This is a genomic window from Merdimmobilis hominis, from assembly GCF_016901855.1.
In the GTDB taxonomy this organism is placed as follows: domain Bacteria; phylum Bacillota; class Clostridia; order Oscillospirales; family Ruminococcaceae; genus Paludihabitans.
On the sequence record NZ_JACJKY010000009.1, the window covers coordinates 57,672 to 100,720 of the forward strand.

40 protein-coding genes and 1 riboswitch (1 of these 41 only partly in view) are annotated in these 43,049 nt (G+C 48.8%); of the genes, 12 read left to right on the top strand and 28 right to left on the bottom strand.

Annotated features, from left to right (window positions below):
- From obgE to asd, 9 genes are all read right to left on the bottom strand, one after another.
- A protein-coding gene (gene obgE / locus H6A12_RS07255) for a GTPase ObgE (RefSeq protein WP_204446406.1) crosses the window boundary here: on the bottom strand, positions 1 to 1,202 show its 5' portion. 76 nt of this gene lie to the left of the window's left edge; only the first 1,202 of its 1,278 coding nucleotides appear in the window; it begins with the start codon at positions 1,200 to 1,202; its stop codon lies beyond the left edge, outside the window.
- Positions 1,203 to 1,347: 145 nt separating this feature from the next.
- Complete coding sequence (gene rpmA / locus H6A12_RS07260) at positions 1,348 to 1,629, bottom strand: 50S ribosomal protein L27 (protein WP_204446407.1); 282 nt, start codon at positions 1,627 to 1,629, stop codon at positions 1,348 to 1,350.
- A 3-nt stretch (positions 1,630 to 1,632) separates the two neighbouring features.
- Entirely contained in the window at positions 1,633 to 1,950 is a 318-nt protein-coding gene (locus H6A12_RS07265; protein WP_204446408.1) for a ribosomal-processing cysteine protease Prp, read from the bottom strand.
- Between the two features lie 4 nt (positions 1,951 to 1,954).
- On the bottom strand, positions 1,955 to 2,266 hold the full coding sequence (rplU, locus tag H6A12_RS07270; RefSeq protein ID WP_204446409.1) for a 50S ribosomal protein L21: 312 nt from the start codon (positions 2,264 to 2,266) through the stop codon (positions 1,955 to 1,957).
- Between the two features lie 129 nt (positions 2,267 to 2,395).
- A complete protein-coding gene (locus tag H6A12_RS07275) occupies positions 2,396 to 2,854 on the bottom strand; it encodes an ACT domain-containing protein (RefSeq protein ID WP_204446410.1) in 459 nt (152 codons plus the stop codon).
- A gap of 29 nt (positions 2,855 to 2,883) precedes the next feature.
- Positions 2,884 to 4,122 (bottom strand): CapA family protein, encoded by a 1,239-nt coding sequence (locus H6A12_RS07280; protein WP_204446412.1) that lies wholly within the window; start codon positions 4,120 to 4,122, stop codon positions 2,884 to 2,886.
- Complete coding sequence (gene dapB, locus H6A12_RS07285) at positions 4,119 to 4,895, bottom strand: 4-hydroxy-tetrahydrodipicolinate reductase (RefSeq protein WP_204446414.1); 777 nt, start codon at positions 4,893 to 4,895, stop codon at positions 4,119 to 4,121. The genes H6A12_RS07280 and dapB overlap by 4 nt, the downstream gene beginning before the upstream one ends.
- Positions 4,896 to 5,004: 109 nt before the next feature.
- Positions 5,005 to 5,895 (bottom strand): 4-hydroxy-tetrahydrodipicolinate synthase, encoded by an 891-nt coding sequence (dapA, locus tag H6A12_RS07290; protein WP_204446416.1) that lies wholly within the window; start codon positions 5,893 to 5,895, stop codon positions 5,005 to 5,007.
- Between the two features lie 72 nt (positions 5,896 to 5,967).
- Positions 5,968 to 7,050 (bottom strand): aspartate-semialdehyde dehydrogenase, encoded by a 1,083-nt coding sequence (gene asd / locus H6A12_RS07295; protein ID WP_204446418.1) that lies wholly within the window; start codon positions 7,048 to 7,050, stop codon positions 5,968 to 5,970.
- A 127-nt stretch (positions 7,051 to 7,177) separates the two neighbouring features.
- Positions 7,178 to 7,351: riboswitch (Lysine riboswitch) on the bottom strand.
- Positions 7,352 to 7,504: 153 nt separating this feature from the next.
- Between asd and queA the strand changes: the two genes are divergently transcribed.
- The 4 genes from queA to H6A12_RS07315 all read left to right on the top strand — a co-directional run bounded on the left by queA (position 7,505) and on the right by H6A12_RS07315 (position 11,257).
- Positions 7,505 to 8,530, top strand: coding sequence for a tRNA preQ1(34) S-adenosylmethionine ribosyltransferase-isomerase QueA (gene queA, locus H6A12_RS07300; RefSeq protein ID WP_204446420.1), 1,026 nt, complete (start codon positions 7,505 to 7,507; stop codon positions 8,528 to 8,530).
- Between the two features lie 15 nt (positions 8,531 to 8,545).
- Positions 8,546 to 9,676, top strand: a complete 1,131-nt coding sequence (gene tgt, locus H6A12_RS07305; protein ID WP_204446422.1) for a tRNA guanosine(34) transglycosylase Tgt — start codon at positions 8,546 to 8,548, stop codon at positions 9,674 to 9,676.
- Positions 9,677 to 9,698: 22 nt separating this feature from the next.
- Positions 9,699 to 10,256 (top strand): manganese efflux pump MntP family protein, encoded by a 558-nt coding sequence (locus H6A12_RS07310; RefSeq protein ID WP_204446425.1) that lies wholly within the window; start codon positions 9,699 to 9,701, stop codon positions 10,254 to 10,256.
- A gap of 161 nt (positions 10,257 to 10,417) precedes the next feature.
- Complete coding sequence (locus H6A12_RS07315) at positions 10,418 to 11,257, top strand: prephenate dehydrogenase (protein WP_204446427.1); 840 nt, start codon at positions 10,418 to 10,420, stop codon at positions 11,255 to 11,257.
- A 98-nt stretch (positions 11,258 to 11,355) separates the two neighbouring features.
- Here the strand turns inward: H6A12_RS07315 and H6A12_RS07320 are convergent, their stop codons facing one another.
- Positions 11,356 to 17,313 carry an endo-beta-N-acetylglucosaminidase gene (locus H6A12_RS07320; RefSeq protein WP_204446429.1) on the bottom strand — a complete coding sequence of 1,986 codons (5,958 nt, stop codon included), beginning with the start codon at positions 17,311 to 17,313 and terminating at the stop codon, positions 11,356 to 11,358.
- Between the two features lie 380 nt (positions 17,314 to 17,693).
- Between H6A12_RS07320 and H6A12_RS07325 the strand changes: the two genes are divergently transcribed.
- On the top strand, positions 17,694 to 20,099 hold the full coding sequence (locus H6A12_RS07325; protein WP_204446431.1) for a TIM-barrel domain-containing protein: 2,406 nt from the start codon (positions 17,694 to 17,696) through the stop codon (positions 20,097 to 20,099).
- 7 nt (positions 20,100 to 20,106) lie between these two features.
- Here the strand turns inward: H6A12_RS07325 and H6A12_RS07330 are convergent, their stop codons facing one another.
- Together H6A12_RS07330 and H6A12_RS07335 are read right to left on the bottom strand one after the other, a co-directional pair.
- Positions 20,107 to 20,796 (bottom strand): L-ribulose-5-phosphate 4-epimerase, encoded by a 690-nt coding sequence (locus H6A12_RS07330; RefSeq protein ID WP_204446433.1) that lies wholly within the window; start codon positions 20,794 to 20,796, stop codon positions 20,107 to 20,109.
- Positions 20,797 to 20,818: 22 nt separating this feature from the next.
- On the bottom strand, positions 20,819 to 22,411 hold the full coding sequence (locus tag H6A12_RS07335; RefSeq protein ID WP_204446436.1) for a xylulokinase: 1,593 nt from the start codon (positions 22,409 to 22,411) through the stop codon (positions 20,819 to 20,821).
- Between the two features lie 92 nt (positions 22,412 to 22,503).
- Between H6A12_RS07335 and H6A12_RS07340 the strand changes: the two genes are divergently transcribed.
- Positions 22,504 to 23,349 (top strand): PocR ligand-binding domain-containing protein, encoded by an 846-nt coding sequence (locus H6A12_RS07340; RefSeq protein ID WP_204446439.1) that lies wholly within the window; start codon positions 22,504 to 22,506, stop codon positions 23,347 to 23,349.
- A 184-nt stretch (positions 23,350 to 23,533) separates the two neighbouring features.
- Here the strand turns inward: H6A12_RS07340 and H6A12_RS07345 are convergent, their stop codons facing one another.
- The 7 genes from H6A12_RS07345 to H6A12_RS07375 form a co-directional block, all read right to left on the bottom strand.
- Positions 23,534 to 25,195 (bottom strand): hypothetical protein, encoded by a 1,662-nt coding sequence (locus H6A12_RS07345; RefSeq protein WP_204446441.1) that lies wholly within the window; start codon positions 25,193 to 25,195, stop codon positions 23,534 to 23,536.
- Positions 25,196 to 25,277: 82 nt separating this feature from the next.
- Entirely contained in the window at positions 25,278 to 25,619 is a 342-nt protein-coding gene (locus tag H6A12_RS07350; protein WP_204446443.1) for a hypothetical protein, read from the bottom strand.
- Positions 25,620 to 25,643: 24 nt separating this feature from the next.
- Positions 25,644 to 26,111, bottom strand: coding sequence for a DUF4358 domain-containing protein (locus tag H6A12_RS07355; protein ID WP_204446445.1), 468 nt, complete (start codon positions 26,109 to 26,111; stop codon positions 25,644 to 25,646).
- A 23-nt stretch (positions 26,112 to 26,134) separates the two neighbouring features.
- The gene (locus H6A12_RS07360) at positions 26,135 to 27,073 is read right to left on the bottom strand and encodes an SGNH/GDSL hydrolase family protein (protein WP_204446446.1); all 939 of its coding nucleotides are present in this window, start codon (positions 27,071 to 27,073) and stop codon (positions 26,135 to 26,137) included.
- Between the two features lie 166 nt (positions 27,074 to 27,239).
- Positions 27,240 to 27,668: a DUF1893 domain-containing protein gene (locus H6A12_RS07365; RefSeq protein WP_204446447.1), complete on the bottom strand. Its 429-nt coding sequence runs from the start codon at positions 27,666 to 27,668 to the stop codon at positions 27,240 to 27,242.
- Positions 27,652 to 28,182, bottom strand: coding sequence for an ECF transporter S component (locus H6A12_RS07370; RefSeq protein ID WP_204446448.1), 531 nt, complete (start codon positions 28,180 to 28,182; stop codon positions 27,652 to 27,654). The genes H6A12_RS07365 and H6A12_RS07370 overlap by 17 nt, the downstream gene beginning before the upstream one ends.
- A gap of 13 nt (positions 28,183 to 28,195) precedes the next feature.
- Entirely contained in the window at positions 28,196 to 29,317 is a 1,122-nt protein-coding gene (locus H6A12_RS07375) for an aldo/keto reductase (RefSeq protein WP_204446449.1), read from the bottom strand.
- A 188-nt stretch (positions 29,318 to 29,505) separates the two neighbouring features.
- On the opposite strand from H6A12_RS07375, the gene H6A12_RS07380 reads away from it, so the two are divergent.
- A complete protein-coding gene (locus H6A12_RS07380; RefSeq protein WP_204446450.1) occupies positions 29,506 to 30,342 on the top strand; it encodes an undecaprenyl-diphosphate phosphatase in 837 nt (278 codons plus the stop codon).
- A 57-nt stretch (positions 30,343 to 30,399) separates the two neighbouring features.
- Here H6A12_RS07380 and bilS read toward each other — a convergent pair whose 3' ends face one another.
- Both bilS and H6A12_RS07390 read right to left on the bottom strand, forming a co-directional pair.
- Complete coding sequence (gene bilS, locus H6A12_RS07385; protein ID WP_204446451.1) at positions 30,400 to 30,894, bottom strand: flavodoxin family protein BilS; 495 nt, start codon at positions 30,892 to 30,894, stop codon at positions 30,400 to 30,402.
- A 149-nt stretch (positions 30,895 to 31,043) separates the two neighbouring features.
- Complete coding sequence (locus tag H6A12_RS07390; protein WP_204446452.1) at positions 31,044 to 32,375, bottom strand: D-alanyl-D-alanine carboxypeptidase family protein; 1,332 nt, start codon at positions 32,373 to 32,375, stop codon at positions 31,044 to 31,046.
- 150 nt (positions 32,376 to 32,525) lie between these two features.
- On the opposite strand from H6A12_RS07390, the gene H6A12_RS07395 reads away from it, so the two are divergent.
- Positions 32,526 to 33,194 (top strand): metallophosphoesterase family protein, encoded by a 669-nt coding sequence (locus H6A12_RS07395; protein WP_204446454.1) that lies wholly within the window; start codon positions 32,526 to 32,528, stop codon positions 33,192 to 33,194.
- A gap of 50 nt (positions 33,195 to 33,244) precedes the next feature.
- Here H6A12_RS07395 and H6A12_RS07400 read toward each other — a convergent pair whose 3' ends face one another.
- Together H6A12_RS07400 and ung are read right to left on the bottom strand one after the other, a co-directional pair.
- Entirely contained in the window at positions 33,245 to 33,724 is a 480-nt protein-coding gene (locus tag H6A12_RS07400) for a deoxycytidylate deaminase (protein WP_204446457.1), read from the bottom strand.
- 14 nt (positions 33,725 to 33,738) lie between these two features.
- Positions 33,739 to 34,398 carry a uracil-DNA glycosylase gene (ung, locus tag H6A12_RS07405; protein ID WP_204446459.1) on the bottom strand — a complete coding sequence of 220 codons (660 nt, stop codon included), beginning with the start codon at positions 34,396 to 34,398 and terminating at the stop codon, positions 33,739 to 33,741.
- Between the two features lie 104 nt (positions 34,399 to 34,502).
- Between ung and H6A12_RS07410 the strand changes: the two genes are divergently transcribed.
- Positions 34,503 to 35,258 (top strand): 5'-methylthioadenosine/adenosylhomocysteine nucleosidase, encoded by a 756-nt coding sequence (locus tag H6A12_RS07410; protein WP_204446461.1) that lies wholly within the window; start codon positions 34,503 to 34,505, stop codon positions 35,256 to 35,258.
- Between the two features lie 59 nt (positions 35,259 to 35,317).
- On the opposite strand, the gene H6A12_RS07415 is transcribed toward H6A12_RS07410, so the two are convergent.
- The 5 genes from H6A12_RS07415 to H6A12_RS07435 all read right to left on the bottom strand — a co-directional run bounded on the left by H6A12_RS07415 (position 35,318) and on the right by H6A12_RS07435 (position 39,245).
- Positions 35,318 to 35,488: a DUF362 domain-containing protein gene (locus H6A12_RS07415; RefSeq protein ID WP_204446463.1), complete on the bottom strand. Its 171-nt coding sequence runs from the start codon at positions 35,486 to 35,488 to the stop codon at positions 35,318 to 35,320.
- 105 nt (positions 35,489 to 35,593) lie between these two features.
- The gene (locus tag H6A12_RS07420) at positions 35,594 to 36,463 is read right to left on the bottom strand and encodes a PSP1 domain-containing protein (RefSeq protein WP_204446465.1); all 870 of its coding nucleotides are present in this window, start codon (positions 36,461 to 36,463) and stop codon (positions 35,594 to 35,596) included.
- Positions 36,464 to 36,543: 80 nt separating this feature from the next.
- On the bottom strand, positions 36,544 to 37,503 hold the full coding sequence (holB, locus tag H6A12_RS07425; protein WP_204446467.1) for a DNA polymerase III subunit delta': 960 nt from the start codon (positions 37,501 to 37,503) through the stop codon (positions 36,544 to 36,546).
- Positions 37,504 to 37,505: 2 nt separating this feature from the next.
- Positions 37,506 to 37,829, bottom strand: coding sequence for a cyclic-di-AMP receptor (locus H6A12_RS07430; protein WP_204446470.1), 324 nt, complete (start codon positions 37,827 to 37,829; stop codon positions 37,506 to 37,508).
- Between the two features lie 78 nt (positions 37,830 to 37,907).
- Entirely contained in the window at positions 37,908 to 39,245 is a 1,338-nt protein-coding gene (locus H6A12_RS07435) for an aminotransferase class I/II-fold pyridoxal phosphate-dependent enzyme (RefSeq protein ID WP_204446472.1), read from the bottom strand.
- Between the two features lie 246 nt (positions 39,246 to 39,491).
- Between H6A12_RS07435 and uvrC the strand changes: the two genes are divergently transcribed.
- The 3 genes from uvrC to H6A12_RS07450 are packed head-to-tail and all read left to right on the top strand — an operon-like array spanning position 39,492 to position 42,915.
- A complete protein-coding gene (gene uvrC, locus H6A12_RS07440) occupies positions 39,492 to 41,327 on the top strand; it encodes an excinuclease ABC subunit UvrC (RefSeq protein ID WP_204446474.1) in 1,836 nt (611 codons plus the stop codon).
- 15 nt (positions 41,328 to 41,342) lie between these two features.
- Positions 41,343 to 42,005: an HD domain-containing protein gene (locus H6A12_RS07445; RefSeq protein ID WP_204446476.1), complete on the top strand. Its 663-nt coding sequence runs from the start codon at positions 41,343 to 41,345 to the stop codon at positions 42,003 to 42,005.
- 16 nt (positions 42,006 to 42,021) lie between these two features.
- On the top strand, positions 42,022 to 42,915 hold the full coding sequence (locus H6A12_RS07450; RefSeq protein ID WP_204446478.1) for an ROK family protein: 894 nt from the start codon (positions 42,022 to 42,024) through the stop codon (positions 42,913 to 42,915).
- The last annotated feature ends 134 nt before the right edge of the window (positions 42,916 to 43,049 follow it).

A 43,049-nucleotide genomic window follows, 5' to 3' on the forward strand; every position in this document is an offset into this window, starting at 1 on the left:
TCAATAATGCCGCTTTGGCGCAGTGTGCGCTGGAAATACTGCAGCGATTCATAATCGTCCATATTGACGGTCATAAGCACCGGCTCCAGGAAATCGGCATCCACATAATACACGCCGTTTTCCACCTCGATCGTAAACGAACGGGAAACCGTATCGCGCTGCAACCGTTCTTCGTCTGTGAGCGGCTGTGCTTCATACTGTTTGATCGGCGGCAATGTGTCAAGCGTCTGTGCAACCGCACCGATCAGTTCACGCGTGCCCTGATTGGTTGCCGCGGAAATTTCAAAGAAGCGGTAGCCCTGCTCCTCTACAAACGTGCGGAATGACGCGATCTGCTCCGGTGTCGCCATGTCACACTTATTTCCTGCGACAATCTGCTGACGGCCGGCAAGCTCCTCGCTGAAGTTTGCAAGTTCACGATTGATGATTTTAAAATCCTCTTTCGGGTCACGGCCTTCGATTCCCGAAACGTCTACGACATGAACAATCAGGCGGCAGCGTTCGACATGGCGCAGAAAGTCATGGCCCAAGCCAACGCCGTCCGCGGCACCTTCGATGAGACCCGGAATATCCGCCATGACAAAGTTTTTGCCGGCTTCCAGCTGTACGACACCGAGCACCGGTGTAAGCGTTGTAAAGTGATAGTTTGCAATCGTCGGTTTTGCCGCGCTGACGACGGAAATGAGCGTCGATTTACCCACATTCGGGAATCCGACAAGTCCAACGTCTGCAAGCAGTTTTAATTCAAGCGACAGCTCGAATGCATCGCCCGGCTTACCCGGTTTTGCAAAGCGCGGGATCTGACGTGTCGAAGTTGCAAAGTGCCAGTTTCCAGCGCCGCCTTTTCCGCCTTTTGCAATAACGACAGGCTCGTCCGACGAAAGATCCGCCAAAATACGACCGGTTTCCGCCTCACGCACGAGTGTGCCGCGCGGCACTTTTACCAAAAGATCCGCACCGGCTTTTCCGGAACAACGCTTTGCGCCGCCATTTTGGCCGTTTTCGGCAATATATTTGCGTTTATAGCGAAAATCGACAAGCGTCGACATGTTGTTGTCCACAACAAAAATGACGTCGCCGCCTTTTCCGCCGTCACCGCCATCCGGTCCGCCTGCTGCGACATATTTTTCTCTGCGAAAGCTCACAGCACCGTTGCCGCCGTTGCCGGCACGAACCGTTATTTTTGCACGATCAATAAACATAGCATTTCCTTTCTGATGCGTTTCTTTCTGATATCTATAAACTACAAACATCCGATTTTATTATACCGGATTTTCCTTTTCTTATCAATCGGAGTTTCCACAAAAAAAGCGTGCCGGTCGGCACGCCTTTTTGTGAAATCTTCAATTACTGTGCAGGGTAAACGCTGACCTTTTTGCGGTCACGTCCCATACGCTCGTATCTGACAACGCCGTCGATTTTTGCAAACAGTGTATCGTCAGAACCACGGCCGACGTTCTCACCCGGATGGATGTGTGTGCCGCGCTGTTTATACAGGATGTTGCCTGCCAACACAAACTGGCCGTCAGCACGTTTTGCGCCAAGACGTTTCGACTCGGAATCACGGCCGTTCTTTGTGGAACCTACACCTTTTTTGTGTGCGAAAAACTGCATATTCAGTTTTAACATGATCTACACCTCCGTATCGGTCAATCGTAAATTTTCAGGATAGTCCTGTTTCAAAAGCTCCAGATGAAGCCGCAGTGCTTTTAAAAACTGCTCTGCCTCCACCGGAAGATCGTCAGGAAGGTCAATACGTACTTCGTTTTCAAAGGCGCCGACCGAAGCCGGAATCTTTAAAATCTCCGTAATACCGTTTGCAACTAACTCCACAGCGGAAGTCACCGAAGCGCAAACGACATCATGTCCATATGCGGCATAGCCAGCGTGTCCGCGTACCGAAACGCCCGAAAACCGCTCTCCCTGTAAAAAAAATTCTGCCGTAATCATTGGATTACGCGTTGATTGCTTCGATTCTTACTTTTGTGTAGGGCTGTCTGTGGCCGAGTTTGCGCGCAGAACCCTTTTTCGGTTTGTAAGTGAAGACTGTGATTTTTTTGTCTTTGCCATTTTTGACAACGGTTGCTTTAACAACTGCGCCGTCAACATACGGAGCACCGACTTTCATTCCTTCGTCGCCGGAAACTGCGATGACTTTGTCGAATTCAACAGTGTCGTTTTCATTGACGTTGAGTTTCTCAACAAAGATCTGGTCACCTGCGCTGACACGGTACTGTTTTCCACCAGTTTCAATAATTGCGTACATTTCTAAGAAGGCACCTGCCTTTTCTATAATCTCGCTGTGTTCGGGGCAAAGCGTACTGCTTTGACTTAAAAGCCCTATACATGCGGCCTTATTATTTTATCATGTCAAGTGGTGCTTGTCAAATGTTTTTTACGCGTTTTGATACGCTTTTTTTAAAATTTCATACGCGCGGTCGCTCTGTGCACTGCGCACGACAAGCGAAATATCCACTTCCGACGTCGTGATGAGCAAAATGTCGATATCCGCTTCGCTTAAAAGCGCAAACGCCTCTGCTGCAACGCCGACTTTGCTCGGCATTTCCTCGCCGTAAAGCGCAATTTTCACATTGCCGGTCGACACCATCGGCCGCATTTTTGCCGACAGTGACGATGCCACTTTCAGCACGGTCGGCACCATTTCGTCTGCCACCGTAAACGAAATCGTATTCTTTTCGCCCTTAGGCGCCGTCTGCGAGATCATATCCACATTGACACCCGCCTTTGCCACTCCGCAAAACAGTTCGCTTAAAAAGCGGCTGTTGGCAGGTGCATTGTCAAACGACAGCACCGCGACATTTTCCGTAAAATACACTTCATGGATGACTTTCATGGATAAAACCTCCTTTTATTATAAACGGTTTATTGGTATGGCGTCAAAAACGATTCGTCAATTACCGAAGAAACCGTTTCATTGATATAATCGATATCAAACCGGCTGATATGCTGATGAATGCCGTGTTTTGCTGCGAGCTCGTCGGTATATTCGTCGAGCGGATACACACGCACATCCGATTTGCCGTAGCCGTAATGTGTGACAAGCGGGATAAACCGCGCTTCTTTAATCGAAATGGTATTGTTCTCGTATTCTTTTTCCACTGTAACATCAAGCGCGCCGCCAATCATGGTCGGTCCCATCTCCTGCGTGGAAATGAAGTTGCCGAGCGAATAGACAACAAGCGCTTTTCCGCTGCCGTCCGTACGCTCCACCCATTCCACCGGCTGAATCACGTGCGGATGATGTCCAAGAATAATGTCTGCACCCCAATCGGCAAGCTTTTGTGCAAACGAACGCTGAAAATCTGTTGGCTTAAATGTATATTCAACGCCCCAATGTACATTGACTACTACAACATCAAATTTTTCGCGTGCTTCTTCGATTCTTGCTTTCACTTTCTCCTCAGCCTGCGGCTGCAGCAGAATAAGCTCGGTATCTTTTGGCAGCGACAATCCGTTTGTAAGTTCCGTCATACCGATAAAGCCGAAGGTGATACCGTTTTTCTCGATGGAACGAATTCGGCTGTAATCCTCTTCATTTAAGTAAGCGCCGGTCGTCTCCACAGAGTCAATGCTGTTCCAGAGTTCAAGTGTCGACTGCAAGCCGCTTGCACGCTGATCAAGTGAATGGTTGTTCGCAAGGTTTACAAGATCGAATCCCATGTCTGCCAGACAATATGCAAGCTCCTGCGGCGAGTTGAACAGCGGATAACCGGACGGCTCGCGGTCTTTTGCCATCATCGTTTCCTGATTGATCGAAGCGATATCTGCAAGATTTACGAGATTTTTGACCGGTTCATATGCATACGAAAAATCATATCCGCCGTCTGTTGCACGTGCTTTCGCCTGTCTAAAAATCGAAACGTGAATCAAATCGTCGCCAAATCCAATCAGACGTGCAGACGTCGGTTCCGGAATCGGTTCGGACGACTCCTCGGACGATACGGAGGACTCCGTATCCACCGGACCTGCCGGAACTGTGTCCCTCTTAAGCAATGTCATCGCACCAAACACTGCACCGGCTACCAATAACAGCACCAGCACAACAATCAGCACAATCCCCGCCGGTTTCAAGCGTCTTTTTTTGCCGTGTTTTAATTTCATGCGTTTGCCTCCTCATCGCTGGTCGAGCGGAGCAAGTCCTGCATGGTGTAAAGGCCCGGTTTGCAGCCTGCCAAAAACGACGCCGCATTAACAGCACCCACTGCGAACACCTCTTTGGATGTTGCCGTATGTTTTAACGAAATCTGCTCATCGCGTCCTGCGAACAAAATCTCATGTTCGCCGACAATCGTACCGCCGCGAACCGCATGCATACCGATTTCGTTTACCGGCCGTTTTTCGCGGCGGGCATGACGGTCATAGACAAGCTCATACGGGGTGTTCAGCGCTTCGTTGATCGACTCCGCGAGCATGATTGCGGTTCCGGACGGTGCGTCTACCTTTTGATTGTGGTGCTTTTCGATGATCTCGATATCAAACTGTCCGCCAAGTACACGTGCTGCCTGTTTTGCAAGCGACTGCAAAAGGTTAACACCCAGCGACATATTAAAGGTAAAGAACACTGCCACATCATTGGAAGCCGCTTTGATTGCTGCTGTCTGCTCTGCACTATAACCGGTGGTTGCCGCAACAAGCGGTGTATGTGTCCGCTTCGCATACGCGAGCAGCGAATCAAGCAGTGCCGGATTCGAAAAATCGATGATTACATCGGCTGTTTCCGTCACCTCATCAATCGAAGCATAGATCGGGAATTCGGTTCCCGCTGTATTCAAATCGACGCCTGCGACAATCTCCATATCATCCCGCTGTGATACACAGCTGCGGATGACATGACCCATTTTTCCGTTGGCGCCGCACAATAAAATTCGTGTCATTTTTCGTCATTCCTTTCTTTTTCGTTCGTTTGCGACCAGTATAACACAAAACTGCACACAGTTCAAACAAAACGTCCGACTGTGTGCAGTTTTTTCGCAATTTATTCCGTTATGCGAGCAGTCCTGCCTGTTTCATCGATTCACGGAGCACACCGATTTGTGCGTCATCCATCGAAACGAGCGGCAGACGGCATTCACCCACATCAAAGCCCATCAGATTCATCGCCGCTTTGACCGGGATCGGGTTTACATCCATAAACAGATGATTGATGAGGTCGAGAAGCTTAAGCTGAAGCGCCGCCGACTCCTGCACCTTTCCTTCAAAGAACAGCGCGCAGATATCGTGCGTTTCTTTCGGCATCACGTTCGAAAGTACAGAAATGACGCCTTTTGCGCCAAGCGACAGAAGCGGAACGATCTGGTCGTCGTTGCCCGAGTAAAGATCGAGGTCATCGCCGCACAGCGCTTTGATTTGTGCGACCTGCGAAATGTTGCCGCTCGCCTCTTTTGCCGCAACAATGTTCGGATGTTTTGCAAGCTGTGCATACGTTTCCGGTTTGATGTTCACACCGGTACGGCTCGGCACATTATAAAGGATGATCGGCAGATCGGTTGCATCGGCAATCGCATTAAAATGCGCGATCAGACCTTTTTGCGACGTCTTATTATAGTACGGTGTGACATGCAACAGCGCATCTGCACCAAGCTGTTTTGCCTCTTTGGAAAGCTGAACGGCATAAGCAGTATCGTTGCTGCCCGCACCGGCAATTACCGGCACACGTCCTGCTGTGTGTTTGACAGCAAATTCGATGCAGTCAATATGTTCCTGATCGGTCATGCACGCCGATTCGCCGGTCGTTCCGCAGATGACAATGGCGTCGGTATGGTTTTCGATCTGCCAGTCAATCAGCTGCCCGAGTTTTTCATAGTGAATCGATCCGTCCGGATACATTGGCGTGACGATCGCAACACCTGCGCCGGAGAAAATCTCTTTTTTCACTGCAAGTTCCCTCTTTTCTTTTGCGTATCGTATTCTCTCTATTTTATGCGATTCCTGCGCGGAGGTTTCCGATTAATCGAGATATCCTTTTGCAGCCAAAAGCTCTGCCATCAGCACTGCGCCGCCTGCTGCGCCGCGGACGGTGTTGTGCGACAGGCACACAAATTTATAGTCATACTGACTGTCCTCACGCAGACGTCCGATATGAACTGCCATACCGTTTTCAGTATCGCGGTCAAGCTTTGTCTGCGGACGGTTGTCTTCCTCGTAATAATGTAAGAACTGTTTCGGTGCGCTCGGCAGGGAGAGCTCCTGCGGTGCGCCCGAGAAAGCTGCCCATTTCTCTTTGATCTGCTCGATGGTCGGTTTGTTTTTAAAGCGGACAAAGACTGCTGCCATATGGCCGTCGCTCACCGGAACACGCAGGCACTGGGTGGTGATTGCCGGAGACGATGCACACACGATCTCACCGTTTTCAACCTTACCCCAGATTTTGAGCGGCTCTTTTTCGCTCTTTTCTTCCTCGCCGCCGATGTACGGAATGACGTTGTCGACGATCTCCGGGAATGTTTCAAACGTTTTGCCCGCACCGGAAATTGCCTGATAGGTGCAAGCGAGCGCTTCGGTTACTTCAAAGTCTTTCATGAGCGGATGAAGTGCCGGCACATAGCTCTGCAGCGAGCAGTTGGATTTGACGGCAACAAATCCGCGTTTTGTGCCCAGACGTTTGCGCTGTGCAGCGATAACCTCAGCGTGATCGTCGTTGATCTCCGGAATAATCATCGGGACATCCGGTGTAAAGCGGTTTGCAGAGTTATTCGAAATGACCGGGCACTCTGCTTTTGCATATGCTTCCTCAAGTGCTTTGATCTCGTCTTTTTTCATATCGACAGCGCAGAACACAAAGTCAACGCTCGACGCAATCGTTTCAATATCAGCAGTTGCATCCAAAACGACCATGTCTTCCATAAATGCCGGCATCGGCTGTTTCATTGCCCAGCGTGCACCGACTGCCTCTTTATATGTTTTGCCTGCACTGCGGGAAGATGCCGCAAGCACCTTGACATGAAACCACGGATGCTCCGCGAGTAAAATAGCAAAGCGCTGACCTACCATGCCGGTTGCACCGATAATTCCTACGTTAAACTGTTTCATTAAAAACAACCTCCTCAAATTTGATTTTCGGAAAAATCTCTCCGGATAACAAAAAAACCGGTTGAAAACCGGCCTGTCGTATACTATAATAGAAAACGTGTTGACTATCTGTTTTCGATTACAAAAAATAGCCGATAGCTCTCCACCATATGTATGATGACAATCCGGACATTATTCACGTCCGGATCAGGCTGCCGCTGCCGGCGGCGCACCTTCGGCGAATTTCCCTTTCACTGCGCCGTCAAACGGCTTGGCAGCCTGTGCACAGATACTGATGAAATCCGCGGCCTCTATCCGATTCATTTTTTCGTTTGTGTCTGCTTTATCATACCACTCAGCATGCAAATTGTCAACCAATGAAATCCATGAAAGAGCCGTTTCTTTTTCAGGATTTTCTGTTCAATAAATACATGTGTATTTTATATACGTACACTTTTTCGGAAAGGAATCCTTTATGAAAACAAGTGATTTTGCATACGATCTTCCGCAGGAACTGATTGCGCAGACACCGCTTACGCCGCGCGACAGCTCCCGGCTGATGGTCTTAAACCGCAAAACGGGAGAAATCCTCCATCGTCATTTTTACGATCTGCCCGACTTTTTAAAGCCGGGCGATCTGCTTGTCATCAATAATTCCCGCGTCATTCCGGCACGTCTGTACGGCAAACGCACCGATACCGGCGGCGATGTGGAGCTTTTACTGTTGTCGCAGAAAGAAGCAGGTGTTTGGGAAACGCTTGTAAAACCAGGCAAGCGTGCGCGTGAAGGCGCTGTCATCTCGTTTGGTGACGGTCTGCTGACCGGCACGATTACGAAAGTACAGGACGACGGCAACCGGCTCATTTCGTTTGACTGCAAGGAAAACATCTTCGCCGTACTCGACCAAATCGGCCAGATGCCGCTGCCGCCGTATATCACGGCAAAACTTAACGACAAAGAGCGTTATCAGACCGTCTACAGCAAAGATTTAGGCTCGGCTGCGGCACCAACGGCAGGACTTCACTTTACACCGGAGCTTTTGCAGAAAGTCAAAGACAAAGGCGTAAACATCGCACAGGTGACGCTTCACGTCGGACTTGGCACATTCCGTCCGGTCAAAGTGGACGACGTAACAAACCACAAAATGCATACCGAATGGTATCATATCCCGCAAGAAGCGGCCGATCTGATCGCACAGACGAAGAAAAACGGCGGCCGCGTGATCTGTGTCGGCACGACAAGCTGCCGCACCGTTGAAAGTGCCGCTCAGCGCGGCCAATTCGGCGAGTCAAGCGGCGACACCGATATTTTCATCTATCCGGGCTACACTTTCAAAACGATGGACGGACTGATTACGAACTTCCATCTGCCAGAAAGTACACTCATTATGCTTGTTTCCGCGTTCTGCGGCTATGAACATACGATGCACGCATACGAAGTGGCGGTCAAAGAACGCTATCGTTTCTTCAGCTTCGGTGATGCGATGCTGATTCTCGAATAACGAAAGGAGATTTTCATGTACGAACTGCTCAAAACAGAAGGAACAGCTCGACGTGCCCAGTTTCATACCGTTCACGGCACGGTTCAGACACCGGCATTCATGAACGTGGGTACTTCCGCTGCCATCAAAGGCGGTATTTCTTCCTATGACCTTGTCGATTTAAAATGTCAGGTGGAGCTGTGCAATACATATCATCTGCACGTTCGTCCGGGCGATGAACTGATTTACCGCCGCGGCGGTCTGCACCGCTTTATGGGATGGGAACGCCCGATTTTAACCGACAGCGGCGGATTTCAGGTCTTTTCGCTCGCAAAGCTTCGTAAAATTAAAGAGGAAGGTGTCACATTCCACTCCCATGTGGACGGCAGAAAAATTTTCATGTCGCCGGAAGTCAGCATGCAGATTCAGTCGCACTTAGGCTCGACGATTGCAATGGCATTTGACGAATGCGTCGAAAATCCGGCGCCTTATGCGTATTCCAAAGCAAGCTGTGAGCGCACAACCCGTTGGCTTGCTCGCTGCAAAGCAGAGATGGATCGCTTAAACAGCCTGCCGGAAACGATCAACCCGCATCAGATGCTGTTCGGCATCAATCAGGGCTGTACATTTGACGACCTGCGTATTGAACACATGAAAGCAATCCGTGAACTCGACCTCGACGGCTATGCAATCGGCGGACTTGCCGTAGGCGAACCGAAAGAGGAAATGTATCACATCATTGAAGTGGTGGAACCCTATATGCCGAAGGACAAAATCCGGTATCTGATGGGTGTCGGCACGCCGGGCAATATTATCGAAGCGGTCGCACGCGGTGTTGACCTGTTCGACTGTGTCATGCCGAGCCGAAACGCTCGCCACGGTCATTTAAACACCTGGCAGGGGATCATTAACCTGAATAACGCAAAATACGCCGAGGATGACCGTCCGATCGACGAAACATGTGACTGTCCGACCTGCCGCCATCATTCCCGCGCATACATCCGTCATCTGCTCAAAGCAAACGAAATGCTCGGCATGCGTCTGGCTGTCATGCACAACCTGTACTTCTACAACACATTGATGGAGCGCATTCGCGAGGCGCTTGACGAAGGTCGTTTTGCACAGTTCCGTGCACAGTATGCAGATCTTCTGGACACCCGCATTTAACATACGGAAAGGACGATCTTACATGGGGATTTTTGAACTGATTTTAATCGGTATTGGTCTTTCAATGGACGCCTGTGCCGTATCCATGACGAACGGCATGTGCTACAAGCCAAAATGGTGCACAACGTTTCTGATTGCGTTTGCGTTCGGTCTGTTTCAGGGTCTGATGCCGCTGATTGGTTATCTGACCGGTTCGCTGTTTTACGCACAGATTGCCGCATTTGATCACTGGATCGCACTGATTCTGCTCTGCTTCATCGGCGGCAAAATGATCGTTGACGGATTCAAGGGCGAAGAAGCCTGTTCTGTAAAGCCGTTTGGTATGTGGATGCTGTTTATGCAGGCGATTGCCACAAGCATTGATGCACTGGCAGTCGGTATCAGCTTTGCTGCTTCCGGTGCAGACATCCTGCTTGCGATTTCGCTGATTGCCGTTTCCACATTCCTGTTAAGCACAATCGCCGTACGCGTAGGCGAATGGATCGGTGACAAGTTAAATACAAAAGCTCAGCTTCTTGGCGGTGTGATTCTTGTCTTTATCGGCATCAAAATTTTTGTCGAACATATGTGGCTTTCGTAAAAAACATAAAAAACGAACGATTTATCGCATAAAAGCGTAAAAGTACTTGACTTTTTTTAAAAAGCGTTTTATGCTGAATAAAAATCAACACGCTTTGATGGACAGCGTCGCGATTGCGGCGCTGTTTTTTTCTAACGTTTTTTAGAAAGCAGGAATGTCATATGAAAGAGAAAACCATTTTGATTGTCGGTCTTGGATTGATCGGCGGATCGATCGCAAAAGCATTATCGGCATTTACACCACACCATGTACTTGGAATGGACCGCAATCCGGAAGTGCTCGACCAAGCACTTGCATGCGGTGCGATTGAGCGAATCGGCTACGCGGAAGATTTGCCGTCTATCGACATCTTATGGCTTTGCCTCTATCCAAATGATGCAGTTGAATTTGTCCGTAAATACGGCGCGCACGTTTCTCCTGACTGCATCGTAACGGATGCCTGCGGCATCAAAAACGCTGTCTGCCCGCAGATGGTCGCACTTTCAAAAACACTTCACTTTCATTTTGTCGGCGGTCATCCGATGGCAGGAAAAGAACGCAACGGCTTTGATGTCAGCGAAGCGACGCTGTTCCGTCAGGCAAGTTATCTGCTTGTGCCTTGTGAAGCGCCGCAATGGGCTGCTGATACAATGGCCGAGCTTGCAAAACAGATCGGATTTGCACAAGTTGTTTGGACAACACCTGAGCACCATGATGAAATGATTGCATATACGTCGCAGCTTCCTCACGCACTCGCCTGTGCATACGTGTTAAGCCCTCGCTGTCCCATGCACAAAGGATATTCCGCAGGCAGCTATCGGGATGTTTCGCGCGTTGCACGAATCAATGAAACGCTGTGGACAGAGTTGTTTTTAGAAAACCGTGAAGCACTCTCCAATGAAATCGGGACACTGATTGAAAACCTCACGCATATCCAATCCGCACTCGACAAACAAGACACCCAAAAACTAAACGCACTGCTTAAACAAGGCCGTGAAGTCAAAGAATCGTTGGGTGAATAACATTCGGTTTAAAATATATGAAAACAAAAAAGAACCCGACAGGCAAATTGCCTGTCGGGTTCTTCCCCTAATGAAAGGAAACAAGGAAAGAATAACAATTATCTCATTGCACGTTTACGAATGATGAAGATTGCTCCTGCTGCAAGAACCAACGCCATCGGTACTGCATACGGAATCGAGTCATCTGTATCCGGATTCTCTTTATCCGGTGTAGTTGCCGGTGTCTCTTCTGGTGTCTCACCTGCATCCGTCAGAACCAGTCCGTTCAGTGCATCTTCCAGTTTTTCTTCTGCTGCTTTCACGTCTGCTTCTGTTGCTTCTGCGTTCTCAAACACAACACTTGCTTCTGCCATTGCCATTCTCAGCACGCCATAGCTTGCTGCTGTGTATTTGCTCTCGTCCACTTCTGTTGCTTTGTTCAGCAGATCTTCCAGAACAGATTTGTCCGGGATCAAACGCAGATCAAAGATTGCTTTCTGCAAACGGTTGTATGCGTCATACACTTCTTTTGCCGTTGCTTCTTCGTTCTCATATACTGCTTTTGCATTGTCAAGTGCTGCTGCAAAATCGGTTTTGCTGCTCTCTAAATATTTCGAGAGATCAATTGCTTCTGCCTGTGCAATCAATGCTGCCAGTGCATCTTTGTCAACTTTCAGCTTCAGTCCATCAATTGCAGCTTTCAGTCCATTGTATGCTTCATCAATCTCTGCCTGCAATGCGTTCTCGTTATCAAGAACCGGTTTTGCTGCTTCCATTGCTGCACGAAGTGCTTCTACTGTCTTCTCAGTGTAGCATTCAAGATCGAGTGCTTCTGCGAAATCATAGAGCTCTTTTAATTTTTCCGGTGAGCCTACAAACGACAGCATCCAAGTCTTCGCAAGCAATTCATCATATGCTGCATTGATTTCAGCCTGTGTTGCATCAATATTGCCTGCAACTTCTTTTGCGTCTGCAAGCGCTGTCTCAAACGCTTCTTTCACTGCCGATACGACATCTTCATACTCAGCATTTTCTTTTTGTGCTTCTGCGTAAGTGATCAATGCATTGAGGTTTGCATTGTTTCCGCGCTCAGCCAGTGCCTCTGCCGTACGCTCAAGCTCTGCTTTCGCTGCGTCAACCTCAGCCTGTGTTGCGTTCTCGTCTTCAAGCAATTCTGCTGCTTTGTCAAGCGCTGCTTTGAATGCTGCCCATGTATCAGAAGTATACTCATCTTCTACAAAATCTTTATACTCATTATACACTTCAGAAAGTTCTGTTTTCTCTGCTGCTTTCTCAAGTGCAGCTACTGCTGCTTCCAGTGCTGTTTTTGCAGTATCAACCTCATCCTGATTTGCATCTTCTGCAGCGAGTACTTCTGCTGCTTTCTCAAGTGCTGCTTTAAATGCTGTCCATGTTTCCGGCGTATAATCGCCTTCAACACGGTCTTTGTTTGCGTCATACACTGTCTGAAGTTCCGATTTGTCGACTTCCGGCACTACCGGTCCATCTGCCAGGATACCTTTCATGCTCCATTCGTAAATACGGGTGGATGGCCACTGTGCACTGGTGTCGCCTTTTGTGACATTCAAACGGAAGTAACGTGCGACTACGGATTCCGTAAACTCGTAATGTGTACGAGTTTCCTGATTGCTCACATACGCTTTCACTGTTGTCCAGTTTGCATCATTGGTCAGGAAATCTTCGTCTGCCAGTTGTTCCGGAGTCGGATTTGCTACGTTCAGGATCTGAAGTTCAAAATCACGGGTATTGCGTCCTGGTCCATCGCTCATCGAAACGCCTGCGTGTGACATATTCCATTCTGTAAGCGTATAGTATGCGCCTACATCGATTACCATCTGTGCCTGTACAGCGTTGCCGCCCGGGCACCATTTGGTGGTTTCATCGTTATCAAATGCAAATTCCGGATCTTCTTTCGAATTGTGATCGCTCTGCTCTGTTGCATACAGAATGGTCGGATTCTCTGTAATCACAACCGGTGTGGTCACTTCGCCGCCGTCACCAACGATCACTGTAAGTGTTGCTGCAGTTTCGTCGCTTGCTGTTTTGTATGTAACTGTATAAGTTGCATCAAACGAAAGATCAATGACACTGCCTTCAACCGGTTTACGGTTCTGATCAACGATTGATACAGTGAATGTTTCTTGCGGTTTTGCAGATACATCCACATCTTCTGCGATAAATTTCTCACCATTGATAAGCTGTGCATCAAGTGTTTCATATGCAGTTCCGCGAATTGTTACGGCTTTTTCTGCATAAGTCATCATATCGAGTGTTTCACCGTCAGCGACTGCTTTTTCAATCGGTTCTGTAATCGCACGAACTGCTGCATATACAGCCGGGCGCTGATCTGCAAATTTCACCGGCTCTGTTGTAGAAGTGCCACCGTAAACTGCGGTTTCTACCATTGCCGGCCAGTCCACGCCGCCATTCGGATGCGGCTGCCACTCGGTGACAGTAATTTTTACATACTGTGCGTTAACTGCTTCAGAAAGTTCAACACGTGTTTCTTTGATTTCGTTCTTCTCCGTTCCCGGAACCGTTTCCAGTGTACCAACCTCTGTATATGTGCCGTCTGCTGTGTCACATACAGAAAGTGTTGCATTTTTCACGCCGAACGGGCGCGGAGGTGTTTCATCATTTACTTTCAGCCAAATGCTGAATGCGGTGATCTCTTTCTCTGCACCAAGATCCAGTGTAACAGATGCATTTTTGTTGCGATCGCTCGCAGCTGTATCTGTCTTTACATCACCATCAATAAACAATGCAGCGTTGACCACGTTATCGGATGCCACCAATGTTGCACCCAAAACAAGGTTTTCTTCGCCTGCTTTTGTTTCTGTAACATCTGCGGTTGCTTTCAAAGCTGCATCTAAGAATGCACGCTCCGGTGTGCCTTCACTGAGGTCAAGTTTGTTGTTGGAAATATCAACGGAAACGAGGTTCGGATATTCGCCTTCACCCTCAAATTTCTCAAGGCCTAAACCTGCCACATCAACTGTAACAAGGCCGGTGCAGCCTTTGACGTTGATTTCTTTGAGTGCCGCGCACGCGTCAAGTCCCGAAAGTTCTGTGAGAGATGAGCAGTTTTCGAGATTAAGACCCGTCATGCCCGTCAGACGCTCAATACCGGTCAGATCCGCAACATCCGTGTTGGAAAGATCAAGTGTGCCTGTGAATTCGGACAGCGAGGACAGTGTCACACCGACCTGCGCTTTCACTGCGCTGAGCAGTGCCGGATCCGGGAAGTGCGTTGAAGAAATCAGATCCGTCGGATCGACAACGACGCCGTTTTCAAGCTGAAGTACTGTCGGTTCGGATTTATTGCCTGCAAAATCTTCTGTTACAACGCTCAGAATGCCTGTTGCATTCGACGGAATCGAGAAAGTCATCGATCTGCCGCTGGAAGCACCGCGTTTAAAGCTTGCTTTCTGCTGACCGTCAAATGTTGCAGTCATCTTATACCAGTCGACCGAATCCGGATCAACCAAGCGTACGCTTGTTCCGCTTATACGGATATCTTCTTCCGCAATTGGTTCGGAATAGCTGTCGTTCGACCAGCCGCGATAGCAGATTGCATCGCCCTTTTCGCCGTCTTTGACTGCATAAATCTTCAGGTCATATTCATAACCTTCTTTAACCGGCAACGAAATCACTGCACTCGTTGCAGTTCCTTCTGCGGTGGAAGTATATACCTGATTGTCAGGATCATCGGATGCGATGTTGCGAAGTGTTACTTCAAATTCATAGCTGTCCGGTGCGCCTGTTGCCGGTGCATCAAAGGAAACTTCCAGTTTGCCCGGATTTGCTGCACGAACAAGCAGACCGCTTGCGGTTTCTGCTTCTTCGACAGTGATGTTGCTTACTTTGTCTTCATACGAATAGGTTACGTTTGCCGGTTCGCTCTCTGTACCGTCTTTGCCGACTGCGCAAAGTTCCAGATTAACAACTTTTGCTTCGTCAAACATCGATTTGACATACAGAATGCTGTCATATGTACCGCCAAGGTATACACGACGGCCGTCAGACAGTGTGCCGTACAGGTTGTACTGAACAACATTGCCGTAGTTATTCTTCGGCAGATCCCAGCTAACGATCATCTGACCATCGTCATATGCATAGTCAACGGTAAAGCCTGTCGGTGTTTCCGGTTTATAAACGCTGTCGGAAACTTTCAATCCGCCGACGTTCATCTGATAGTTTGCTGCAGTGCCTTCAAATTCCAAGGTAATTGCTGCAATCTGTCTGCCTGCATATGCGGACAGGTCGATCTGCGATGTTGTCCATTCGCCTTTTGTCTGCGAATCTGCAATGTCGAGTTTCACAGTCTCTTCTGCTTTATCTTTGAAGATCAAGCCGAGTTTCATCTGTGCATCGTCGTCCGATGTCTTTTTGAATGTAACGTCTGCTTTGGTGTTTGCGTTGACATCCAAATCAGTTTTGTAAAGGTGGAGAGAATCCGTGCCTGTCAGGTTGCCGTAAACAACGAGCGAGCTGCCGCCGTCATACGCGCCGACCTGTGTATATGCACTTTCCATCGGAGTGCCGTTTTTGTCGTTATTGACAAGTTTTGCACCGTAGTCAAAATCAGCGGACAATTTTGTATCGTCCGAGCTGTCCATCCACCACTGCCAAGACGGAAGAATGTCCTGAATGTTGATGTTGGTCCACTCTTTATCTGCGCTGACTTCACCGTTTTTGAAATACTGTACACCATGACCGGTGTTGAAGTTTGTGTAGAATGCAGTGCCGTTGATAACAGAGCGTTCACTGATAAAGTCAGCCACGCCGACCCAGCCGCTTGCATTGCTGACGCCTACATCATCACGGCTGTATCCCGATTTTAATCCGGTATCGGTCGGATCGCACATTACGCCGGAGAAGAACATCCGCTCGCGCTCTGCAACCATCCACTGATATTCTGTCTGCTGCATAACCGGCAAACCTTTATTGTTCATGTTTGCAGGAATTTCATCAACACCGCGCTGATACCAGTCACTCGGTGTAAAGAGTGCTACGCTTGCACGCGGGTTGCCCGTTTCGTCATACAGATTTGCCATGTCCCTTGCACTGGAGTGGCCGCCCGAGAATTTATTCTGGTTGCACTCCGCGCCAAAGAACAGATTTTTGAAAGGATCGGCACCGATCTGATTTGCATAGCTGATTGCGGAATCAACGGTGCTTTTTCCCCAGCCGTAGTTGATAAACACGGAATTGTTGATCTGACCGTGCGTATCATCCTTGAGCCATGCAGCTTTTGCACTGTTGAAGCTGCTGTTTGTATCGTACCACTGTGTGTACAAACCGGCTGCCGTAAGTTTTGCCATGAACGGTTTGAAGTCTTCCATGATACCTTCTTCCTGGTTTAAGAAGTAGCCGTCATAGCCAAAATACTCAGCCATCTGGATCAATTTATCTGCGATTGAAAATTCGCCGTTTTCATCTTTTTCAATAAGGTCTGCACAAGTCTGGCCCGGACGGAATGCCGGATCAAAGTAGATGCAGGCGATGGACATAACGCCGTTTTTGTGTGCAGCGTTTGTGTAAGCCGGGTTCGGGATATTAACGATACCGAACTCAAAACCTCTTGCCTGCCAATCGCTTGTAAGCGGATCATACAGAGCGTCCGGCGTATATGCAGTTGCGGCACCGTGCCATGGAGAGAAGTAGTCTGCATACTGCCAGAAATTCAGTACATGCTCACCGAATGTATCTGTGTACATTGTGCTGCCGAAAAAGCTGTTGCCATAGTCGCCCTGCATCAGCATTACTTCAGCATCGGAATTCAAATATGGTTTTGCCTGTGTTGGTTTAAACGCTTCATTGCGTTCCTGCAGCGGAATCTCCGCACGCATAAACTCTGCATACGGATCTGTTTCCGGACTCCAGTTTTCCACGTCTTTGACGCGGTAACCGGCGAATGTCGGCTCAGCCGAAGCGGTCGGATTCGGCCACGAGTCGCCTGCAAGCACGTTCAACGCAGCACCTGCGTAAGTCGATGCAGTGATCACTGCAGCCAGAATACCGGCGCCGACGCGTTTGATTCTGCTTGTCTTCACTTTTCATTACTCCTTCCTTCTCATGCATTGCTCGCATCATCTGCTCGAAGTCCACCATTCGAAACATCACGATCACATCAACACATGACTCTGTAATATTATTATACTGTAAAAAAATAATGACAAACAAGCAGGAAAACTATAGTTTTTATATGACCGACCTTTAGTTTTTGCCTATTACACAGAAAAACGATTGATATGTAAACACATAAAGCATCTTTTTTGTGCATGAACACGATTGATTTTGTGATTTCTGCATTTTCATACTCCCGTTTTGCTTTCCGTTGTGTTAAAATAGATGAGAAATCACAAAGAAACCGCGTTTTTCTTGTTGTTTTTATTATTCAAATGAATTCTTTTATAAAAAAGGAGTGTTTCTCATGTATCAAGTTCTTCAGACAACGCCGGCTGTTGTTTTGAAAAATGAGCAGTTTTTGCTGCGGCTTTCACCGATCACAGAACAGACTGTTCGCATCACCATGACACCAAAAGACGAATTTCTTCCTGCGCGTGAAACGAAAAACAGAACGCCGGTCGTCGTCTGCCAAACATCATTTTCCGATTACACAGTCCATTCGACCGAGCAGACGCTCACGCTTTCGCTTCCGGCATGCAGCATTCAGGTAGACTTAACATCAGGTCAATGTTCTTACTTTGATGCAACCGGTGCGCTGCTTGTCAAGGAACCGAAAGCAAACGGAAAATATATGGAGAAGGTATCCGTTTACCGCAATGTATTTTCAAAAGAGGACAAACTGATTCAAAAAGAAACGGTCGACGGCATGAAAGTTGTCACTGAGCCAGCGGAAACCGTATTTGACCGTACCGCATACCACGCAAAAGTGTCGTTTGTATTCGGAAACGAAGCCATCTACGGATTCGGTTCGCATGAAGAAGGATACGGAAACCTCAGAGGAAAATCAAGACAGATTTATCAGCAGAACATGAAGGCATGTGTTCCCTGCATGATGTCCACGAACGGTTACGGCTTCTTGTTCGACTGCGGCTCACTCATGACATTCGAAGACAACGGCTATGGCTCGTATGTCTGGATGGACACTGTCGACGAACTCGATTACTATTTCTTCGCCGGCACAAGTTACCAAAAGCTTTTACACGCATACCGCACACTGACCGGCGCTGTTCCGATGCTGCCGAAATGGGCGTTTGGCTACGGCCAGTCAAAGGAACGGTATCACTGCGCAGACGAATTGATCGATATTGTAAAGGAATATCGTGCACGTAAGATTCCGCTGAGCTTCATCATTCAGGACTGGATGACCTGGGAAGAAGGAAAATGGGGACAAAAGAGCTTTGACGCCACGCGGTATCCTGATCCGAAAGGACTGACCGACATACTTCACGACATGGGCGCAGCCATGATGATCTCCGTCTGGCCGAACATGAACGGCATGGGTGAAAACCAAAAAGAATTTCTGGCAAACGGCTATATGCTTGGAAATCAATCGACCTATAATGCATTTTCAGCAGATGCGCGCGCAATGTACTGGAAACAGGCAAACGAAGGCATTTTCCAATACGGTGTGGATGCCTGGTGGTGTGACTGCAGCGAGCCGTTTGAAGCAGACTGGCATGGCGAGCTCCGTCCGGAACCGCACGAACGCCTGCAAATCAATGTCGGTGAGGCGAAAAAGTATCTCGATGACGCGCAGATCAGCGAATATTCCCTCTGTCATTCGCGCGGCATCTACGAGGGACAGCGCAGCGTCACCGATGACAAACGTGTCGTCAATCTGACCCGCTCCTCGTTTGCCGGACAAGGCCGCTATAGCGCAATCACATGGTCAGGCGACACCAGCGCCAACTGGGAAACGCTTAAACGGCAGATTCCGGAAGGACTCAACTTCTGTGCGGCAGGCGAACCGTACTGGAGCATGGATATCGGCGGATTCTTCACCGACTGCCAAAACGAATGGTTCGTAAAAGGCGATTACCCGGATGGATGCAATGATCTTGGCTATCGTGAGCTGTACACCCGCTGGCTGCAGTACGGCACATTCCTGCCAATGATGCGCTCACACGGTACAAACACGCCGCGTGAAATCTGGCGGTTCGGCGAACCGGGAACCATGTTTTATGATGCCATTGCAAAATTCATTCGCCTGCGCATGATGCTCATGCCATATCTCTATTCTCAGGCGGCTGCCGTTTCCATGAAATCCGATACGTTCATCACTGCGCTCGGTCTTGCATTTCCGAACGATCCGCAGACATTCGATATCCGTGACCAGTTCCTGTTCGGACCGTCGTTGATGGTGTGCCCAGTGACTGCACCGATGTATTATGAAAGCGGTTCGGTGCCGCTTGCCGATGTGCCGAAACAGAGAAGCGTTTATCTCCCGGCTGGCTGCGGTTGGTACGACTTCTTTACAGGTATTTATTACGCCGGCGGTCAGACCATTTTGGCAGATGCGCCGATCGATAAAATCCCGCTGTTTATAAAAGCAGGCGCCATCGTGCCGATGGGACCGGCTGAACAGTATCCGGGCGAAGAAGAGGACGCAGTCATCACGCTGCACATCTATCCGGGAAGCGACTGCAGTTTTTCGCTGTATGATGATGCGGGTGACTCGTATCGTTATGAGCAGGGAGAATATACCGTCACACCGCTGTTCTTTTCAAACGAAACAAATACCTTGACAATCGGCAAACGTCAGGGCAGTTTCCCGAAAATGAAACAGTCACAGCAGTACCGCATCGTGTTAAACGGACGCGAAACCACTGTGACTGTTGAAAACGGCGAAGAATGCTGCATTACACTATAAAACGGGCTTATTTCTGACCATAGTATGCGTTGGGACCGTGTTTACGGAGATAGTGCTTGTCCTGAATGCACTGCGGTGCAGGTACAGCCGATGGATTGAGCTGCTCTGTCATCCACGCCATTTTGGCGACTTCTTCAAGCACGACTGCGTGATAAACGGCCTGCGCCGCATCTTTTCCCCAGGTAAACGGGCCGTGATTCTTACATAAAACCGCTGGAACCTCCAGCGGTTTTTTTTCGCGGAACGATTCGATGATAACTGTACCTGTATTTTTCTCGTAAGCTTCTTCGATTTCCTCCGGCGTCAGATTCCGCGCGCACGGAATCTCACCGTAAAAATAATCTGCATGCGTCGTACCGTAGCACGGAATTGCCCGGCATGCCTGTGCCCACACTGTCGCATACGTCGAATGCGTGTGAACCACACCGCCGATTTCTTCAAACGCCTTGTACAGTTCAAGATGTGTTGCCGTATCCGAAGAAGGACGATAATCGCCCTCCACACAGTTGCCTGCAAGATCCACAACCACCAGATCCGACGGTTTGAGCACATCATATTCCACGCCGCTCGGTTTGATGACAACCAATCCCGATGCGCGGTCAATGCCGCTGACGTTTCCCCATGTATATGTGACAAGTCCTCTGCGCGGCAATTCCATATTTGCCTCATAGACTTGCTGTTTAAGCTGTTCTAACATTGGTATCCTCCTGTTCGCTGTTTTATTGTTTGAGTGCTTCGACCGCTTCTTTTTCTACGGAGATGCATTTTTGATAACGGTCGATGAAATCGGCAAAGCCCTGCACATCAGCCGGATCAGGTTCGCAGACGGTGCACTCTTCATCACGGAACACAATCTCATCCAGATACTGCGAAAGTGTCTGGCCTTCCTTTTTGTTTTTGCGGTATGCCGCAAGGACTGCCATGCCCCACGGACCGCCCTCGCCTGCTGTTTTCTGTACTTTGACCGGAACATTGAGCGCACCTGCCATCAGCCGCTGGCTTGCAAGCGGTGTTTTAAACAATCCACCATGTCCCATCAGACTGCAAAGTGTAACATTTTCAGAATTGAGCAGCAAATCCATGCCGAGTTTTAAGGTTGCCATCGCGGAATACAGCTGTACACGCGCGAGATTCGCAAACGTCAGTGACGAATCGGCACGGCGCAAAAGCAGCGGACAGCCATCCTCCAATCCGGTGATTGGTTCGCCTGCATAGTAATTGAAATGAACCAAACCGCCGCAGTCCGGATCGCCTGCAAGCGCTTGTTTATAAAACAGGTCGTAACACTGGGATTTTGTCAGCGATGCGCCGCTTACCGCAGTCATTTCGCCAAACACACGCACCCATGCATCCAGATCGGACGAGCAGGTGTTGCAGTGTACCATTGCAACCGGAAGACCCTCCGGCGTTGTCACCATATCAATTTCGGGATAAACACGCGACAGCGCTTTGGAGAGCACGATCATTGCAAAAATCGACGTGCCTGCCGACACATTGCCGGTGCAGACTTTGATGCTGTTTGTTGCAACCATGCCGGTTCCCGCATCACCTTCCGGCGGGCACATCAGTGCGCCCGGCTGTAAAACACCGGTTGGATCAAGTCGGTTCGCACCTTCTGCCGTAAGTACGCCCGCGTCATCGCCCGCTTTGCAAACGGTCGGCAGCAGTTGTTTTGTCGTTTTGCTCATATGATGTTCGGCAAGGATTTGATCAAATGTTTTGACCATGCGCGCATCATAATCACCCGTTTCGCTGTCGATCGGGAACATGCCGGATGCTTCGCCGACACCAAGCACACGTTTGCCGGTCAGCATTTCATGCACATATCCTGCAAGTGTATTGATGGAAGCAAGCGACGCAAGATGCGCTTCATTCGACAGCATCGCCTGATACAAATGCGCAATGCTCCAACGCTGCGGAATATTAAAGGAAAAACGTTCAGTCAGTTTCTCTGCCGCCCGTGCCGTCGTGGTATTGCGCCAGGTGCGGAACGCAGCAAGCTGATTGCCGTTTTCATCAAACGGCAGGTATCCGTGCATCATTGCCGAAACACCGACAGCACCCACCTGCGAAAGCGGTGTGCCGTATTCTTCACACACTTGTGCCATCACCTGTGCAACCGCATCCTGAATGCCAGCCCATACATCGCAAAGCGCATAGGTCCAGTATCCGTTTTCAAACTGATTTTCCCACTCATGCGAACCGGTTGCCACTACATTGTGCGCGCTGTCAATCAGCACCGCTTTGATTCGTGTGGAACCCAGCTCAATGCCCAGAGATGTGCCCAAAAGATCGAGTGTTTTTGTTTCCATTGTTCATTCCTCCGCTCTTGTGAAAACGTTGCATCGTTTTCGTTTTTCGATTATAATACAGATAATTGATACTACATCATGGGGGTGTTTTTTTGCAGGCCGTATTCGATGAATCCGAACTTTTGGTTCTTCTGCGCGATTTTCACACGCTGACCGGACTGCGCGCCGTTGTATTTGATGCTTCCGGTGTCGATATCTTATCCTACCCGAATGATCTGCCTGCGTTTTGCCAGCTGATCCGCAGCACGCCAAACGGTCAAAACAACTGTCAGCGCTGTGACCAAAACGCCTGCCAGGCAGCACAATCCGCATCGGGAACACTCATTTACACCTGCCATGCGGGACTTCTTGAAATGATTACCCCCATCGAAGTGGAAGGTGTCGTGATCGGTTATCTGCTCCTTGCACACATTGCAAAAGAAGATACCTGGCAGCAAGTGCAAACGTGCTGCGCTTCTTATCAGATTAAATCCGAAGCATTAAAGCACGCATATCACGCGCTTCCCCATACAACACAGCAAATGCTTTCCGCCTCGGCGGATTTGTTAGCACTTGCCGCAAAAGCGCTGTATCACGAGCGTATCGCCCGCTTGGCACCGGACAATCACCGCATCAAGCTGACGCGCTTTTTATCGGAACATCTGTCTGAAGATCTGTCCTGCGAACGGCTGTGCCGCGTTCTCTCGCTCAGCCGCAGTGCATTGTATCATCTTTCATACGAACTGTACGGCTGCGGTGTTTCCGAACAAATTTCTCGTATGCGCATGCAGCAGGCACAGAAGCTTCTGTGTGACACCGAACTTTCGATACCGGAAATTTGCCGCGAAATCGGATTCCGCGACGTCAATTACTTTTATCGGGTATTCCGCCGTCAAACCGGCCGCACCCCAAAAGAATTCCGCAGACAGTTCATGCATCACGATTCATCCGCAAATTGATTTCCCAATGTGTTTCAGTATATCTGATTTTTCGCCGAAAAGATAGAGACAATCGATTTCTTTATTGGATTTTTGTGTTTTTTTCTGATGGATTGCGCACACATGTACATGATAAAGCAAAAACCGGCAGAGCAATGCTCTGCCGGTTTTTCATCTGTTCATCGAATGCGGATCGTTTCCTTCTTTACGATGCGGATGTCATTGTGCTGTTTTCAAACGACACCACTTCCACGGTCTGCTGTCCCTCGGAAACGCGATAGGTCAGCGAAACCGAATCGCCGCTTTGCGTAAGTGTCAGCGTATCCGAAACATCAATCGGTGCCATATACATCTGCGTACCGGTTTCCGTCAGCGTCAGATAATACACGGTTTTTCCGTCCTGAACGGTAAAATTGATGCGGGAAACGGTGCCGGTCACAGTTTTCTCCTCTGCCGGTGCTTCCTCTTCGCCGCCAAGCGGTGTATCCTGTGTATTCGCCATCACCTTTTTATAGTCCTCGTATGCCTGTGTCGTCGTATCGCCAATACCGACGGTCATATAGTCCGTCACACTGACAAAGGTGTATTTTTTCACAAGCCGTGCGCTGTCTTTGAGCGTCATGAAATACGTCGGATGACCGTCAATGTTCATAATGATCGGGAAGCTTGCATCATATCCGAGATCCTGCACTTTACCTTCTGCCGATTTCATTGCAGCCGATTCAGTTGCGCCGCCGATGCGGTAAAGCACCGGCTCTTTTGTCACCATATCCACCATCATAAAGCCGGTGGTGCTTTCATCCACACCGACACTCGTGATACCGGTGACCAGATAACAGTTTTCTCCATTATAAATGATTGCCGAACCTTCAGATGCCTGATATTTGTCTTTGTTTGAGAAATTGAAAATACCGTGGACATACTGGCCTTTGTTGTTGATCTGCTCGATGATAAAGTCCTCGGGCTGAACGCGGTCAATCCACTCCGGCACTTCTTCCACACTGTATTTTTTCGTTTCACCGGTCTGTGCATCCACAAGCAGCACACCGTCTGCTTCCGGCAGCGAAAAGCCACAGGTGTTTTTGTATGTGGTGACAACCCAATACGGATGTCCCGAATCGTCAAGTTCAAACGAATAGTCGGTAATACCGTCGAACAATCCGCCTTTAAACCGCGCGGTACGCGTCAGATCGTCCATGAAATACGAATCCGGCTGAATTTTAATTTTATAGCTGTCAACATAATGCACATCTTTCATATCGGTTGCAGACACGACGATATATCCTGCCGCACCATCCATGTTCGCGAGCCATTTAAAAAATCCCGAGTGATGCAGCGGCACAACCCAGACAAGCTTTCCATCTACCGTTTGGATGGTGGGCTCACCCAAAACGACCTGGCTGCCAAGCGACGGTTTTTCACCAAGCTTTTTGTCCGCAAGCGTCTGTGCAAGCTCTTTATCCACAACAGGAATCTGGTTTAAATCCACCGTCTGAATCTCAGAGGTAAATTCTTTCACCTCAGGTTCTTTCATCTGATCGCGGTAGCTTCCCCAGAAAAACAACGGATTAAAAATCAAATGCACCAGGATATAAATGCCCCATAAAGCAGCTAAAATCCCGACCACCCATTTGAGCGGAAATCCGTTAAAATCAAATGAGACACCTTTTCCATCTTTCACTTCCGCAATGGGATTTTTAAACTTGAGCACTGCAATGCCGATGACTGCGGCTGTCAAAAGCACCAGCCAAAACATGGCACCGTCCGCATACAGCGGATTCAAATTCGGCGCAGCAAAGAAAATATACGCCAGCAGCAAAACGATGACCACTGCAATTCCCAATACAATACGTTTTGTTTTTTTCATCTCTCATGTCACCCTTTTTTAAAGCAGATACAAGGAAACAGCACAGGAATCTGTGCTGTTTTGAGCCGTTGCGGCAAAAGCATCATGCCGCATAATTGTTATAAATGAAAATAAGCCCTAAAATCACCGTAAAACCGCCGCAAGTCAGCAGATATGCCGCTCTTGTGCGTACACGCGCAAACCGGACCGAAAAAATGCCGAGCAATGAAACAGCGATTGCCAGACACAGCACATCAATTCCCGTTTTTGCCGTTGCAGTCAGCGGGAAGCGAATCAAATCCGGAATTAAGTTTGTCAGAAAGTGTCCTGCGGGCAAAATCAACAGCGGTGCAATCTGTGCAGCATGCTCTTTACGCTTTGCGCGCAGAAATACCACCTCAATAATCAACAGGAGCAATAGAATGGCAAGCGATTCAACTACCATGATGTCCGCCTTTCCAGAGATTTTTTAAAAAGCGTTCGTTAAAATCTCTTTTGCTTTTGCGTTGTCATTTGTTGCAGCGTAATACACATACGGACCTTTGACACCCACGACTGCTGTAGTCAGTTTTTCCATTTCGTCCGGTGTGTAGTTCTGTGCCGTTTCTGCAATGCCGTCACGGCGTGTTTGAGCCATTTTTTTGACTTCTTCAGCTTTTGATTCATCGGTTAATTTAATCAGCACAACCTCATCGGCGGTAAAGCCGCTGCCTGCTGTGATAAACTGCATTTCTGCAACATCTTCCGGTGCAAGATCATATCCGTACATCGGCAGATCCGCAACTTTGATCTCCGCCATTTCCGGGAACTCAACCGCAGCACGGATTTCCCCGATAACGTCCGAAAGATTCGGATTTTTCACTTCGGTGTTCGATGAACAAGCTGCCGATGCGAGCAGCAATACCAAACACATCATTCCTGCTAAAAACTTTCTCATTTTTCATACTCCTTTGTTTTGTGTTATTCAACAATTTTGTCGGTATATCCATCCGGCCCCACCGTATGGGTCAGATAATACTCATACATTGCCTTGTGTCCGTTGCTTTTTAAATGCATGCCGTCGCCTGCATCATAATCAGCAATCAAATGACCTGTATCATCCATGAGCACTTCCTGCACATTCAAATAATACAAGCCTTTTTCCTGTGCCATTGCATAGAGTTTATCGTTAAAATCATTGATTTTCTCAGTGGTAAAGCTGTCGCGGATATATTTCGATGTTGCTGTAATCGGTGTCACCGATTCAACAAAAATCATCGCATCCGGATATTTTTGCTTAAGCTGGTCGATAAATTGGCTGTAATATTTGATATGTGCTTCATTGGAAAGTCCGGGAATACCGTTCGCACCGATCAAAATATAAATTTTGTCGGGATTCGGAATCCGCTCGTCAATCGCCTGGAGTACCGGTTTCTTTTCGCTGCCGGTTGTTCGGTAAACAGGGTCACCGTTTAACAAGTTGAGAATATTGACGCTTTGTTCCGCCAATACGTTCTGCGTCGGCAATACACCATATGCACGCAGACCCACAGAAATCGAGTCACCGATAAAAATGGCATTCTCAAAATACGAATCGGACGCTGCCGGTGATTTTGGAACGAGCGTTTCAACTTTCACATGTTCCGTTTCATATTGTTCATTTCCTGTTGTCTGCGAAAACGCAACCGCAACGGCTGCACTGTCGCCAAGCACCGGAAAATCTTTTGCTTTTTGAAACATGGTATCGACCTCCAGCGCAAACGTGTTCACGTTCGGTCTTGAAAGGTCAGAGAATAAAAATGCCAAAAAAAATGATGCCAAAACTGCAATGAGCGCCACAATCGATCCAAGCAAAATTAAAAACGGTGCATAGCTTGGTCGTTTCGGACGGACAACGCGCCTTTGCACAGTGCCTTTCATCGCACACCTCCACCCATACGCAAAGAACCTGCCTCTGCTTTTCATATCCCTTATTATAATATATCCCAATTTAAAACACAAACAAAATTTTATGAACAGAAGTTACAAATTCGTTACATCGCCGCACAAAAAAGCACCTGCAAAACATCGCAGATGCTTTTTGTTGTTATTTATTTGCCATCAAGCGTGCAATCGTTTGTTCCAATGCATCAAATGCATCCTGTGCATCGGTGAGTGACTGCACTGTTTCTTCCATCGGGCACATGCCGTCGCCGGTGCGGTTTTTGATATACGGCACCTTTTCACAGTATCCGTAGGAAATGCCGGCTTGTTTTAAAAACTGTTCTGCCGACTCGCTCATCACAGCGCCGAACACCTCCTGCACACCGCTTGCGGCAAGCAGCATCGCCGCCGCTTTTCCGATCACCCGATCTGCGACAACTGCGCCTTCAAAAAACGAACGATCCTCCCGCAGTTTGATCATCAGCGGCTTAATACCGAACAATGTCGATTCATAAAGGCCCGCTTTTGTCTGTGCCACACAGCGCAGATCATTTGCGTACAGCCGTGTCACGACTTCATTTCGCGTTGACAAGGACAAGGCCTCCTTTTTTCAGCGCCATCATCACAAGCGGAATCGCCACAAACTGCAGAACAACACCCGGCAGCCCTGTCGCCAATCCGGTCAAAAACGCGGTCATATTCGCAAACGGCGGCGCAAACGAAAGAATCTGCACTGCAACCACAAGCGACAGTCCGTATACTGCACGTCCGCACAAAATCGTGATCGCAAGATTTAAGTAAGTGTTTGTATTCCGTTTTGCCAGCAAGCCCGACACCACTGCATAGGCGAGCAGTTCAATGACCATAAAGTAGAGCATCGGAACCGGCGGCATTCCTGTGATCATCGAGCTCAACAGCGGCACGATGACTGCCACACCGGCACCCCACAGCGGGCCGATCAGCATACCTGCGAGAATCACCGGAATATGCATCGGCAAAAATGTCTGCCCTGCGGACTGACCGAAAATATGAAAAGCTTGCGGCAGAATCACACCGATTGCGATGAGAAGTCCGCCATATACCATACGTTTTACATTTTGATTCATAAAATACTCCTTGTTATTTCGATGTGATAGATGCAATTTCGCGCAAGCGCTCGATAATCGGCAGATGCTGCGTGCAAAGGGTTTCACATTTGCCGCATGCCACACACTGACCTGCCTGCTCGATCGGAACACCCCAGTGACCTGAAAGACGTGCTGCAATTTCATCTTCGTTTCCGCTCAACAGCTTTTGATTGTAAGAATCCATAAATTTCGGAATCTCAATGCCTTTCGGACAGTGATTGCAGTAACCGCAGCTGGTGCACAGGTTATTGAGTCCCATACCTTTTCCCTCATACAGTTTGACAATCTCTTTTGCCGGGCGCTCTTCAAGGCCTTCGACTGCTTTGACTGCGTCGTCAACATGTGCTTTTGTCGTACATCCTGCCAATGTGACAGTGATTTCCTTATGCGATGCCACAAACCGAAGTGCCGCCTGCGCAACAGTCAGGTCAGTGCCCTCTGTCAGATAGGAAAATGTATTCGGGTTCTGCGGAATGAGTCCCCCGCCCAGCGGGTTCATGACAACAACACCCATACCGTCTTGATGTGCTGCTTCAATGCCGCTTTGACGGAACCGGTAATTGAGCGCATTGTAACCGATGAGCATCCCTTTGAATTTTCCTGTTTCAACAACGGTTTCGATGTCTGCACCCTGCAAATGCGCAGAAAAGACGATGTTTTTAATCAGCCCCTCACGTTTTGCCTCTTCAAAGAACGGATACAATGCATTGCACTGCTCCTCGTATGCATCAAGATTCAGTACACACCACAGATGATAAAAATCAAGATGATCGGTTTTTAATCTGGAAAGAGACAGTTCCAGCCGGCGGCGGAACGTATCACGCGTGATGTTTTTGTCAATCGCGCGCAGTGCGTTGAAGTTTGTCTTGCTCGACAGATAATATTTGTCACGCGGAAGCTGAGAAAGCGCCATACCGGTGATTTCCTCGCTTTTATCCTGACAGTAAAACGGTGCGGTATCAAAATAGTTGATGCCCTTTTCAAACGCATACAGCGGCACTTCTGCACATTCAGAAAGACGTCCTGCCGAAATCAATGCGTCATCATACCGCATGGTGCCAAGACCCACGGCGGAAACTTTCATATCCGTGTTGCCGTATTGCTTATAATACATATCCATACACTCCTTTTTCTTTATGCTTTTATGATACATAGTTTTTTTGAAAAAAGCAAGACACGTGCACATGTGTCCGTTTTGGAAAAATAACAAAAGAAAACGGGTGATATTTTTTTTGATTTATGGTATAATCAATCAAGCGCAGTTAAGCGGAATTTTTTCAGATATTTTAAGGAGGACTGCCAATGTTTCTGCTCGAGTTATTAAAAACTGTTTTGCTCGGCATTGTCGAAGGCATCACCGAATGGCTCCCGATCAGCAGTACGGGACACATGATTCTATTTGATGAATTTATCAAACTGAATGTTTCAGACGCGTTCAAAGAGATGTTTATGGTTGTCATTCAGCTCGGTGCAATCTTAGCGGTTGTGTGGCTGTATTTCAACAAATTAAATCCGTTTTCCAAAAAGAAAACACCGCAAAAACGCCGTGAAACCTGGTCGCTTTGGGGAAAGGTTCTTGTGGGAAGCATTCCGGCGGCAATCATCGGCCTGCTCCTCGACGACTGGCTCGACTCCATGTTTTATAACTACCAGACAGTTGCTGTGACACTTATTTTGTACGGCATTTTGTTCATTGTCATTGAGCGGTATAACCGTTCCCGCAAACCGGCGATTCAAACGCTCGATCAGTTAAATTACAAAACAGCGCTGCTTGTTGGCGTGTTTCAGATGCTCGCACTCATCCCGGGCACTTCCCGTTCGGGTGCAACGATTATCGGTGCCATCTTGATCGGAACCTCGAGAAGTGTTGCGGCGGAATACACCTTCTTCCTGGCGATCCCTGCAATGCTCGGTGCAAGCGGCTTAAAGCTCTTAAAATACTTTATGGAAACCGGCTTTGGCATGGGTGCACAGGAAATCATCATCCTGCTTTTAGGCATGGCGGTTGCTTTCGTTGTATCGGTCATTGCCATCAAGTTCCTGATGCAGTACATCAAAAAGCACGACTTCAAAGTCTTTGGATATTACCGCATCGTGCTCGGATTGTTGGTGCTCGGATACTTTTTGCTGGTTCGCTAAGAACATATACGATAAAAAACAGGTGCATGGAGAAAAAACATGCACCTGTTTTTTGTTTTATACAGAGTGAGCCGACAGCACCGCATCCCGGCAGCGATTCAAATCCGCTTCATTCGGATGGGAAAGCGCCTCGTCAAAATTATGAAGAAGCATTTGCTTTTTTGGACCTTCCGGCATTGCTTCATATCTGCGGCGAACACCCTCCGGCATTTTTCCTTGGCACATATACGTTCCGAACACCTGTGCAGCCGGATTGATCTGTTCTGTGACACGCGATACAATCTGTGCAAAATAGTCTTCCGATCCGCCGAATCCGGCTGTACCGAACAAAAAGATCTTCTGTGCTGTAATCTGCTTCAAAAAAGCGGTGGTATTCTCGTCGCATGTTCCTTTGTCTGTCCAGAATCCCACATAAATATATTGTGCATCCAGTGCGTTCTCGCTGGGTTCGCCAAAGTAAACCACATCCTGCCCTGCAAGCAGTGCATGAATCTCATCTGCCAGCTGACGTGTATTTCCCGTGCGGCTGCTGTATACAACGGCATATTTCATTGACATTTGCTCCTCTCATTTCGGTTATACATGATTGTAGCAAACTTGATTCTGCGAAACATCAACTTTTTTCGATGATTTTTTATTGTATTTTTTAACACGCTGTCGTTTAAACAAAAAAAAGCAGCATCAAAGATGCTGCTTTTTTATCATTTTCCGAATTTTCGAACACGCTCTGCACGTCTGCGGCGATTTTTCCGCATCTGTGCAATCCACGAGAATAAAACCACCAGCAAAAGCCCAAGCAAAACGCAAAGCACCAAAATCAGCGGCTGTGTGAAAAATCGCCAGAGTACATCGCCCATATACAAGAAAATATTTCTGGACACCGTTTCCGACGCCACCAAATCCACGCTTGCCACCACATCGTCTGCAAGTTTTAATTCCATCCGGCCAAGCAGATCGCCTTTTTCAATCGGCGCACGCGCATCGTCCACAAGCTTGATAACCCTTTTGAGTGCAGACGCGTCAGTTCCTTTTGGCAAAATCGCCATAACATCTTCTTTCGCAATCAGATGAACATAGTCCTGCTTGCTTGAGAGTGTGACGGGAATTTCGTCAACCGTTTCGCCGGCTTTGACGATCGTTTCAAGCGAAAACGAGGAAAACGCCCACTGATACATTCTCAGCGCATCCGCAAAACTTGCATTGCGGTCAGGCGCGGAAATGGTGACAAGCAAATAGCGGTAGCCGTCGCTTTCCGCCATCGAAACAAGGCTGCGGCTGCCGTCGGCAAGCGCGCCCGTTTTGATTCCTTTCGCCGGTTTATAATAATACTCGCCGCCGCGTACAGAACTCAACATGTAGTTGCTGTGGATGACATAGCGCGGCTCGCTGTGAATATTCGTTGCCGGCATCTGATAACTGACTGTCGTTGCAATTTGAGTAAACTGCTCGTTTTTTATTGCATACTGCGTAATCAGCGCCATATCATACGCCGTCGTAACCTGTTTTGGATCGGTTAACCCATGCGGATTTGTAAAATATGTGTTTGTCGTTCCGATTTCCTTCGCCTTTGCATTCATCATCCCCACGAATGTTGAAATCTGTCCGTTGCCGATATAATCCGCAAGAATGCTCGCCGCTTCACAAGCAGACTGTAACATCAAACCATAGAGCAGATCGATGATCCGCACTTCCTCACCGCGGCGGACGTCAGCGGTGGTTACACCCAATCCGTCAAATTCATCGTAAATATACGAAGGCGCTGTCACCGTTGTTTCAAGCGAAATCCCATTTGCTTCGCAATATTCGAGTGTCACAATCGCGGTCATGATATCAACCAGTGCACCCGGTGAAAACTGTGCGTTTGCATTTTGCTCATACATCACAGTCTGTGTGTCGAGATTGACAAAATAAACCGCCTCACTGTTTAACGAAAAATTGATTTTATAAGAAGCTGCTGCCGCCGGCTGTACCGACGAAACAAACAGGATACATACACACAAAAGAAAAGCAAAAAATTTTTTTACGAATTTCATGTAGACGAAACCTCACAAAACGTGTATCATAATAAATGGAAACGGATGCTCGTTTCATCCGTAGCTACAGTATACCAGATTTTATGCGAAATGAAAAGCATACGGATCGATAAAAAAATATGAACTTTCCGTTTCGTCTTTGTTTGGAGGATGATTGTCTTGATTTATATCACCGGTGATATGCACGGGGATTTTTCGCGGTTTCACGATGTGAAAAAAGCACACATTAAAAAAGGAGATACGTTAATCATATGCGGCGACTTCGGCTTTTTATGGGAAGGCTCAAAAAAAGAAGAAGCAACGCTTAAAAAGATCGGAAAACTGCCGTATCAGGTTTTATTTGTCGACGGCAGTCACGAAAACCACAAGCTGCTGCTTTCCTACCCGGAAACTGATTTTGCAGGTGACCGCGCGCGCAACTTATCCGGTTCTCTTTATCTTCTTCGCCGCGGCGGTATTTATACGATTGAGGAAAAAACGATTTTCGCATTCGGCGGCGGTGTTTCCACGGATGAAAACGCCAGCCGGAATAACGAAGACTACCTGCTCCCCTCTGCAGAGGAAATTGAACGTGCGAGCCATCTGCTCGCAGAACACGGTGATAAAGTGGATTTCATCGTTACGCATGACGCACCCGTTCGTTTACAGCGGTCTGTCGACCTTGAGGACGCTGACCATTTAGACCATCTGCACACCTTTTTGGAGGAAGTGAGCAAAACCATTACATTCAAGCAGTGGTACTGCGGAAAATACCACTTAAACCGTAAGATTCCGCCGCGCTACCACATGCTGTTTACTGACGTGGTGAAAGTGGAATAACAATCGATATAAAAGACCGGAGGATTAAAAATCCTCCGGTTTTTGTTTTCTTACAGCGATAATGTCAGTTCTGTGCCGGTCACTTCATATGGACGGTACGAAACGCCTGTCATATCGAACATCTTTTTCGATGCACGGGTCGAATCGGTATCAGCATACTTGTCGCTTAAGTAAATGACTTCTTTGATGCCGCTCTGAATGATCGCCTTTGCGCATTCACTGCACGGAAACAGCGTCACATATACACGCGCACCGGTCAGTTTTCCGGCAGGTGTATTCAAAATCGCATTCAGTTCTGCGTGACATACAAACAAGTATTTGGTGTCAAGGGCACTGCCTTCACGTCCCCACGGCATCAAGTCATCATCACAGCCGGTCGGCATACCATTATAGCCAACAGAAAGAATCTTGTTCTCCGGGCTGACGATACATGCGCCGACCTGTGTGTTTGCATCTTTGCTGCGCTGTGCGGAAAGCAGTGCAACCCCCATAAAATAAGCATCCCAATGAATATAATCCTGTCGTTTCATCTGATTGTCTCCTTTCACCATTCGATCGGTGTCTGTCCGTTTTGCTTTAATATTTCGTTTGCACGGTTAAAATGATTGCAGCCGAAAAATCCGTTATGTGCAGAAAGCGGACTCGGATGTGCCGCCTCCAGCACGGTGTGGCGCGGATTTGTAATCAGCAGCTTTTTCTTTCGTGCATCTGCTCCCCAAAGCAGGAACACAATCGGCTCCTCTCTGTTATTTAACAGCGAAATAATACGGTCGGTAAATCGTTCCCATCCATGTCCGCGGTGGCTCGCCGCGCATCCGCCGCGCACTGTGAGCACTGCGTTCAAAAGCAGTACGCCCTGCACTGCCCAGCGTGTCAGATCACCGCTTGGCGGCTGTTGTCTGCCGGTGGTTTTTTCGATCTCCTGATAAATATTCCGAAGCGACGGCGGCAGCGGAATACCCTCCCGCACGGAAAAACTCATTCCCATCGCCTGTCCCGGGCCATGATACGGGTCCTGCCCGATAATGACCACCTTCACCTTGTGATACGGTGTCAGTGAGAGCGCACGAAACATATCACGCTTTGGCGGATACACCGGTCCGTTTCGATATTCCTCCCGCAAAAAACAGCGGAGTTCTTCCATATAAGGCTGCTCCGTTTCCTCCTTGAGCAGCGCGTCCCAATCATTTCCCAAATGGGTCATTCTTTTCTCGCCTCGTTTCTTTCGTTGACTTTCATGGATCGCTATACTATAATAATTTCAACAATTTGTAATCACAATATCCGGTAAAAGGAGAACCAGACACAATGAAATACGGAATTATCTGCGCAATGGAAGAAGAAATCCGCTTGCTTCTTCCCGATTTAACCGACTGCACCATGACCGAAATTGCACATCGCACCTTCCACGAAGGCAAACTATACGGAAAAGATGTCGTACTCGTACAATCCCGCATCGGAAAAGTGGCATCCGCCTCCACCGCGACGACACTCATCGATCGGTTTCACCCCGACTGTGTGATTTTCTGCGGTACAGCCGGCGGTGTTGCTCCAGGACTCCATGTAGGCGATGTCGTCATCGGTGACCGATTGGTACAGCATGATTTTGACTGCGGTGTTCCGGAGCGGATTTTTGAAATTCCGCTGTTAGGCATCAAATACTTTGAAGCGGACAAATCGTTAAACAATGCACTTATAAAAGCGGTGGAAAACTATATCAAAAACGATCTGCACAGCGATATTCCCGCCTGCTACTTAGACGAATTCGGCATCAAATCGCCGACTGTTCACACCGGAACGATTGCTTCGGGCGATCAGTTTATCTGCGACAATCAAAAACACGAATGGCTTTACAGCCACGTCGAATCGCTCGCTTGTGTGGAAATGGAAGGCGCGGCAGTCGCACAGGTCTGCTATGAATTTGACGTTCCGTGCGCTGTAGTACGCGTCATTTCCGATTCCGCAAACGACGATTCAAACGTCGATTTTGATCGATTCGTCAAAGAAGCTGCATGTCATTTCACACGCGGCAGCATGAAAGCCTTTTTAAGTGCAGAAAAATAAGCTTTCCACATAAAAAAATAAAAGCACCCTTGCGGTGCTTTTATTTTTTTGTTCTGAAATTACTCAGCCTCCGGAGCTCCTACCGGACATACGCCAGCGCAAGCACCGCACTCGATGCAGGTAGCCTCGTCGATCTCGTATTTGCCGTCGCCAGCAGCGATAGCGGAAACCGGGCATTCTGCCTCGCAAGCGCCGCAGCTGATGCAAGCATCACTGATTTTATAAGCCATTACAGTACGCCTCCTTAACATATACACTCGTTTAAACTGTCGTTAAACTGCTATTATATTACCACATCACCCGTGAATATGTCAAGAAAGATTGCAGATTTGCTTTTATTTATCCTCAAGGTCTGAAAGCGCCGCGATTTCACTGCGATCCACCCGAATACGGCCGTCTTTTAAAACACTCACAACGCTTCTGTGGAAGCTGTGAAGCGCGCCGTCCGGATCAGATTCCATCCGAACACTGAGGTTTCCTGTTAACAAGTTTGCATCGGTTACTGTGCCTTTTCCATCCGGGGTTTTCACCACAGCACCGACTTTCGGCGTAATTTTCAAAAGATCCTCATACGCTTCCTGTTCATACTTTAAGCAGCACATGAGCCTTCCGCAGGTACCGCTGATTTTGGTCGGATTGAGCGAGAGTCCCTGCTCTTTTGCCATTTTAATCGACACCGGCTGAAATTCACCCAAGTACGACGAACAGCAAAACGGCCGTCCGCAGACACCCAGTCCGCCGAGCATTTTCGATTCGTCGCGCACACCGATCTGACGCAGTTCAATCCGCGTACGGAACACCGATGCCAGATCTTTGACGAGTTCACGGAAATCAACACGACCGTCTGCGGTAAAATAAAACAGGATTTTGTTGTTGTCAAATGTGTATTCCACGTCAACAAGCTTCATGACAAGCTTGTGCTTTTCGATTTTCTCCTGACAAATGGCAAATGCCTGTTTTTCCTTTTCGTGATTTTGCTCGACAACCGCCAAGTCTTCCTCCGTCGCAAGCCGCATCACCGGTTTTAATGGTGAAACGAGCGACTCATCGTCCACTTCGCGGTTTTTTAATACCACTTGTCCGCATTCAACCCCGCGTGCCGTTTCGACAATCACACGCTGGCCGACCGAAAACGAAAGCCCCACCGGATCAAAATAATAGACCTTTCCAACATTTTTAAATCGTACACCGATTACTTCTGCCATATAAATTTTCTCTGCCTTTTCTCCGACGGGAAACTCACTCTAAGAAAACAAAAACCGTGCCCCGTCGGAAGCAAGATTTTTTATACAAGCCGTCTGGCATTCATTAAGCGTGCAGTCAATTCCATTGCAAGCAGTCCGCCGTTCACATTGCCGTCGAGTGCGGCAATCGACTCCTCCGTGACTGCAATACACGCCGTCAGTCCGTGCATGGTCATCCTTGACGCCAGCACATGCGGTTCCTGTTTCGTTTTTGCCGAGAGTGCACCGCGCAATGTATGCAAAAGTCCCGCCAGTACTGCGCGCATCGTCTGATTGGAAGCCGCCGCTTTGGTGCATGCACAAAGCAGTGCATATTCATCACCGGCCGCCAGTGCATCGCACACCGACTGAACAATCGGCATACCTTCTTCGGTTTCCTCCATTGCACGAATCGCCGCGCCCGGATTTCCGCCCGAAAGCGATGATGCTTTTTGTACCGCTTCACGCGCCGCATCGGGAAACCGCTCTGCAAGAATCGTTTCCACCTGTGCATCCGAAAGCGGCAGTACCGGGTATTTCACACAGCGCGAACGGATCGTCTCCATCACGCGGTCATAATGATTGGCGGTCAGCAGAAAGACGGCGTGTGCAGGCGGTTCCTCAAGCACTTTTAACAGTGCGTTTGCCGCCGCAGGCGACATCTCCTCTGCATACGGAATGAGATACACTTTATATGCGCCATCGTTTGGAATCGTATACGCATCCTGCCGAATCCGGCGGATTTCATCGACACCGATGGCGTTTTTGCCGCGTTTGCCTGCATATTCATAAAAATCGGGGTGGTTTTGATGCGCAAATTTCACGCATGAAGCACATTCGCCGCACGGCTTTTCCCCTTGGCGATGGCACAAAACGGCGGATGCCAGAAAACGGGCGGCTGTCCGTTTTCCGATGCCCTCCTCGCCGAAAAACAGGCACGCATGACACAAATGCTCACTGCTTACTGCGGCAGTGAGCATTTGATACAATGTCTGATTTCCTACTGGAACGTTTCTTGTCACGGTCAGATCTTCTCGAACCGCTCAACGTTTGTCACAAAGATGGTTGCACCGCCAACAGTGACTTCAACCGGATACGGCGTATAACCGCCCATGCCGTATGCTGCCGGAGAAGGAACCATCTGTGTGCGTTTTTTACTCTTCTGTGCAATGATCGAAATGGCTTCGTCCACTTTTTCATCCTCTGTACAGATCATGAATGTGGTGTTGCCTGCCATCAAAAATCCGCCGGTTGACGAAAGTTTGGTTGCAAAAAAGCCAACCTTTGTTAAAGCCGAGGAAACGGCCGAGCTATCATCGTTGCTTACAATCGCATAAATCAGTTTCATAGTGGATAACCTCCCTGTTGTCACAAATCAAACGGAACACCCATTTTTTATTTTATGCGGTCCTCCGTTTTGTTACCTCTATTTTACCACATTGATTGAAGAAACGCCACTGTTTTTTAAAATTTTTTGTGTAGTATCATCAATTTTTTCACCGGCAACAATCACCGGCACGCCCGGCGGACAGCTGATGCGCGTTTCGGCGGCAATTCGCCCGACTGCCGATTCAATCGGAACACATTCTTTTTTCGAAAACATCGCTGTGCGCGGTGCCATGACTGCCGCAGGAAGCGCAAAGCAAACGGTCTCTGCCGTATGCACGAACCGCTTCTGCACCGCACGCACCGCAGAAAGGAAGCATTCAAAATCAGAATCGGGATTCTGCGGCGAAACCATGAACACGACATGCCGCTCCCCTGCATACTCGCACTCGATGCCATGACTGCGGAAATGGTCTGCCAGTTCCCCGCCGCTCATGCCGACATGCGACGCATCAAGTGTAATCTTTGTATCATCGCAGATGCCCTCCTGCGGCAAGAAGCCCGCCTCTGCACACGCCTCACGGACACTGCGCACTTTTTTCTCAAGTGCGGCAAAATCAGCGTTTGCATGACGTTCAAGATAATCATTGCACAAGTCAAGCGACATCATGATGAGATACGACGGACTGGTAGAGCCGAACAGCGACGCATTTTTGCGCATTTCCTGCTTCGTCACAAAAAAGCCCGGCGCTGTATGCACATATGCACCGCCTGTGAATACCGGCAGTGTTTTGTGCGCGGAATCACAGCACATCGACGCACCGAGTGCAATCGGGTGGCGGTTCTTTGTGCCGAACGCAAGATGTGCGCCGTGTGCATTATCGACAAGCAGCGGCACACCATGGCGGCGGCACACCGCAGACAGTGCTTCGATATCGCTCATCCATCCCATATAATCAGGTGATGTGACATACACCGCCTTTGCATCCGGACACTGTGCAAACGCTGCTTCGAGCGATTCAGGCGAGATTGCCCCACTCACGCCAAACGCATCCCGGCTATTCGGAAGCACCCAGCAGACGGACAGGTCTAAAAGCGCACACGTATTGATAAACGCCCGGTGTGCGTTGCGTGCGGCAATCACCGCATCGCCCGGATGCAGGACACTCGAAAGCATCGTCTGAATGCCAAGGGTTGAGCCGCCGGTCAAAAACATCGTTTCCTGTGTGCGAAACAGCACTGACGCATTCCGCTCCGCCTGTTCGATGATACCGTCCGCCTCAAACAGCGAATCCGCGCCCTCGATTTCGGTCAAGTCATACGCACTAATCGCAGACAATGCCGGATGCGGACAGCGGCCTTTATGTCCGGGCATGTGAAACCGCACCGTACCGCTTTCGCTGTATTGTTTTAAAAAGTCATAAATGGGTGTGTCCATTTCGTTCCTCCGCCGTTTTATTTGCTTTTTTATTGTACCTGCTCGTACTTGTTCTGTCAAACAAATCCGAAAAATCCACTTGCCCTGCTCGTTTGATATGATATATAATAATGATATAGCAGTTATTATATATCACGTTTTACTGCCGGTTTTCTTCGCCCTTTAGTCAAGCGAAAAACATGGCAGATATCATTCCGGCTCTGGTGCCATGATATTGAAACAGAACGAACAGCAAGGGGACTTTTCATGAATCAACTGCTCGAAAAATTGCGCAAAAAGGCGCTCAATCTCACCCATGATCCCGGCGTGTATCTGATGAAAAACAGCCGCGGAGAGATCATTTATATCGGCAAAGCAAAAAACTTAAAAAACCGCGTGAGCCAGTATTTTCAGCCGAATAATCCAAGCCACACGGAAAAAGTGCGCCGCATGGTCGAACAGGTCGCCGATTTTGACTATATCGTCGTCGGCAGTGAGTTTGAAGCGCTTGTCTTGGAATGCAGTTTAATCAAACAGAACAATCCAAAATACAACATTCTCTTAAAAGACGACAAGGGATATCACTATATCCGTGTCGAGCGCGGCAGTTTTCCGAAAATCTCTGCGCAAAAGCAGATGACCGACGACGATGCCGACTACTTAGGCCCTTACACGAGTTCGTTTTCCGTGACACAGACAGTCGATGAAGTGAACAAAATCTTCGGACTCCCCACCTGCAATCGGAAATTCCCCGAGGATTTCAAAAAAGCCCGTCCGTGCTTAAACTACCACATCAAACAGTGCATGGGGGTGTGCCGCGGCAGGATTTCCGAAGAGGAATACGCACAAACGTTTAAAGAAGCGCTCGCCTATATCAAAAAAGGCGGCGGCAGTCTGCTTGAACGACTGACCCGCCAGATGGAAGAGGCGGCGGAAGCACTCGACTTTGAACGGGCCGCAAAACTCCGTGACCGCATTCAGGCAATCCGCCGCATTGCTGACACGCAGAAGGTGTATCTCATCAACACGGAAAACCAGGACGTCATCGCGTTTGCACAAAATCAGACGCACGCGGCGGTTGCTGTGTTAAAATTCCGCAACTACCGCCTAAGCGACAAAGAGGACTACTTCTTCCCCGATGTGTACGATATCGAAACGGTGCGGCAGTCGTTTTTATCGCAATATTACATGATGACCGCTGACATTCCGCCGCGGATTGTGGTGGACGAGCCGTTTGAAGATGCCGAACTGCTTGCCGAGCACTTAAAAACGGCGAACGGCAGAAAAGTCACGTTTGTGTTCCCGCAAAAAGGCGACCAGAAGAAAATGGTCGATATGGCGTTTGCCAACGCGTCCGAACGGCTTTCGAAATACGTTTCCCGCACCGGACGGGAGGTCGCCGCACTCGATGCGCTTGCAAAACTGTTAGGGCTCAAAAAGCCGCCTGTCTATATCGAGGCATACGACATTTCAAACCTCGGCGAATCATCAAAGGTGGGCGGCATGGTCGTGTTTGAAAACGGACGTCCGCTCAAAAAGGCGTATAAGAAGTTTCGTATCCGGCAGATTGAGGGACAGGATGACTACGCGAGCATGCAGGAAGTCATCACCCGCCGCCTATCGCACTATGAGCAGGAAAAGGATACCGGCGAGGGCTTTGGGCGGCTTCCCGATCTCATTTTGCTCGACGGCGGCAAAGGACACGTTGCCGCAATCCTGCCGATCATCCAAGCGTCAGGCCTTGACATTCCGGTATTCGGCATGGTCAAGGACAACAAGCACCGTACCCGTGCCATTGCAAAGGACGGCGGCGAAATTTCCATCTCGGCAAACCGGGTGGCGTTTTCTTTCGTCACAACGATTCAGGATGAGGTGCATCGGTATGCAATCCGCTACCAAAAACAGGTGCACACAAAATCGTCGCTTGAAATTACACTCACACGCGTCAAAGGCATCGGTGACAAAAAAGCATCACAGCTGTTAAGCCGATTCCGTACCCGTGCAGAGCTTTTGGAGGCAACGCCCGAACAGCTCGCTCAGGCCGCAAAGCTAAAACCAGAAACCGCACAGGAGTTATTCCTGTTTTTACATGCACTTTCTTAAAAGGAGATTTCCACAATGGTTGTTACATTCAATGAGATCAAACACAATCAAACCATCCGCTGCTATATTGACGAGGCAGACCGTTCCCTGCGTGCGCTTGGATTCACGGAGCACTCTTATGCACACGTTACCAAGGCGGCAAAAACGGCTGAGATGATTCTTTTGACACTCGGCTATTCCAAGCGCGAAGCCGAACTCGCCAAAATTGCCGGCTACATGCACGATATCGGCAACATCGTCAACCGCATCGACCACGCACAAAGTGGTGCAGTCATGGCGTTCCGTCTGCTCGACAAACTCGGTATGGAACCAAACGAAATCGCCATGGTCGTAAGCGCCATCGGCAACCACGACGAAAGTACTGCCGCACCGGTCAACCCGATTGCCGCAGCACTGATTCTGGCCGACAAAACCGACGTGCGCCGCACCCGTGTACGCAACCATAACCCTTCTTCGTTCGACATCCACGACCGTGTCAACTACGCCGTAGAAGAATCAAACACCTATTTCAGCGAAGATAACTCCGCTGTTGTGCTCGAACTTTCCATCGACACAACGATGTGTCCGGTCATGGATTATTTTGAAATTTTCTTGGGTCGTATGTCGCTGTGCCGCAGAGCCGCTGAATTTTTGAATATTCAGTTTGAGCTCATCATCAACGGACAGCGCATCCTGTAAGGGAGGATGAATTTTCATGCGGATTGCAGTTTTGGACATTGGCGGCACCGCGATCAAATATGGCATCGCCGAATCACCTGACAACGTAACACCGCTTGGTGAAATGGAAACGCGCGCCAAACAGGACGGAGGCGAAGGCATCGTTAAAAAAGCAGAGGCGATTCTCGACACACTCTCCCCGTTCGATGCAGTCGGCATTTCCACCGCCGGCATCGCTGACATTAAAACCGGTGCCATCACCTATGCAAACGAGAACATCCCGCATTACACCGGCATCCCGCTCGGCGAGCATCTGCGAAATCGATACGGTGTCCCTGTTGCGGTGCGAAACGACGTACATGCCGCCGCGATCGGCGAAGCGGCATTCGGTGCCGGCAAAGACTTTCGCTCGTTTTTGTGTTTGACATATGGAACCGGTATCGGCGGCGCCGCATTTTTAAACGGACAGCTCTTATCCGGACAAACGGACAGCGCCGGTCACTTTGGACATATTACAACGCACCGCGGCGGCAAACCATGCGGCTGCGGCAACTATGGCTGCTATGAAGCATATGCATCGGTCACGGCGCTCTGTGCGCTCGTCAAAGAGCGTACCGGCGAAAACTTAAACGGACGCGAGATTTTCGCCCGGCTAGGTGAGCCGGTCATCAAGCAATCTCTTTCTGACTGGATCGACGAAGTCGTGGTGGGGCTCGCCTCTTTGATTCACGCATTCAATCCGGAAGGCGTGATCTTAGGCGGCGGTGTATTCAACGAATCGGTGCTCATGGACGAGATCAAAGCGCGTCTTTCGACGCTTTTGATGCCGACGTTTCAGCAAACAGTCATCTGCAAAGCCGCACTCGGTAATCGCGCCGGTCTTTTGGGTGCGCTCGCCATTGCAAAAGATGCACTGTTAAAAGAAAAATAAATCACAGGCAAAAGCACCCGGCAGGAACGTGAACCGCGCCAGAAAAAACGGACAATAGACAAATCCCCCCTGATGTAGGAAAATGGAACTACAACAGGGGGGAATTTATATGCGGAGAAGATATCAAAAAGTGC

Coding starts and splice junctions, on each gene's coding strand:
- rpmA (WP_204446407.1), bottom strand. CDS start 1,629: ATGTTAAAACTGAATATGCAGTTTTTCGCACACAAAAAAGGTGTAGGT.
- H6A12_RS07265 (WP_204446408.1), bottom strand. CDS start 1,950: ATGATTACGGCAGAATTTTTTTTACAGGGAGAGCGGTTTTCGGGCGTT.
- rplU (WP_204446409.1), bottom strand. CDS start 2,266: ATGTACGCAATTATTGAAACTGGTGGAAAACAGTACCGTGTCAGCGCA.
- H6A12_RS07275 (WP_204446410.1), bottom strand. CDS start 2,854: ATGAAAGTCATCCATGAAGTGTATTTTACGGAAAATGTCGCGGTGCTG.
- H6A12_RS07280 (WP_204446412.1), bottom strand. CDS start 4,122: ATGAAATTAAAACACGGCAAAAAAAGACGCTTGAAACCGGCGGGGATT.
- dapB (WP_204446414.1), bottom strand. CDS start 4,895: ATGACACGAATTTTATTGTGCGGCGCCAACGGAAAAATGGGTCATGTC.
- asd (WP_204446418.1), bottom strand. CDS start 7,050: ATGAAACAGTTTAACGTAGGAATTATCGGTGCAACCGGCATGGTAGGT.
- queA (WP_204446420.1), top strand. CDS start 7,505: ATGAAAACAAGTGATTTTGCATACGATCTTCCGCAGGAACTGATTGCG.
- tgt (WP_204446422.1), top strand. CDS start 8,546: ATGTACGAACTGCTCAAAACAGAAGGAACAGCTCGACGTGCCCAGTTT.
- H6A12_RS07310 (WP_204446425.1), top strand. CDS start 9,699: ATGGGGATTTTTGAACTGATTTTAATCGGTATTGGTCTTTCAATGGAC.
- H6A12_RS07315 (WP_204446427.1), top strand. CDS start 10,418: ATGAAAGAGAAAACCATTTTGATTGTCGGTCTTGGATTGATCGGCGGA.
- H6A12_RS07325 (WP_204446431.1), top strand. CDS start 17,694: ATGTATCAAGTTCTTCAGACAACGCCGGCTGTTGTTTTGAAAAATGAG.
- H6A12_RS07330 (WP_204446433.1), bottom strand. CDS start 20,796: ATGTTAGAACAGCTTAAACAGCAAGTCTATGAGGCAAATATGGAATTG.
- H6A12_RS07335 (WP_204446436.1), bottom strand. CDS start 22,411: ATGGAAACAAAAACACTCGATCTTTTGGGCACATCTCTGGGCATTGAG.
- H6A12_RS07345 (WP_204446441.1), bottom strand. CDS start 25,195: ATGAAAAAAACAAAACGTATTGTATTGGGAATTGCAGTGGTCATCGTT.
- H6A12_RS07350 (WP_204446443.1), bottom strand. CDS start 25,619: ATGGTAGTTGAATCGCTTGCCATTCTATTGCTCCTGTTGATTATTGAG.
- H6A12_RS07355 (WP_204446445.1), bottom strand. CDS start 26,111: ATGAGAAAGTTTTTAGCAGGAATGATGTGTTTGGTATTGCTGCTCGCA.
- H6A12_RS07360 (WP_204446446.1), bottom strand. CDS start 27,073: ATGAAAGGCACTGTGCAAAGGCGCGTTGTCCGTCCGAAACGACCAAGC.
- H6A12_RS07370 (WP_204446448.1), bottom strand. CDS start 28,182: ATGAATCAAAATGTAAAACGTATGGTATATGGCGGACTTCTCATCGCA.
- H6A12_RS07375 (WP_204446449.1), bottom strand. CDS start 29,317: ATGTATTATAAGCAATACGGCAACACGGATATGAAAGTTTCCGCCGTG.
- H6A12_RS07380 (WP_204446450.1), top strand. CDS start 29,506: ATGTTTCTGCTCGAGTTATTAAAAACTGTTTTGCTCGGCATTGTCGAA.
- bilS (WP_204446451.1), bottom strand. CDS start 30,894: ATGAAATATGCCGTTGTATACAGCAGCCGCACGGGAAATACACGTCAG.
- H6A12_RS07390 (WP_204446452.1), bottom strand. CDS start 32,375: ATGAAATTCGTAAAAAAATTTTTTGCTTTTCTTTTGTGTGTATGTATC.
- H6A12_RS07395 (WP_204446454.1), top strand. CDS start 32,526: ATGATTGTCTTGATTTATATCACCGGTGATATGCACGGGGATTTTTCG.
- H6A12_RS07400 (WP_204446457.1), bottom strand. CDS start 33,724: ATGAAACGACAGGATTATATTCATTGGGATGCTTATTTTATGGGGGTT.
- ung (WP_204446459.1), bottom strand. CDS start 34,398: ATGACCCATTTGGGAAATGATTGGGACGCGCTGCTCAAGGAGGAAACG.
- H6A12_RS07410 (WP_204446461.1), top strand. CDS start 34,503: ATGAAATACGGAATTATCTGCGCAATGGAAGAAGAAATCCGCTTGCTT.
- H6A12_RS07415 (WP_204446463.1), bottom strand. CDS start 35,488: ATGGCTTATAAAATCAGTGATGCTTGCATCAGCTGCGGCGCTTGCGAG.
- H6A12_RS07420 (WP_204446465.1), bottom strand. CDS start 36,463: ATGGCAGAAGTAATCGGTGTACGATTTAAAAATGTTGGAAAGGTCTAT.
- H6A12_RS07430 (WP_204446470.1), bottom strand. CDS start 37,829: ATGAAACTGATTTATGCGATTGTAAGCAACGATGATAGCTCGGCCGTT.
- H6A12_RS07435 (WP_204446472.1), bottom strand. CDS start 39,245: ATGGACACACCCATTTATGACTTTTTAAAACAATACAGCGAAAGCGGT.
- uvrC (WP_204446474.1), top strand. CDS start 39,492: ATGAATCAACTGCTCGAAAAATTGCGCAAAAAGGCGCTCAATCTCACC.
- H6A12_RS07445 (WP_204446476.1), top strand. CDS start 41,343: ATGGTTGTTACATTCAATGAGATCAAACACAATCAAACCATCCGCTGC.
- H6A12_RS07450 (WP_204446478.1), top strand. CDS start 42,022: ATGCGGATTGCAGTTTTGGACATTGGCGGCACCGCGATCAAATATGGC.